The organism is Acidaminococcus sp. (genome assembly GCF_050873445.1).
Taxonomy (GTDB): domain Bacteria; phylum Bacillota; class Negativicutes; order Acidaminococcales; family Acidaminococcaceae; genus Acidaminococcus.
This window is the reverse complement of sequence record NZ_JBNMIU010000003.1, coordinates 1-57,088: the sequence shown is the minus strand read 5'-3', so window position 1 is coordinate 57,088 and position 57,088 is coordinate 1. Positions and strand designations below refer to the sequence as shown.

At 54.5% G+C, this 57,088-nt stretch carries 54 protein-coding genes, 2 tRNA genes, 1 pseudogene and 1 riboswitch (1 of these 58 cut by a window edge); of the genes and pseudogenes, 23 read left to right on the top strand and 34 right to left on the bottom strand.

What is annotated here, in order from left to right:
* The 3 genes in view from larC to larE are tightly spaced (at most 1 nt apart) and all read right to left on the bottom strand, a layout consistent with a single transcriptional unit that may run on beyond the window.
* On the bottom strand, positions 1-622 hold the 5' portion of the coding sequence (gene larC, locus ACR0QW_RS01160) for a nickel pincer cofactor biosynthesis protein LarC (RefSeq protein WP_432641891.1). It extends 680 nt beyond the left edge of the window; the window shows 622 of its 1,302 coding nt (coding positions 1-622); the start codon lies at positions 620-622; its stop codon lies off the left edge, out of view.
* Between the two features lies 1 nt (position 623).
* Positions 624-1,385 (bottom strand): nickel pincer cofactor biosynthesis protein LarB, encoded by a 762-nt coding sequence (larB, locus tag ACR0QW_RS01155; protein WP_432641890.1) that lies wholly within the window; start codon positions 1,383-1,385, stop codon positions 624-626.
* Positions 1,385-2,203, bottom strand: coding sequence for an ATP-dependent sacrificial sulfur transferase LarE (larE, locus tag ACR0QW_RS01150; RefSeq protein WP_432641889.1), 819 nt, complete (start codon positions 2,201-2,203; stop codon positions 1,385-1,387). The genes larB and larE overlap by 1 nt, the downstream gene beginning before the upstream one ends.
* Positions 2,204-2,519: 316 nt before the next feature.
* On the opposite strand from larE, the gene ACR0QW_RS01145 reads away from it, so the two are divergent.
* Positions 2,520-3,440, top strand: coding sequence for a LysR family transcriptional regulator (locus ACR0QW_RS01145; protein ID WP_432641888.1), 921 nt, complete (start codon positions 2,520-2,522; stop codon positions 3,438-3,440).
* A gap of 49 nt (positions 3,441-3,489) precedes the next feature.
* On the opposite strand, the gene ACR0QW_RS01140 is transcribed toward ACR0QW_RS01145, so the two are convergent.
* Complete coding sequence (locus tag ACR0QW_RS01140) at positions 3,490-4,410, bottom strand: LysR family transcriptional regulator (protein WP_432641887.1); 921 nt, start codon at positions 4,408-4,410, stop codon at positions 3,490-3,492.
* Between the two features lie 198 nt (positions 4,411-4,608).
* Between ACR0QW_RS01140 and ACR0QW_RS01135 the strand changes: the two genes are divergently transcribed.
* The 4 genes from ACR0QW_RS01135 to ACR0QW_RS01120 all read left to right on the top strand — a co-directional run bounded on the left by ACR0QW_RS01135 (position 4,609) and on the right by ACR0QW_RS01120 (position 9,948).
* Positions 4,609-5,955, top strand: a complete 1,347-nt coding sequence (locus ACR0QW_RS01135) for an enolase C-terminal domain-like protein (protein ID WP_205407918.1) — start codon at positions 4,609-4,611, stop codon at positions 5,953-5,955.
* 20 nt (positions 5,956-5,975) lie between these two features.
* Positions 5,976-7,283, top strand: coding sequence for an SLC13 family permease (locus tag ACR0QW_RS01130; RefSeq protein WP_432641886.1), 1,308 nt, complete (start codon positions 5,976-5,978; stop codon positions 7,281-7,283).
* Between the two features lie 276 nt (positions 7,284-7,559).
* On the top strand, positions 7,560-8,810 hold the full coding sequence (locus ACR0QW_RS01125) for an RNA-binding domain-containing protein (protein ID WP_432641885.1): 1,251 nt from the start codon (positions 7,560-7,562) through the stop codon (positions 8,808-8,810).
* A gap of 196 nt (positions 8,811-9,006) precedes the next feature.
* A complete protein-coding gene (locus ACR0QW_RS01120; protein ID WP_432641884.1) occupies positions 9,007-9,948 on the top strand; it encodes a threonine ammonia-lyase in 942 nt (313 codons plus the stop codon).
* A 127-nt stretch (positions 9,949-10,075) separates the two neighbouring features.
* Here ACR0QW_RS01120 and ACR0QW_RS01115 read toward each other — a convergent pair whose 3' ends face one another.
* Positions 10,076-11,416 (bottom strand): MATE family efflux transporter, encoded by a 1,341-nt coding sequence (locus ACR0QW_RS01115; RefSeq protein WP_432641883.1) that lies wholly within the window; start codon positions 11,414-11,416, stop codon positions 10,076-10,078.
* Between the two features lie 75 nt (positions 11,417-11,491).
* Positions 11,492-12,835, bottom strand: a complete 1,344-nt coding sequence (locus ACR0QW_RS01110) for an MATE family efflux transporter (RefSeq protein ID WP_432641882.1) — start codon at positions 12,833-12,835, stop codon at positions 11,492-11,494.
* A 173-nt stretch (positions 12,836-13,008) separates the two neighbouring features.
* Here ACR0QW_RS01110 and ACR0QW_RS01105 point away from each other — a divergent pair, with 173 nt between their 5' ends.
* On the top strand, positions 13,009-14,187 hold the full coding sequence (locus tag ACR0QW_RS01105) for a MalY/PatB family protein (RefSeq protein ID WP_432641881.1): 1,179 nt from the start codon (positions 13,009-13,011) through the stop codon (positions 14,185-14,187).
* Positions 14,188-14,267: 80 nt separating this feature from the next.
* Here ACR0QW_RS01105 and ACR0QW_RS01100 read toward each other — a convergent pair whose 3' ends face one another.
* From ACR0QW_RS01100 to ACR0QW_RS00990, 23 genes are all read right to left on the bottom strand, one after another.
* Positions 14,268-15,269 (bottom strand): gamma-glutamyl-gamma-aminobutyrate hydrolase family protein, encoded by a 1,002-nt coding sequence (locus tag ACR0QW_RS01100; RefSeq protein WP_432641880.1) that lies wholly within the window; start codon positions 15,267-15,269, stop codon positions 14,268-14,270.
* A 230-nt stretch (positions 15,270-15,499) separates the two neighbouring features.
* The gene (locus ACR0QW_RS01095; protein ID WP_432641879.1) at positions 15,500-15,661 is read right to left on the bottom strand and encodes a hypothetical protein; all 162 of its coding nucleotides are present in this window, start codon (positions 15,659-15,661) and stop codon (positions 15,500-15,502) included.
* Between the two features lie 49 nt (positions 15,662-15,710).
* Positions 15,711-15,863, bottom strand: coding sequence for a hypothetical protein (locus tag ACR0QW_RS01090; protein ID WP_432641878.1), 153 nt, complete (start codon positions 15,861-15,863; stop codon positions 15,711-15,713).
* 392 nt (positions 15,864-16,255) lie between these two features.
* Positions 16,256-17,593 (bottom strand): RNA polymerase factor sigma-54, encoded by a 1,338-nt coding sequence (gene rpoN, locus ACR0QW_RS01085; RefSeq protein ID WP_432641877.1) that lies wholly within the window; start codon positions 17,591-17,593, stop codon positions 16,256-16,258.
* A gap of 161 nt (positions 17,594-17,754) precedes the next feature.
* A complete protein-coding gene (locus ACR0QW_RS01080; protein WP_432641876.1) occupies positions 17,755-18,129 on the bottom strand; it encodes a RidA family protein in 375 nt (124 codons plus the stop codon).
* A gap of 251 nt (positions 18,130-18,380) precedes the next feature.
* Positions 18,381-18,457, bottom strand: a tRNA-Val gene (locus ACR0QW_RS01075).
* A gap of 44 nt (positions 18,458-18,501) precedes the next feature.
* Complete coding sequence (locus ACR0QW_RS01070; protein WP_432641875.1) at positions 18,502-19,206, bottom strand: DUF554 domain-containing protein; 705 nt, start codon at positions 19,204-19,206, stop codon at positions 18,502-18,504.
* A gap of 9 nt (positions 19,207-19,215) precedes the next feature.
* On the bottom strand, positions 19,216-20,211 hold the full coding sequence (locus ACR0QW_RS01065) for a ParB/RepB/Spo0J family partition protein (protein WP_432641874.1): 996 nt from the start codon (positions 20,209-20,211) through the stop codon (positions 19,216-19,218).
* Positions 20,201-20,965 carry a ParA family protein gene (locus ACR0QW_RS01060; RefSeq protein WP_432641873.1) on the bottom strand — a complete coding sequence of 255 codons (765 nt, stop codon included), beginning with the start codon at positions 20,963-20,965 and terminating at the stop codon, positions 20,201-20,203. The genes ACR0QW_RS01065 and ACR0QW_RS01060 overlap by 11 nt, the downstream gene beginning before the upstream one ends.
* A 99-nt stretch (positions 20,966-21,064) precedes the next feature.
* On the bottom strand, positions 21,065-21,496 hold the full coding sequence (locus ACR0QW_RS01055; RefSeq protein ID WP_432641872.1) for a hypothetical protein: 432 nt from the start codon (positions 21,494-21,496) through the stop codon (positions 21,065-21,067).
* A gap of 78 nt (positions 21,497-21,574) precedes the next feature.
* A complete protein-coding gene (rsmG, locus tag ACR0QW_RS01050) occupies positions 21,575-22,288 on the bottom strand; it encodes a 16S rRNA (guanine(527)-N(7))-methyltransferase RsmG (RefSeq protein ID WP_432641871.1) in 714 nt (237 codons plus the stop codon).
* The gene (gene mnmG, locus ACR0QW_RS01045; protein ID WP_432641870.1) at positions 22,285-24,165 is read right to left on the bottom strand and encodes a tRNA uridine-5-carboxymethylaminomethyl(34) synthesis enzyme MnmG; all 1,881 of its coding nucleotides are present in this window, start codon (positions 24,163-24,165) and stop codon (positions 22,285-22,287) included. The genes rsmG and mnmG overlap by 4 nt, the downstream gene beginning before the upstream one ends.
* Before the next feature lie 17 nt (positions 24,166-24,182).
* Positions 24,183-25,562: a tRNA uridine-5-carboxymethylaminomethyl(34) synthesis GTPase MnmE gene (mnmE, locus tag ACR0QW_RS01040; RefSeq protein ID WP_432641869.1), complete on the bottom strand. Its 1,380-nt coding sequence runs from the start codon at positions 25,560-25,562 to the stop codon at positions 24,183-24,185.
* A 58-nt stretch (positions 25,563-25,620) separates the two neighbouring features.
* Entirely contained in the window at positions 25,621-26,376 is a 756-nt protein-coding gene (gene jag / locus ACR0QW_RS01035; protein ID WP_432641867.1) for an RNA-binding cell elongation regulator Jag/EloR, read from the bottom strand.
* A gap of 35 nt (positions 26,377-26,411) precedes the next feature.
* Positions 26,412-27,047, bottom strand: coding sequence for a YidC/Oxa1 family membrane protein insertase (locus ACR0QW_RS01030; RefSeq protein WP_432641866.1), 636 nt, complete (start codon positions 27,045-27,047; stop codon positions 26,412-26,414).
* 26 nt (positions 27,048-27,073) lie between these two features.
* Complete coding sequence (gene yidD / locus ACR0QW_RS01025) at positions 27,074-27,283, bottom strand: membrane protein insertion efficiency factor YidD (protein ID WP_071141718.1); 210 nt, start codon at positions 27,281-27,283, stop codon at positions 27,074-27,076.
* 25 nt (positions 27,284-27,308) lie between these two features.
* A complete protein-coding gene (rnpA, locus tag ACR0QW_RS01020; protein WP_432641865.1) occupies positions 27,309-27,671 on the bottom strand; it encodes a ribonuclease P protein component in 363 nt (120 codons plus the stop codon).
* 56 nt (positions 27,672-27,727) lie between these two features.
* Positions 27,728-27,862 carry a 50S ribosomal protein L34 gene (gene rpmH / locus ACR0QW_RS01015; RefSeq protein WP_076978282.1) on the bottom strand — a complete coding sequence of 45 codons (135 nt, stop codon included), beginning with the start codon at positions 27,860-27,862 and terminating at the stop codon, positions 27,728-27,730.
* A gap of 133 nt (positions 27,863-27,995) precedes the next feature.
* Entirely contained in the window at positions 27,996-28,472 is a 477-nt protein-coding gene (locus ACR0QW_RS01010; RefSeq protein ID WP_432641864.1) for a pyridoxamine 5'-phosphate oxidase family protein, read from the bottom strand.
* A 145-nt stretch (positions 28,473-28,617) separates the two neighbouring features.
* A complete protein-coding gene (locus ACR0QW_RS01005) occupies positions 28,618-30,033 on the bottom strand; it encodes an amidohydrolase (protein WP_432641863.1) in 1,416 nt (471 codons plus the stop codon).
* Positions 30,034-30,403: 370 nt separating this feature from the next.
* Entirely contained in the window at positions 30,404-31,447 is a 1,044-nt protein-coding gene (locus ACR0QW_RS01000; protein WP_432641862.1) for a GTPase, read from the bottom strand.
* Complete coding sequence (locus ACR0QW_RS00995; protein WP_432641861.1) at positions 31,444-32,502, bottom strand: GTPase; 1,059 nt, start codon at positions 32,500-32,502, stop codon at positions 31,444-31,446. The genes ACR0QW_RS01000 and ACR0QW_RS00995 overlap by 4 nt, the downstream gene beginning before the upstream one ends.
* 16 nt (positions 32,503-32,518) lie before the next feature.
* The gene (locus tag ACR0QW_RS00990; protein WP_432641860.1) at positions 32,519-33,472 is read right to left on the bottom strand and encodes an asparaginase; all 954 of its coding nucleotides are present in this window, start codon (positions 33,470-33,472) and stop codon (positions 32,519-32,521) included.
* 283 nt (positions 33,473-33,755) lie between these two features.
* Positions 33,756-33,871, top strand: a riboswitch (TPP riboswitch).
* A 69-nt stretch (positions 33,872-33,940) separates the two neighbouring features.
* Here ACR0QW_RS00990 and thiS point away from each other — a divergent pair.
* The 4 genes from thiS to thiH are packed head-to-tail and all read left to right on the top strand — an operon-like array spanning position 33,941 to position 36,831.
* Positions 33,941-34,132 (top strand): sulfur carrier protein ThiS, encoded by a 192-nt coding sequence (gene thiS / locus ACR0QW_RS00985; protein WP_432641859.1) that lies wholly within the window; start codon positions 33,941-33,943, stop codon positions 34,130-34,132.
* Between the two features lies 1 nt (position 34,133).
* Positions 34,134-34,793 carry a sulfur carrier protein ThiS adenylyltransferase ThiF gene (gene thiF / locus ACR0QW_RS00980; protein WP_432641858.1) on the top strand — a complete coding sequence of 220 codons (660 nt, stop codon included), beginning with the start codon at positions 34,134-34,136 and terminating at the stop codon, positions 34,791-34,793.
* Positions 34,786-35,571 (top strand): thiazole synthase, encoded by a 786-nt coding sequence (locus ACR0QW_RS00975; RefSeq protein WP_432641857.1) that lies wholly within the window; start codon positions 34,786-34,788, stop codon positions 35,569-35,571. The genes thiF and ACR0QW_RS00975 overlap by 8 nt, the downstream gene beginning before the upstream one ends.
* A 3-nt stretch (positions 35,572-35,574) precedes the next feature.
* A complete protein-coding gene (gene thiH / locus ACR0QW_RS00970; protein WP_432641856.1) occupies positions 35,575-36,831 on the top strand; it encodes a 2-iminoacetate synthase ThiH in 1,257 nt (418 codons plus the stop codon).
* Between the two features lie 40 nt (positions 36,832-36,871).
* On the opposite strand, the gene ACR0QW_RS00965 is transcribed toward thiH, so the two are convergent.
* The 3 genes from ACR0QW_RS00965 to ACR0QW_RS00955 all read right to left on the bottom strand — a co-directional run bounded on the left by ACR0QW_RS00965 (position 36,872) and on the right by ACR0QW_RS00955 (position 38,999).
* Positions 36,872-38,209, bottom strand: a complete 1,338-nt coding sequence (locus ACR0QW_RS00965) for a uracil-xanthine permease family protein (protein ID WP_432641855.1) — start codon at positions 38,207-38,209, stop codon at positions 36,872-36,874.
* Between the two features lie 10 nt (positions 38,210-38,219).
* The gene (locus ACR0QW_RS00960) at positions 38,220-38,804 is read right to left on the bottom strand and encodes a xanthine phosphoribosyltransferase (protein WP_432641854.1); all 585 of its coding nucleotides are present in this window, start codon (positions 38,802-38,804) and stop codon (positions 38,220-38,222) included.
* Positions 38,805-38,925: 121 nt separating this feature from the next.
* Positions 38,926-38,999 (bottom strand) — tRNA-Gly (locus ACR0QW_RS00955).
* A 265-nt stretch (positions 39,000-39,264) separates the two neighbouring features.
* Between ACR0QW_RS00955 and ACR0QW_RS00950 the strand changes: the two genes are divergently transcribed.
* The gene (locus ACR0QW_RS00950; RefSeq protein ID WP_432641853.1) at positions 39,265-41,313 is read left to right on the top strand and encodes an EAL domain-containing protein; all 2,049 of its coding nucleotides are present in this window, start codon (positions 39,265-39,267) and stop codon (positions 41,311-41,313) included.
* A 117-nt stretch (positions 41,314-41,430) separates the two neighbouring features.
* Here the strand turns inward: ACR0QW_RS00950 and ACR0QW_RS00945 are convergent, their stop codons facing one another.
* The gene (locus ACR0QW_RS00945) at positions 41,431-42,171 is read right to left on the bottom strand and encodes a gamma-glutamyl-gamma-aminobutyrate hydrolase family protein (protein ID WP_432641852.1); all 741 of its coding nucleotides are present in this window, start codon (positions 42,169-42,171) and stop codon (positions 41,431-41,433) included.
* A gap of 307 nt (positions 42,172-42,478) precedes the next feature.
* On the opposite strand from ACR0QW_RS00945, the gene dnaA (ACR0QW_RS00940) reads away from it, so the two are divergent.
* From dnaA (ACR0QW_RS00940) to ACR0QW_RS00885, 12 genes are all read left to right on the top strand, one after another.
* Complete coding sequence (dnaA, locus tag ACR0QW_RS00940) at positions 42,479-43,639, top strand: chromosomal replication initiator protein DnaA (RefSeq protein ID WP_432641851.1); 1,161 nt, start codon at positions 42,479-42,481, stop codon at positions 43,637-43,639.
* A gap of 672 nt (positions 43,640-44,311) precedes the next feature.
* Positions 44,312-44,935, top strand: a complete 624-nt coding sequence (locus ACR0QW_RS00935) for a hypothetical protein (RefSeq protein ID WP_432641850.1) — start codon at positions 44,312-44,314, stop codon at positions 44,933-44,935.
* A 213-nt stretch (positions 44,936-45,148) separates the two neighbouring features.
* Positions 45,149-46,555: a chromosomal replication initiator protein DnaA gene (gene dnaA, locus ACR0QW_RS00930; RefSeq protein WP_432641849.1), complete on the top strand. Its 1,407-nt coding sequence runs from the start codon at positions 45,149-45,151 to the stop codon at positions 46,553-46,555.
* Between the two features lie 277 nt (positions 46,556-46,832).
* Complete coding sequence (gene dnaN / locus ACR0QW_RS00925; protein WP_432641848.1) at positions 46,833-47,960, top strand: DNA polymerase III subunit beta; 1,128 nt, start codon at positions 46,833-46,835, stop codon at positions 47,958-47,960.
* Complete coding sequence (gene recF, locus ACR0QW_RS00920; RefSeq protein WP_432641847.1) at positions 47,960-49,096, top strand: DNA replication/repair protein RecF; 1,137 nt, start codon at positions 47,960-47,962, stop codon at positions 49,094-49,096. The genes dnaN and recF overlap by 1 nt, the downstream gene beginning before the upstream one ends.
* Entirely contained in the window at positions 49,093-49,824 is a 732-nt protein-coding gene (locus ACR0QW_RS00915; protein WP_432641846.1) for a DUF721 domain-containing protein, read from the top strand. The genes recF and ACR0QW_RS00915 overlap by 4 nt, the downstream gene beginning before the upstream one ends.
* A complete protein-coding gene (gene remB / locus ACR0QW_RS00910; RefSeq protein ID WP_071141771.1) occupies positions 49,802-50,029 on the top strand; it encodes an extracellular matrix regulator RemB in 228 nt (75 codons plus the stop codon). The genes ACR0QW_RS00915 and remB overlap by 23 nt, the downstream gene beginning before the upstream one ends.
* A gap of 15 nt (positions 50,030-50,044) precedes the next feature.
* On the top strand, positions 50,045-51,985 hold the full coding sequence (gene gyrB / locus ACR0QW_RS00905) for a DNA topoisomerase (ATP-hydrolyzing) subunit B (protein WP_432641845.1): 1,941 nt from the start codon (positions 50,045-50,047) through the stop codon (positions 51,983-51,985).
* 11 nt (positions 51,986-51,996) lie between these two features.
* Positions 51,997-52,701, top strand: coding sequence for a thiamine diphosphokinase (locus tag ACR0QW_RS00900; RefSeq protein ID WP_432641844.1), 705 nt, complete (start codon positions 51,997-51,999; stop codon positions 52,699-52,701).
* Between the two features lie 4 nt (positions 52,702-52,705).
* Positions 52,706-53,470 carry a sulfite exporter TauE/SafE family protein gene (locus tag ACR0QW_RS00895; protein WP_432641843.1) on the top strand — a complete coding sequence of 255 codons (765 nt, stop codon included), beginning with the start codon at positions 52,706-52,708 and terminating at the stop codon, positions 53,468-53,470.
* Between the two features lie 35 nt (positions 53,471-53,505).
* Positions 53,506-56,001, top strand: coding sequence for a DNA gyrase subunit A (gyrA, locus tag ACR0QW_RS00890; protein ID WP_432641842.1), 2,496 nt, complete (start codon positions 53,506-53,508; stop codon positions 55,999-56,001).
* Between the two features lie 310 nt (positions 56,002-56,311).
* On the top strand, positions 56,312-56,752 hold the full coding sequence (locus ACR0QW_RS00885) for a hypothetical protein (RefSeq protein WP_432641841.1): 441 nt from the start codon (positions 56,312-56,314) through the stop codon (positions 56,750-56,752).
* Between the two features lie 144 nt (positions 56,753-56,896).
* On the opposite strand, the pseudogene ACR0QW_RS00880 reads toward ACR0QW_RS00885, so the two are convergent.
* Positions 56,897-57,088 (bottom strand): annotated as a pseudogene (locus ACR0QW_RS00880) (transposase); the annotation flags it as partial.

Genomic DNA, 57,088 nt, shown 5'->3' with positions numbered 1-57,088 from the left:
GGGTCGCCGCAATGTTGGCCACAGCCGGCACCGGGACAGACAGGATGCCGTGGGCGCAGCGGACACATCCTTTCCCTTCGTTCAATACCGGCAGGATGACTTCCCGGATGTCCAGATCATCCAGGCAGATGGCCGCCGCCGCAATGTCCACGATGGAATCCACAGCCCCCACCTCATGGAAATGGACTTCTTCCAGGGTGGTTCCATGGGCTTTGGCTTCCGCTTCTCCCAGGATGGTGAAGATCTTTTCCGCCAGCTGCAGGGCGCCCGGCGTCAAGCTGCCCTGATCCAGGATGTCCAGCACCTCATGGAGACCCCGGTGCTGGTGGTGATGGTGATGATGGTGTGCGGAATCAGCCTCCAATCCACCCTTTTTGAACCCGTACAGGTATTCCATGTCATGATCGTGGTTCTCATGTTCCGCATCCAGCTCCACCAGAAAATCGCAGGCGTCCAGTCCCGCTTTTTTTACCCGGGAAATCTGAAGGGTATACCCGCTGAGAGGCAGGGTAGCCAGGGTTTCCCGCAGTTTTTTCTCGTCGGCGCCCAGGTCTAGCAGGGCCCCCACCATCATATCGCCGCTGATGCCGCTGTTGCATTCCAGATAAAGTGTATGTGCCATATCATTTCTCCTTTGCAGGCTCCTGCAGGGCCAGCCGATTGATCTGGGTCGCCAGATATCCGGCCCCGTAGCCGTTGTCGATGTTTACCGTAGCGATGCCGTTGGCGCAGGAATTGAGCATGGTCAGAAGGGCCGCCAGTCCATGGAAGCTGGCTCCGTAGCCCACGGAAGTAGGGACTGCGATCACCGGGTTCCGGACCAGGCCTCCGATGACGCTGGCCAGGGCCCCTTCCATGCCGGCAATGGCAATGACACAATTGCCCTGCTGCAGCCGGTCCAGCCGGGCCAGCAAGCGGTGCAGCCCGCTGACACCCACATCGTAGATCCGGTCCACCCGGCTGCCGAAGAACTCCGCCGTCTGGGCCGCTTCTTCCGCTACCGGCAAATCCGCGGTCCCCGCTGTGCAGACCACGATATTCCCCACCCTGGGCTTCTCCTTCTTTTCGATTTTCAGCAGACGGGCCAGGGGATCATACACCACCTCCGGACAGACCTGCCGCACCAGTTCATACTGCTCCTGCGTAGCCCGGGTACCCAGCACTTCCTGCTGATCCTGCTGCAGCTTCCGGAAAATGGCCAGCAGATGTGCATCTGCCTTGCCGCTGCAGAATACCACCTCGCCGAACCCCTGCCGCTGCTGCCGCTGGGTGTCCAGTTTGGCATATCCCAGCTCCTCGAAAGGCTGCCGTTCAATCAGCCGTTGGGCTTTCTCCACCGAAAGGCGTCCATTCCGGACCTGTTCTAGAATTTCCCGGGCATCCATCAGGCCTGCCCCTTTCCCGGCAGCACTTCGTTCATACTGCCCGTCCGGTAGCCCTGCAGATCCAAGGTCACATAGGCAAAGCCGATTTCCTTCAACTTTTTGAAAATCTGTTCCCGGCTGTCCAGGGCCTTCTGCAGCTGGGAAGGATCCACTTCGATCCGGGCCAGGTTCCCGTCATGGATCCGCACCCGCAGCTGATGGAAGCCAAGATCCAGCAGGAACTGTTCCGCCCGGTCCACCATGCCCAGCCGCTCCGGCGTGATTTCTTCTCCGTAGACGAACCGGGAAGACAGGCAGGCAAAAGACTGCTTGTTCCAGGTGGGCAGACCCAGGTCCTTTGAATAGGCCCGGATTTCCGATTTATACAGGCCGGCCCGGCGCAGAGGGCTCTGGATGTGCAGTTCCGCAATGGCCTGGAGTCCGGGGCGGTAATCTCCCTCATCATCCAGGTTGGATCCTTCCACCACGTAGGCCAGCTGGTTTTCCCGGGCAATACCCAGGATTTTTTCAAACAGTTCGTGTTTGCACATATAGCACCGGTTCACCGGGTTATGGGAAAAGCCGGGGATGGAAAGTTCCTCTGAATCCACCACCACGTGCCGGATCCCTTCCTTCCGGCAGAACGCCCGGGCCTCTTCCAGTTCCCGCTTGGGGAACGAGCAGGAGCGGGCCGTGACGGCCACCACCCTGTCGCCCAGCACATCATGAGCCACCTTCAGCAGGAAGGTGGAATCCACCCCTCCGGAAAAAGCCACAGCCACACTGCCCAATTCCCGCAGAAAGTCCTGCAGCGCCTTCAATTTATCGTTCTGTTCCATCTGTTGTCCACCCTTCATTTCATAAGAATCTGCTTCCTATGCAGTATAGCATATTTCTTCGTCAAAACGTTGTCCTGAAGATAAAAGAAAACCCTGTGATTTTGAGCAGAGCTTTCTTGGTGCACTGCATATAGGTATGCTGTCATATTTTGCCATTTTTCTATCTAGTTGTTATTTTAAATACCTGATATTAAGTCATGTATTTGCTTGTTCCATTCATTATATTGTTCTATAATTTATATATACACTTAATAAATCACCATAGATTCCTTAATTATTTTTCTAAGTCAGTCGGAAGGAGGATGGTTTTCTTTTTATGGATACAAGATTGATTGAGCATATCCTGAAAATCGCGGAAGAAAAGAGTATCACCAAGGCTGCCGAGAAGCTGTATCTGACGCAGTCAGCCCTGAACCAGCAGCTGCTGCACCTGGAACATGAACTTGGTACAACGTTGTTCAACCGGAGCAAAACCAACTGGGGACCTACAAAAGCCGGAGAAATCTACCTGGAGGGAGCCCGGGAAATGCTGCGGGTGAAACAGCAGACCTACAGCCGGATCAGTGACCTGACCAACGGCTATAAAGGCACCATCCGGGTGGGAATGACACCTGTACGGGGGCCTGACATGTTCATCCATGTCTACCCGGCTTTCCATAAGGAATATCCCAACATAGAAGTGATTCCCTATGAGATGAATGTATTCCAGATGCAGAAGCTGGTGAGCATCGGAGATCTGGATCTGGGATTCATGACCCTGTTCGAAAGCCAGCGGGATGACAACGAATACCAGAATCTGTACAGAGAAGAAATCTTGATTGCCGCCCCGGAAAGCTGGGACTTCGGGGACCAGGTCATCCGGAAGGAAGGCTGCCGCCAGGCCCTTCCCCTTCAGGCCCTGAAGGACCGCCCCATGATTCTGCTGCGGAAGAAGACCACCATGCGCCCCATCCTGGATAAACTGTTCCGCACCCGGAAAGTGGTCCCCCAGATCCTGTTCGATACTGCGAACCCAGCCACCATCCTGGAAATGGTCCGGGCCGAAATCTGCTGTGGCATCATCGCAGAATCCACCGTCTGCGGCTTCGATCAGGGCATCCGTTATTATTCCCTGGATAAACCCCTGCACTGGAATGTGGCCGCCAGTTACGCCAAAGGATCATTTGTAAGCAGGGCCACCCAGTGCTTCATCGACTACGCCAAAAAATACTGGCTAGAAAAAACGAAAGAAAAATAGATAAAAAAGGGAGGGGGTGTGAAAAATGTTTTTCACACCCCCTCGTTTTTTATTTCATCAAAGCTTTGACACTTTTCCGTTTGAAGTAATTCCGGATTTCCTCGCACAACCGCTTTTCCGGGGTATGCATCACCCAATTCTTCCGGCGGATCAGGGCAAATTTCCGGGTCAACGGCGGATCCATCCGATAATAATGGATCTTGTTCTCATCCTGCTTGCAGGACTTGCCGATAAAGGTGATACCGATGCCCATGGCCACCATGGCCCGGGTGGTGATGATGCTGTTTGTCTCGCACATGGTACTGGGATCAAAGTGCAGCGCCGAGAATAGATGATCCGTCACTTCCCGCAGGGTAGACCCCTTTTTGCAAATCAGAAAATTATCCCCTTCCAATTCCTGTTGGATTTCCTTCCAAGCGACCACTTCGCCTGGATTTTTTTTGCAGTAAGGATGCGTTTTGGGTACTGCCAGCAGGATTTCTTCCGTCCCCAGGATATCCACCTGCTCTTTGGCGAAAGCGGAAGTATTATGGACGGCCATGACGGCACAGTCGAGGTTTTCCTCCAACAGCTGTCGGGTCAATGCATTCACATTGGCTTCTGTGATTTCCACCGTGGCCTCCGGAAATTCTTTCTTGAAGGCAGGGATCACCGCTGTCAGCATCCGCAGGCACAGCTGGGAAGTCAGCCCCAGGGTGATATGGCTGCGGTTGTTCAGGGAACGGATATCCGCATAGGTTTCTTTTTCAATGTCCAGAATTTTCCGGGCCGCCTCCACATACCGTTCCCCGGCCGGGGTCAGCAGCAGTTTGTTCTTCGTCCGCTCGAACAGCGGTACGCCCAGTTTTTTCTCCAGTTTGCCCAGGTACTGACTCAAAGAAGACTGGGAAACGTACAGTTCTTCCGCCGCCTTGGTCATATTCTGTCTCTGGGCAATGGTCACAATATACTGGAGATGACGGGTATCCATGGAAATTCCTCTCCCCTTAAAAAAATTAAGATATTCTCTAAATATTTCTTTTAGAATAATCAGATAATATTAGTAAAACTGATTGACGGAATCATTATTACATATTGGCCAAGGAAAATCAAATTCGATATAGTGTAAACAGAAAATTTCAATGATTCAAAAGCAAATGATAAGATTCTGCTGGTTCCAAGGAGGAAAATGACAATGGCAAGCACACCGATCGTAACCGATATGAAAGTCATCCCTGTAGCCGGGTATGACAGCATGGAAATGACTTTGAGCGGAGCCCACGCTCCCTTCTTTACCCGCAACCTGGTCATCCTGCACGATAACGCCGGCCATGAAGGCATCGGAGAAATCCACGGCGGGGAATACACGAAAGAATGTCTGGAAAGCTACATTCCTCTGGTGGTAGGCCAGGAAATCGGCAAGTACCGCAGCATCCTGGGCACCATCCACAGAGGAGGGAAAAAAGCTGCCGGCGATGACGGCGAAGGTATCCAGACCCTGGACATCTCCAAGCTGAAATTCGTGGTCAAGGCCGAATGGGCTCTGGAATGTGCCCTGCTGGACCTCCTGGGCAAATATCTGGGTGTTCCCATGTGCGAACTGCTGGCTGAAGGCAAGCAGCGGAACAAAGTGGAAATGCTGGGCTATCTGTTCTACGTATCCGACAAAAACAAGACGGACCTGCCCTACCTGGATGAATCCGACAGCCCGGATCCCTGGTTCCGGTATCGCCGGGGTGAAATCCTCACCCATGAACAGGTGGTGGAAGAAGCCCAGATCCTGCACGAAAAATACGGCTTCCGCAACTTCAAGCTGAAAGGCGGGGTCATGGAAGGCGAATATGAAATGGAAACCTGCCGGGCCTTGAAGAAAGCCTTCCCCAATGCCCGGATCAACATCGACCCCAACGGGGCCTGGAGCCTGGAAGAAGCCATCCGGCTGTGCAAGCCCATGGAAAACGTCCTGAGCTACATCGAAGACCCTACCGGTCCGGAAGCCGGTTTCTCCAGCCGGGAAGTGATGGCGGAATTCAAGAACGCCTGCTCCCTGCGGGTAGCCACCAATATGATTGCCACCAACTGGCGCCAGTTCTACCATGCAGCGGCTCTGAAGGCCGTGGATATCGTCCTGGCCGATCCCCACTTCTGGGGCATGGAAGGCAGCCTGCGCATGGCCGCTCTGCTGAAGGAATGGGGACTCACCTGGGGCAGCCACTCCAACAACCACTTCGACATCACCCTGGCCACTTTTGCCCAGGTAGGCGCTGCCGCACCTGGCAACCCGGCTCCGCTAGATACGCACTGGATCTGGCAGGATGGGCAGAACCTGCTGAAAGATACGCCGCAAATCAAAGACGGTTTCCTGGAAGTTTCCCAGAAACCGGGGCTGGGCGTAACCCTGGATATGGACAAAGTCATGGCAGCCAATGCGCTGTACAACAAGATGCCTTCCCACGACCGGGACGATGCCATGGCCATGCAGTACCTGATTCCAAACTGGAAATACGACTGCAAGAAACCGTGCCTGGTACGGTAAGGGAAAAGGAGGTCTGAATCATGAGTTTCGCAGCCCTTGTCGGCTTTGCGATGATGATCCTCATCACCACATTGCTGCTGAAAAAGAAAGTCAGTACATTATTCGCCTTCACCATCATCCCCATCATTGGTGCCTTTCTGCTGGGCGCCAGTGTCAAGGATGTGTGTGACTACGTCAAATTCGGCCTGGGCAAGACCAGGGACCTGATGTTCATCATTTTCTTCTCCCTGCCTTATTTCTCCCTGATGAACGAAGTGGGTCTGTTCGATACCATGGTGGAATTCCTGCTGAAGCGGACCAAGCTCAGCGTTACGGTCATCATGATCATCACCGTCCTGGTTTCCCTGATCACCGAAATCGACGGCAGCGTGACTTCCACCTATCTGGTAACGGTCCCCATGATGCTGCCGCTGTATAAAAAACTGAAAATCGATCCGAAATGTCTGCTGCTGCTGTGTTCGGCCACCATGTGTACCCTGTTCATCACTCCCTGGAACGGCCGTACCCTGCGGGCCGCTACCCTGCTGGACGGGATTCCGGCTCCCCAGAACTACATCTTCGTCCATATGCTTCCGCTGATGCTGCTCTACATCGCCATGTGCATCGGGCTGGCTGTGATCCTGGCCCGGCTGCAGATGAAGAAAGGCGCCGGCCAAGTAGATGACTCCGTCATCATGCAGGACATGGAAAAGAAAGACCAGTCCGAACTGCGCCGTCCCAAACTGTTCTGGTTCAACCTGTTGCTGACGGTCCTGCTGATCGTGGGGCTGAGCGTGATCCCGGCCCCTGGCTACGTCATCTTCGCTCTGGGTCTGATCATCGCCCTGACGGTGAACTACCCGGACCTGAACCTGCAGAACCAGCTGCTGAAAAAATATTCCAAAGAAATGTACTCCACCGCCTGTGCCGTGTTCCTGTCCGGTGTCGTGGTCGGCGTACTGTCCAAGAGCGGAATGATGGATGCCATGGTCAATTTCCTGGTAGGGATCATCCCCAGTGTGATGGGTCCCTGGGTCTACCTGATCATCGCCATCTTCAGTGCTCCTCTGATGCTGATCTTCACCAACGATATCTGGCAATACGCCCTGGTCCCCATTGTGGCCGGAGTCAGTGCCAACTATGGTGTACCGAAGGAAATCGTGGTCATGACCCTGCTGATGAACATGGGTGCCATGGTTTCGCCGGTAGCCCAGCCGCAGATTTACCTGGCCTGTGACCTGGCTGACCACACCGAACTCCAGGATTACGTGAAGTTCTCCTTTATCCCCCTGTGGGTAATGAACCTCATGTGGCTGGCAGCCGGGTATGTCCTGGGAATCTTCCGGTAGGAGGACTTCCCGTTGAAATGACCGACAATGTCATACAACCATACATTGTTCCTTGAAACCAACACGAAAAAAGAGGATGCCAGTCCAGCATCCTCTTTTTTCGTGGGTTCTTGTATATACACCATTCCCCGCCCTGCTTATTTTCAATCATAAATTTATTTTTCGTCCATATTTCAGCTGTAAATCAGCTGTATTTTTTTATGGTTGAAAATATGGCTGATTTCAGCTACAATAAAAGTGAAAATAACCCATTTCATTCTGCAGGAGGTGCTCAGCATGAAAGAAACCCATACCCTTGAATACAAGCAGGAAATTACCAATACATTTTTAAAGACTGTCAGCGCCTTTGCCAATTATGACGGTGGAACAGTTATTTTTGGAGTCCAGGATGATGGAAAAATCATCGGGATCCAGAATCCGGATGCGGCTTGCCTTGACATTGAAAATAAAATCAATGATGCCATTTCTCCCCAGCCTCATTATGAATTAGAAGTCCATAACCCAAATCACACGGTGGTCCTGACAGTCCATCCAGGGCTTGATAAACCCTATCTTTACAAAGGCAAAGCGTATAAAAGAAATGATACTGCCACCATTGCCGTTGATTCTCTGGAGCTTTCGAGATTAATCCTACAGGGCAGAAATATGGATTTTGAAGCACTGCCTGCCGCAAACCAGGATCTCTCTTTCCACTTTTTAGAGGAAAAAGCAAAAAAAGAAATCGGGATCCAGGCTTTGACACTGGACGTGCTCAGGTCACTCAATTTATATTCAAACCAGGATGGCTATAACCACGCCGCGGAATTATTGGCAGACCAGAATGATTTCCCGGGGATCGATATTGCCCGCTTTGGAGATTCCATCAACATCATCCAGAAGCGTGTCACTTTCTCTCATGAATCCGTACTCCATGAACTGGAAAAAGCACTGGAAGTATATAGAGATACCTATCAGTATGAAAAAATCGAAGGAATGGAGCGCGTGAAAGTCAGCCTAATCCCTGAAGAAGCGTTTCGTGAAGCATTGGCTAATGCGCTGATCCATCGGACCTGGGATGTCAAGGCACAAATCCGTGTGCTGCTTTTCCCTGATCGGGCAGAAATCTCTTCCCCGGGCGGGTTGGCCAGTGGAATCTCCAAAGAAGAATACCTGCAAGGCAACCTGTCCGTGCTCCGCAATCCCATTTTGGGCAATATCTTTTACCGTCTCCATATGGTTGAAATCCTGGGTACCGGGATCCTGCGGATCCGGGCTGCATATGAAAAGAGTTTGAAACAACCGGTATTTAAAGTCCAGGAAAATTCCATCACCGTAATCCTCCCGGTAGTAACCCTTTTTGATTTAACCGAAGACGAGCAAATCATTTATCAGGCGCTGAGCCGGAATATCCCCAAATCCATCAGTACGATTCTGCCATCCATCCCCTTCGGTCGTTCCAAGGCATCTGCGCTCCTGCAAGCACTGGCAAAGAAAAATTACATCATCATCCAGGGCCGTGGCAGAGGAACCAAATACAAAATCTTATAAAAAGGAACAGGCCGCTGCCCGACCTGGGAACGGACGCCCCTTATGGGACATCCCTACAAAGGGTACAGTAAATTTGTATATACAAAGGGGTTTGTACAACCGTTGCATATTGGTTGTATGACATCTTTCCCCCTTGCCCGGCCTGCTGCTTTCTCCTATAATGGAACCAAATCATCATTCCGAAGGAGGTCTTTTTATGCTGTCTCTTGAACAGATTTTCCAGGTCAGGAACCGGCTGGCACCCTATGTATACCATACGCCCCTGCTGCGGCTGAAGCCGCTGGATCCCGTGCTGGGCTGTCAGGTGTACGTAAAGGCAGAATGTATGCAGCTCACTCATTCCTTCAAAATCCGGGGTGCCCTGAACCGGATCCTGCAATTGACGCCGGAAGAACGGACCCGGGGCGTGGTAACCGCATCCAGCGGCAACCATGGCCGTGGTGTGGCCTATGCCGCCAAAATGCTGGGCATCAAGGCCACGGTAGTCATTCCCGACCATGCACCTGCCATCAAGATCCAGGCAGTTCGGGATCTGGGTGCGGAAGTCATCCTGTGCGACAAGCCCAAACGCTTTGCCATTGCTGAAAAGCTGCGGGATGAAAAGGGACTGTGGTATGTGCCTCCTTTCAATGATTATGACGTGATGGCTGGTCAGGGGACCATCGCACTGGAAGTCTTCGAAGATCTGCCGGATCCGGATGCCATCCTGATCCCCCTGGGCGGCGGCGGGCTCACTAGCGGCATTGCCACTGCCGTCAAAGGAATCCGTCCGGCAACAAAGGTGTATGCCTGCGAACCGGCCCTCATCCCCCGTTTCTCCGCCAGTCTCCAGACTGGCAGACCCACGGCTGTACCCCAGGTGGATACCATTGCCGATGGCGTGGCTACCCTGTGCCCGGGAGATCTTACGTTCCCTATTGTACGGGACAAAGTGGATCAGGTACTGGATGTTCCGGAAGAAGCTCTGCTGCCGGCCATGAAACTGCTGCTGACGGAGGGCAAGGTACTGGCAGAACCTTCTTCCACCATCGGCATGGCCGCCATCCAGAGCGGAAAGGTCCGGTTCAGACCGGATGAGAAAGTCGTATTCATATTGTCCGGCGGAAATGTGGATCTGTCACTGGTGCAAAGGTTATAAAGAACAGGCCGCTGCCCGACCTGGAAACGGACGCCCTTTATGGGGGCGTCCCTGTGAAAACAACGCATAGCAAAAGAGTCCGCACAACCATTGTTTCTTTGGTTGTACGGACTCTTTTTTCTTTTCTTTATCCCCTGTGTTTCCAGTGCAGATAGAAATACAGGAGTTCCAGCACACAGCAGCACATCCAGCCCACCGGGTACCCGAACCCTACGGTTAGCGGCGTATTGCTGCCGTAGCGGGTCACGAAGAACAGGTAGGTCTGACGAAACAGCACAAAAGAGCACAACATAATCACCATGGGACCGATGGAATCGCCCCGGCCCCGCAGAGCCCCGGCCAGTACCTGGTTGACGCAGTTGAACAGGGTGAAGAACAGGTTCACCCGGATAAAAGCGGCTCCCTGCTCCACCACAGCCTCGTCCCCGTTGAAGAGCCGCATGGACAGGGCCGCCGTGGCCACCAGGACCGCACACAGGGTCCCGTTGATCAAAAGAGTCAGCAGGATGGACTTCACCGTGCCGTCATCTGCCCGCTCATGATTGCCGGCACCCATATTCTGGGCCACAAAGGTAGTGGAAGCCATGGCCATGCTCTGCATGGGCAGCATGATGAACTGGTCAATCTTGTTGTAACAGCCCCAGCCAGCCATGACCGTAGCACCGAAGAAGTTGATGTAAGCCTGGACGAAAATGTTGGAAAAGGACGTGATCACGCTCTGGAGGGCAGTGGGCAACCCAATCCGGAAGATGTCGCTCAGGATGCCCTTATCCAGGCAGATATCTTTGAACGAAAACCAGTAGATATCGTCTGCACGCATGAGCACCACCATGGTAGCCGCCGCGGAAATGAACTGGGCCAGGATGGTAGCATAAGCCACACCGGCAATGCCCATATGGAACTGGATCACGAACAACAGATCCAGGAAAATGTTCAAAACACTGGTAAGGATCAGGAAATACAGGGGCCGTTTCGTATCCCCCACAGCCCGCAGGATACCGCTGCCCATATTGTACAACAACAGACCCGTGACACCGGCGAAATAGATGCGCAGATACTCGGCAGCCTGGCCGAAGACATCTGCCGGCGTCTTCATGAAGCGCAGCATGAAGTCCGTCCCCCCCAGGAAACCCAGGGTAAACAGCACACACAGGATAAAAGTGGCGGCCATGGTGGTTTCCACCGCCCGGTGGAGCATCTTATGGTCTTTGGCACCGAAGTATTTGCCGATGATCACCGTACCGCCAATGGAAAAACCGTTGAAGAAAAATACGCTCATGTTGGTGATCATGGTAGTGGAACTGACGGCAGCCAGAGCCTGGGTGCCCACAAAATTGCCCACCACAATGGAATCCACTGTGTTGTACAACATCTGGAATACGTTGCCGATCATAAGGGGCAGGGCGAATTCCAGCAGCAGCCGGGGGATACTGCCCCGGGTCATATCTTTTGTTTTGGTCTGTGCCATCGGATTCCCTGCCTTTCTGTAGATAGGATGCACATTGATGATTCCGTTATATGGACAATAAGAGAAAGATCTGGATCAGCGGGCTCTGTGTTTCCAGTGGATATGGAAATACAGGATTTCCAGGATGCAGCAGGTCGTCCAGCCCACCGGGTATCCGAAACCAACGGTCGGCGGTGTATTGCTGATGAAACGGGTCATGATGAAAAGATAGATTTGCCGGATCAGCACAAAGGAAAACAGCATGATCACCATAGGCCCCATGGAATCGCCCCGGCCCCGCAATGCCCCGGCCAGTACATGGTTCACACAGTTGCACATCAGGAAGATGGTATTCATATGGATGAAGGACGCACCGGACAGGATCACGGCTCTGTCACTGGTAAAAAGCTGGATGGCTTTTTCTGCTCCTATGAACAGGCTCAGGGCAATGGCCCCGGTAATCAGGACGGACAGCCCCACGGAAACAGCCGTACCTCGATCTGCCCGCTGCTCTTCCCGGGCGCCTATGTTCTGGGCCACAAAGGTAGTGGAAGCCATGGCCATGCTCTGCATGGGCAGCATGATGAACTGATCCAGCTTGTTGTAACAGCCCCATCCGGCCATGACCGTGGCGCCGAAAAAGTTGATGTAGGACTGGACAAAGATGTTGGAAAAAGAGGTAATCACACTCTGAAACGCCGTGGGCAGCCCAATCCGGAAGACTTCACGCAGGATGCCCCGGTCCAGGCACAGGTCTTTGAGGGAGAACCAGTAGATGTCATCCGTGCGCATGAGCACCGCCATGGTTGCCGCCGCGGAAATGAACTGGGCCAGGATGGTGGCATAGGCCACACCGGCGATGCCCATGTGGAACTGGAGCACAAACAGCAGATCCAGGAAAATGTTCAGGACGCTGGTAAGGATCAGGAAATACAGGGGCCGCTTCGTGTCCCCCACAGCCCGCAGGATGCCGCTGCCCATGTTGTACAACAACAGGCCCGTAACACCGGCAAAGTAAATGCGCAGGTATTCCGCAGCCTGGCCAAAGACATCTGCCGGCGTCTTCATGAAATTCAGCATGAAGTCCGTTCCCCCCAGGAAACCCAGAGTGAACAGCACGCACAGGATGAAAGTGGCGGCCATGATGGTTTCCACCGCCCGGTGGAGCATCTTATGGTCTTTGGCACCAAAGTATTTGCCGATCACCACCGTACCGCCGATGGAAAAGCCATTGAAAAAGAATACACTCATGTTGGTGATCATGGTGGTGGAACTGACAGCGGCCAGGGCCTGGGTGCCCACAAAGTTGCCTACCACAATGGAATCCACCGTGTTGTACAACATTTGGAACACGTTGCCGATCATAAGGGGCAGGGCGAATTCCAGCAGCAGCCGGGGGATACTGCCCCGTGTCATGTCTTTTGTTTTGGTCTGTGCCATTCAATTCCCTGCCTTTCTGCGCCATGTATAGTTATAATTTATTATATGGAGAGAAACGAAAAATGTAAAGAAGCAGGGGACCCGCTCCTGTTTTGACGTTTCTTTGAAAAACCGATACAATAAAACCATGTAATCCAGTAGGTTTTAAACCAAAAGAAGGAAGGTCTTATTTGATGGGAAAATATGATTTTGACAAAATCGTCGATCGGAAGAACACCAGCTGCCTGAAATACGATTTCGGCATGCAGCGCAAGGGACGCACCGACTTGCTGCCCATGTGGGTAGCTGATATGGACTTCGCCCTGCCGGAAGAAATCCTGGCCGACTTCCACAAGCGGATCGACCACGGCATCTTCGGCTACACCGATCCGGACGCCGAATATTATGCGGCTCTGAACCGCTGGACCACCGCCCATTACGGCTATTCCGTGGATCCTTCCTGGGTGACCTTGGGCTGCGGAGTAGTCTTCGGCCTGGCGACCGGCGTAAAAGCATTCTCTGAACCAGGAGATGCCATCCTAATCCAGCAGCCGGTATACTACCCGTTCCGGGAAGTGATCGAAGACAACGGACGGAAGTTCATTAACAACCAACTCCATTACGAAAATGGTAAATACACAATTGACTTCACTGATTTTGAGAAGAAAATCGTAGAAAACCATGTAAAGGTCTATATGCTGTGCAATCCCCACAATCCGGCGGGCCGGGTATGGACGAAGGAAGAACTGACGAGGCTGGGGGATATCTGCCTGAAGCACAACGTGATCATCATGGATGATGAAATCCACTGCGACTTCGTCTATGCCCCCCATACGTTCATCAGCTTCATGACCCTGGGCGAAAAATACCGGAAACTGCTGGTGCTGTACCATTCTCCCAGCAAGACCTTCAACGTGGCCGGCCTGCAGCCTGCCAACATCATCATCCCCGATAAAGAACTGCGGAAAAAATATCGCAGGGCCAACGCTGCTGCCGGCTACAGCCAGGGCAGCATCATGGGCCAGGCAGCCGTGAAGAGCTGCTACACCAAAGGGGACGAATGGGTAAAGGAACTGGTGGACTACATTGCCGGAAACATTGCCTATGTGCGGAATTTCGTGAAAAAGAACCTGCCCAGAGCCACCTTTGTGGAACCGGAAGGCACATACCTGGTATGGATCGATTTTTCCGGGTACGGATTCACGGATGATGAACTGGATCACCTGATCACCGATGAAGCCAAACTGTGGCTGGATTCCGGCAGGATTTTCGGCAAAGCCACATCCCAGTTCGAGCGGTTCAACATGGCCTGCCCCCGCAGCACTGTAGAAAAAGCCTTCAACCAGCTGAAAGAAGCCCTGGAAAAACACTGATCAGGGACAGCAAAAAGGGGTGTGAAAAAACACTTTTTTCACACCCCTTCACCAATTACCAGCTGATGGAAACCAGCTGATTATTTAGCCGCCGTGGCTTTTTCCGTGGCCGCTTTGACCAACGCCTTGAAGAAGGCCATAGACGTATCCACATCACAATAGTCCTTGGCATCCTTCTTGTTGACCAGGACCTGACTCAAGTCGTTTTCCGGATGGAACTGCAGGGCTACCGTGAACAGGTTCTTCGGATTTTCCACGCCTTCGATGATGGAAACACCATTATAGGTAGTTTCTGCAGTCTGCACCAAATCCGTGCCGGCAATGCTGCCGATGGCCTGATGGTGCCAGGAGGACACATTCTTCAGCTCATCTGCCCCCACAATGTCCCGCAGATGGGATTTTACCGGCAGAATGTGCACATCATGACGGGCATAATCCCTGTTGGGGGTACCCGGAGGCATCCGGTGGAAATCATCGTGATAGGTCTGCCCCTTATCTTTATAGTAATCGGTCAGATCCTGGATGATCTTTGCCCCGCTGACCACGCCCAGCATCTGTTCACTGCGGCATACATCCAGGGTAGGGATATTGTTGGCCAGGCAGTAGGCCTGCAGCGTATAGTCGGAAATATCCCGGGTGGCATTGATGCCTTCCCCGTGGTTCTTTTCCTTTTCTGCCTCTTTATACAGAGAGGGACTGATGTCTTCGCCGCCGGTACCGAACACCCCATCCACGCCCTGCATCACAGTGGCAATGTTGGTTTTGGAGAAGTCTTTGGCTTTGATCTTGGCAGCATATTTTTGCTTCAGCATACCGGATTTTTCCAGGGCACTTTTATCCACGGCCCCATCGGCATCGTATTTCACGTCGCTGCTTTTGATCTGGCCCAGTTCCACCGGGACGCCGCCAGCCAGTTCAATGATCTTCTTGAAGGCAGCATAATCCTGCTTGTTGCTCTTCCAGGAGATCCCGATGACGGGCTTGCCGCCCACCATGGCATGGACATCATAGGCCAGCCCCAGGGAAAGGCTCATGGACAGCGCCGTTACGGTCAATACTTTTTCCAGCTTTTTCAACATCATTTGCCTGCACTTCCTCTCTAGAATCGTTCTTGATTGAGAATGCTACATACAACCCAATTCTAAGTTGTGGTCCCGAAAAGGTCAATCAAAGATTTGAATTTCCTGAAAATAAGTTTTTTCTTGTACACAATGATACAATCGTTGTATCAGATACACAATGGTGGAGATACCGCAGGGAGCATGCGATATCTCCACCATTGTTTCCAGGTCGCCCAGCGGGCGTCCTTTTTTTATACCCGGAATTCCCGTTTCACCATACCGGAAATTTCCAGTTCATACCCAGTGGCCTTGGATCTTTTCCGGCTCTCGCCCATGACCCCTACAAACAAAAGATCCTTCAGGCTTTTCACTGTTTTCGTCATTTCATAACCACGCTTTGCCGTCATTCCCATGATTCATCCCTCCTGCTTCTTTACTTTCCTACCGAGATTCCGACTTCGCTCATTCGAAATCGAAATAACCCATGGGATCCCAGTCCTTCAGGCTGGGGACGTCGCTTCCGGACATTCTGGGAGCGAACAGTTCCATGATTCTTTCCTCTACTGCGGCGGCTTTTTTCCGCGCCTTCATTTTCACCTTACTATTCATTCCCATTACAGTCCCTCCTTTTTGTTCGGCTATTTCCGAACTGTCTTTATTATAACTTATCTATTGTTCGTGTATAGTGTTTCACAGTTAGTTCACAAATTGTTGTTACAAATAGCAGGAAATTGTAATTAATTTTACGGAATTTAAGATTATTTAGGGCAAAAAATCACCGGAGGCGATTGTTCGTCTCCGGCTCAATGGACTTCCCATTATCGCAGGGTCTGCAGTCAGGAAAGACCGTTCCCAGGTCAGCTGATGGCCCACAAAGACAGCTCATCTTTCCCTGTCCAATAAGGACTTCTGCCTGGAACTGCCCGAGCCTTATTTACAAAGGAGGGCGAAACGCAATCCAACCTGTAGGCAACCTTTGCCGGACAGAAAGTGGATGGGCTGCTTTTTTATTCCCACTGCTTCCGCCCGCTCTTGCCGGGTATGCCCAGCTTCACCCGGTACTTGTTCACCGTGCGCCGGGCTGTGTGGACCCCCTGCTGCTTCAGGGCTTCGCAGATGGCCTGGTCACTGAGAGGATGCTGCTTGTCCTCCCGGTCAATGACCTGGCGGATCAGCTGCTGCAGCCGTTCTTCCGTCACCGTACCAGCGGCCTGGGACGCCGCCTCCCCTACCAGTAGGCTGTCAGCTTTGAAACAGCCCCACCGGCACCCGATGGACTTGTGCTGCAGGGCCCGGCTCACTGTGGAGATGGCCAGTCCGGTTTCCTCCGCCAGGTCTGCCAACTTCAAGGGCTGTTTGTGCCCCGGCCCCAGCCGGAAAAAGGATTCCTGATGAGTCACCAGGGCCTGGAACACCAGCAGCAGCGTCTGCTGGCGTTCCTTCAAAAGCTGCTGCAAGTACCGGGCCTTACCCAGCTGTTCCTTCAGATACGCCTTCACCTGTGCATTAGCCTGCTTCTTTCCCCAATCCAGATATTCCTGGTTCAGCACGAACTTGCCGCCCCAGCTGTCATATACAGTAATGGTCAGACCTTTGGCGCCCACGTCCACCCGTACATCCTCTCGCTGGTAAGCCACCGGTCCGGTGCTGGCGTACCGGGCCCCGGGCCTGGGGTCCAGGCTGCAGATCATTTCCCGGGCAGCCAGCACTGCCTGTTTCGTGGCACGGAACTTTTCGGCCAGAGCCGGAATCTGATTCTGTCCCAACAGGTCCAGCCCCTCCCGGATGATCTTCCGCACCAATTCCGGAGCTTCCGGCGGAAGCTGCAGTTCCAGGCACTGAGCAAGACTTTGGGCCCCTACGCCCGCCGGTTCCAGCTGCTGTACCCGCTGGAGTGCTGCTTCCACAGACCGGGACTCCACGCCAAAGGCCTGAGCTGTGGCCTCCACGTCCTCCCGCCACCAGCCGTTGCCATCCAGGGTGCCGACAATGTACCGGGCCAGCTGCCGTTCTTCTCCGTTCAGCTCCTGGCAACCCAGCTGTTCCTGGAGCACCTGCTGCAGGGTCTCCTCCTGCCGGACCACATTGGCCAGAGGGTCCGGTGCCGGTTCGTCGTCCCGGGAACGGGCACCATGACTCCGGGAATACTCCCGGCCATCCGTTTCCTGCCAGTCATGATTTCCATTGCTCCAGGTGAATTCCAGCAGGGGATTGGCCTCCACCGCCTCCTGGACATACTGGTCCAGCTCCAAAGAATTCAGTTGCAGCAGCTTCATCTGCTGCACCAGATGGAGATTGAGCTGCTGCCGCTGCTGGGGTGCCAGGGTCAGTTTGGTAGTTGGCATGGAAAGGACCTCCTTTGGAAAGGGACGACGGGTATCGCCGATGACCCGCCGTACTGCTGTACCATAATTATACAGCACCACAAAAGAAAAAGAGCCGTGAAAACCTCCACGACTCTCTTGTCTTTTGCTGCTGATTAGTAATCAGTACCAATCTCTGTTTTTCACTTCTCCGCAATGGCTTCAATTTCACATTTCACGCCCAGGGGAAGGTCTTTCACTGCCACGCAGGAACGGGCCGGATTGCTGACGAAGTATTTTTTGTATACGGCGTTGAAAGCGGAAAAATCGCCCATATCCGCCAGGAAACAAGTGGTCTTCACCACTTTGTCGAAACCGCTGCCGGCAGCTTCCAGGATGGCTCCCACGTTCTTGCAGGCCTGTTCAGCCTGGCCTTCGATCGTATCAGCTTCCACCTTGCCCACAGCCGGATTGATCGGAGTCTGCCCGGAGACAAACACCATATTGCCGCATACCTTGCCCTGGGAATACGGGCCTACCGCGGCCGGAGCATTTTTCGTTGCAATCGTTTCTACCATACTGATAATCTCCCTTCAAAATCTTTTTGGATAAGCCCATGATAATATACGGGAACCGGTTCCGTCAAACCTTTTTGGAGCACTCCGGGCACCCGGGACAAAGTCTCTCCTTCCGGGCAGTCCCTGTGAAAAATGAAGTCAGGATTTTTATGTTTATGCAGTGGACATTGGCAAGATGACCATCTTGTATTTTTATGCAAAAGCACACAGCAAAAAGGCTGTCGCCCCAGCGACAGCCTTTGATTTTCAATTGGTGGGATTATGCGGATTCGAACCGTAGACCTCATCGATGTGAGCGATGCGCTCTAACCAACTGAGCTATAATCCCGATAAATTGTATTATACGCTTATGAGCCTAAAATTGCAAGCTTTTTATAAAAAAATCCGCGCCAGCACCCCGGCTACCACCAATCCGGGCAGCATATTCCCCACCCGAATCTTCAGCAGCTTCGTCATGTTGATGCCCACGCCCAGGATCATGAGCCCGCCGCTGGCAGAAATCTCCTGTACCACAGTCTGGCTCATATAGGGTCCCAAAAAGCCGGCCAGCGCTGTCAGGGTTCCCTGATAGATGCCTACGGATAATGCGCTGAACAGGACCCCCAGTCCCATGTTGGACGCATAGATGATGCCGCTGAGTCCGTCGATCATGGATTTGGCATAAAGGGTGGTAGCATCCCCGGTCAGCCCGTCCTGAATGGACCCCACAATGGCCATTGCTCCTACACAGTACAGCAGACTGGTAGAAAGGAAGCCCTCTACGAAGACGTCCGTACTGACATTGCCTTTTCCTCTGGTTTTCTGTACTTTTCCGGCCAGCCACAGGCCCACTTTTTCCAGTTTTTCCTCAATATCCAGGGCCTCGCCCACGATGGATCCGATCACAAGGCTGACGATGGTAATCAGGATATGGGTCCCCTGGAGGGCCATCTGCAGTCCCAGCAGAATCACGCACAGCGCCAGGCCATAGATTACCGTTTCCTGGTACTTTTCCTTGATGCCCCGGCCCACCAGAAGTCCCGCCAGGCTGCCGGCCGCAATGGCTGCCACGTTTACAACTGTCCCTGTTCCAACCATAGCGCCTCCTTACACTGTGAACCGGCCGGGAGTTTTCCGTCTGCTGACAGGTTCCGGTCCTTTCAGCAGCTCATAGAGCCGTTCCAGATCCTCATCCCCATAATACTCTATCAAGATCCGGCCACCCTTCTTCCCATCGGGCTGGATTTTTACCCGAGTGCCCAGGTACTGGATCAGCTGTTCCTGGAAGGCTTTCACATCCAGATCGTCTGCCGCGGCATCGGATTTGTTCTTCTTTCCTTTTCGAGAGTTTTTTTCCGGCTTGATCAGCGTCTTCTCCGTCTCCATATAGATATGGTAGGGCTTCCCTGTCTTCACCGCCTTCACCACTTCTTCCAGGATCCGGGCAGACCAGCCGCCTTCCACAGCCTGGGCAGCCACTTTTTCCATCTGTGCCGCCTGAGAAAGCCCCAGGAGCGGCCGTACCTGTCCGGCGGTCAGTTTGCCCGCAGTCACCAGTTCCTGCACCTTAGGCGGCAATTTCAGCAGCCGCAGGGCATTGGTCACAGCCGTCCGGCTCTTGCCCAGTTTTTTTGCTGTCTCCTCCTGGGTCAGTCCCAGAGCATCCATCATATTCTGGATGCCCTTTGCCTCTTCCAGCGGGTCCAGATCGCTGCGCTGCATGTTTTCCACCAGGGCCACTTCCATCATGGTGGCCTCATCGTAATCCCGGATGACCACCGGCACTTTGCTGAGCCCTGCTTCTTTCGCCGCCCGCCAGCGCCGTTCCCCTGCCACGATTTCATACTGCCGGCCCTTCTTCCGCACAATCAGAGGCTGGATGACCCCACTGTGCTTTACGCTTTCCACCAGTTCCTGAAGTTTATCCGGATCGAACACGGTCCGGGGCTGGTAGGGGTTGGGCCGCAGATTCTTCACGGCCACTTCGCCCACGTTCTCTTCTGCCTTCCGTGCCTCGATCACCGGAGCCGGAGCCTTTTTGCTCCGGGTGCCGAACATCTTATCCAGGCCCGTCAGACCCAGACCTCCTTTTTTACCGGCCATGCCGCTTCACCTCCTGTGCCAATGCCCGATATGCCTCCGCCGCCTTTCCGTGGGGATCGTATACCGTAATGGGCTGTCCGTAACTGGGTGCCTCCCCCAGTCGTACGGAACGGGGAATCACCGTCCTGTACAGCAGGTCGGGGAAATGGGTACGCACCTGCTCCACCACATCATTGGACAGATGGGTCCGGCTGTCCGCCATGGTCATGACGATGCCGTCAACGGTAAGATCCGGGTTGCTGGACTGACGGATCCGGTCCACCGTGTTCAGCAGCTGGGCCATCCCTTCCAGGGCATAGAACTCACACTGCAGAGGCACCAGCACCCCATCCGCTGCCGTCAGGGCATTGATGGTCAAAAAACTCAGGGAAGGCGGACAGTCAATCAGGATAAAGTCGTAGTTTTCCTTCACCTTACCCAGGTGTTTTTTCAGGGCATTGGCCGGATTTTTCTTCCCGATCAGATCGATCTCCGCCCCGGCCAGATCCATGGTGGCTGGCGCCACCCACAGGTTCTTCCAGGCCGTGGAGACGATTACATCTGTCAGATCCGCATTGTTGATCAGCACATCGTACATGCAGCGGGGCAGATCCGTTTTATCGATGCCCAGGCCGCTGGTAGCATTACCCTGGGCATCCAGATCCACCAGCAGGACTTTCTTCCGGTTTTCCGCCAGACAGGCTGCCAGATTGATGCTGGTAGTGGTTTTCCCCACGCCGCCTTTCTGGTTGGCGACAGCAAGGATTCGGGACATGGGCGTCACTCCTTTCTAACAAAAGATACTGTAGACTATTGTAACACAGAACAGGGGATGTTTCACGTGAAACATCCCCTGTTAAAAATGTTGCCAGCATCATATCTTGAAGTCTACAATGGCGCTGATCCCTACGCCTTCCACCCGGCTGATATTACTGATGCTTGTGGAATCAATGGGGATCATGGCCTTGACCCGGGCCACTTTCACGAGGCTGCCTTCCAGCTGGCCCACGGCCTTGACCTTGTCCACCTGTGCCTTGGGCCCCACTACCTGTACGGCACCGATGTAGCTGCCGCTGCCCAGGCTCAGGATGGGCACCACCTTGGTGGCATAATGGGTATCCAGACCCTTCTGCAGGGTCAGTTTGTTGATGAAGGTATTGATTTCGCCGCCGAACCGGCTGACCAGATAGCTGATGCCGCCCAGTTTAAGGACGGAGCCCAGATCAAAGGCCTGGGCGGGCAAAGCACGGGTGCCGGCTCCCAGCATATAGGCCGCAGCAACCGCGGCCACCAGTTTCTTGTTCATATCATGACCTCCTTGGAACGTTTATGAATGAGTTCCTGATTCATCGTTTTTCGCTATGTTCGCAGCTCCTGCTGTCTTTTACAGCGGTCTCTTGCTGGCTACGCCGGCTTTCCGGGGATACTGCCTGGGGGTGGGACGCACTTTTTCTATCGTGATGATGGCCCTGTGATCCGTCAGTCCGGGCAGCTGCACCGGCCGCACTTCTGTAATCTTTCCGCCCAGCACTTCCACAGCGTGATGGGCCGCATCCACTTCCTCCCGGTACCTGCTGCCCTTCATGGCATAGAACACACCGCCCACCCGCACCAGGGGCAGGCAGTATTCCGCCAGCACCGGCAGGGCCGCTACGGCACGGGCCACAGCTACATCGAACTTCTCCCGCAGAACCGGGTCCTTTCCCGCATCCTCTGCCCGGGCGTGGGTACACCGTACCTGCCCCAGCCCCAGGCTCTTCACCACCTGCTCCAGGAAGTGCAGCCGTTTCTGCAGGGAATCGATCAGGGTCACCCGCATGCCGGGATCGTAAATCTTGAGAGGCAGTCCGGGGAACCCGGCCCCGGTGCCCACATCCACGATGGTGTGGTTGTGGAACCGCTCCTTGTTATACACCAGCAGGGAATCCACCATATGTTTCACTGCCACTTCATCCGGGTCAGTGATGGCCGTCAGGTTCAGACTTTTATTGGTCTCCAGCAGCAGGTCCGCATAAGTGCCGAACTGGTCCAGCTGCTGTCCTGTCAGGGAATAGCCGGCCTGTTGTGCCGCCGTCTCCAACGTCTCACGAAAGCTCATGCCTGTTCCTCCTTCCGCCGCCGTGCTTCCAGATAGATCATCAGCACGCTGATATCCGCCGGAGATACCCCGGAAATCCGGCTGGCCTGGCCGATGGACACCGGCCGCTGTTTGCTCAGTTTTTCCATGGCTTCGGAAGACAGTTCGTGGAGCTGGGTATAATCCAGATCATCCGGCAGCAGTTTGTCCTCCAGTTTCAAAGCCCGTGCCACTTCCTGTTTCTGCTTTTCGATATAGCCCTGGTACTTCACCTGCACATCCACCTGCTCCGCCGCATCCACAGGCAGCTTCTCCAGGTCGAAGGCTTCCGCCAGCTTCTCATAAGTTACTTCCGGACGCCGCAGCAGTTCCAGCACATTGATGGAACTGCGCAGAGGTGTGGATCCCATGGCTACGATTTTCTGCTGGTTCTCCTCATTGGGCGCCAGATTCAATTTGGACAGATGGAACAGGGTCCGTTCGATGATATCCCGTTTCTTTGTAAAGGCTTCGTACCGGGCGTCGGTCACCAGGCCCACATCCCGGCCCTTCTGGGTCAGCCGGAGATCTGCGTTGTCCTGGCGCAGCAGCAGCCGGTATTCCGCCCGGCTGGTCATCATCCGGTAGGGTTCGCTGGTGCCTTTGGTCACCAGGTCGTCGATCAGGACGCCGATATAGGCATCGCTCCGCTTCAAGATCAGTGGCTTCTTCCCCTGGAGTTTCAGGGCCGCATTGATGCCGGCCATGAGTCCCTGGGCCGCCGCTTCTTCGTACCCGCTGGTGCCGTTGGCCTGGCCCGCACTGAACAGACCGCTGATCTGCTTGTGTTCCAGGTTGGCCTTCAGCTGCAGAGGGTCCAGACAGTCATATTCGATGGCATAGCCTGCCCGCATCATCTTGCAGTGTTCCAGGCCGGGAATGGTCTGCATGAACGCCACCTGGATCTCTGCCGGCAGGGAAGAGCTCATGCCCTGGACATACACTTCATTGGTGCGCAGCCCTTCCGGTTCCAAAAACAGCTGGTGCCGGTTCTTGTCGGCAAACCGGATGATCTTGGATTCGATGCTGGGGCAGTACCGGGGCCCCACCCCTTCGATGGTTCCGTTGAACATGCAGCTCCGGTCCAGATTGTCCCGGATGATCTTGTGGGTGCGGGGATTGGTGTAAGTCAGATAACAGGGCACCTGCAGCCGGGTAGTAATGTGACTCATGAAGGAGAAGTTCCGCACCCGTTCGTCCCCATACTGGGGTTCCATCTTGGTGTAATCCAAGGTCCGGGCGTCCACCCGGGCAGGGGTCCCGGTCTTGAACCGCATCAGCTGCAGACCGGCTTCCTGCAGGGACCCGGTGAGCTTCATGGCCGAACGCTGGCCGATGGGTCCCGACATATAAGCTACTTCCCCGTACAGGATCTTGCCCCGCAGGTAGGTACCCGTACACAGAATCACGCAGTCCGCCTCGAACACTTCACCGGTTTCCGCTTCCACGCCCTGGACGGCGCCGTTTTTGATCAGCAGCTTGTCGATCATCAGCTGCTTCACATCCAGGTTGTCCGTGTTCTCCACCACTTCTTTCATGATGGTATGATACAGGGGTTTGTCCGCCTGGGCCCGCAGGGCCTGCACCGCATAGCCCTTACCCGTATTCAGCATCCGCATCTGGATGCAGGCCTCATCAGCCGCGATCCCCATCTGCCCGCCCAGGGCATCGATTTCCCGTACCAGATGGCCCTTGGCCGGTCCGCCCACGGAGGGGTTACAGGGCATCAGGGCAATATTGTCCATGGACAGGGTGGCCAGAAGGGTCTTCTGCCCCAGCCGGGCAGCCGCCAGGGCTGCTTCACAGCCAGCATGGCCAGCCCCTACAACAACGACATCATAATGATCCACTACGATCATGGTATTTTCCTCCACACTTATTTGCCCACACAGAACTGGGCAAAGATTTCATCGATGATTTCATCCGGCACGTCTTCCCCGGTGATTTCCCCCAGGTCGTGGAGCGCTTCCGTCAGGTCGATGGTCAGGCAGTCGTATGGCAGGTGGGCCCGGGCCCCCTTCAGGGCATCCCCCACACTTTGGAGCGCCTTTTCCAGCAGCCGCTGCTGCCGGGCATTCTGGGTCATGCTGCCGCTTTCGCTGTCACTGCCTTCTCCGTACACGAATTCCTGCAGCCAGCGGGCCACCTGATCCATGCCCTCTCCAGTCTTCACAGAAAGGACGATCACATTTTTCTCTCCGTAAGCGTCCTCCAGAGCCTTTGTATCCAGGGCCACCCTCAGGTCCGCCTTATTGACCAGGATCAGTTTGGACCGATCCTTCAGGCTTTCCAGCAGTACCTTGTCCTCCTCACCCAAAGGCTGGGAACCATCCAGCACCACCAGGGCCAGCTGGGCATCCTCCAGGGCCTCTTTGGAACGTTCCACCCCGATTTTTTCCACATAATCTTCCGTATCCCGCAGGCCCGCCGTATCGGTGAGCACCAGCGGGATCCCGTTGATAGTCATCTGCTCCTCGATCACATCCCGGGTGGTGCCGGGGATGTTTGACACAATGGCCCTGTCTGCCTGGAGCAGGCTGTTCAGCAGGCTGGATTTGCCCACGTTGGGCCGCCCTACGATGGCTGTGCGCAGTCCTTCCCGCAGGATCCGGCCCGTGCTGCCCTGGCGCACCAGTTTTTCCACGGCGTCCCGGCCTTCCGTCAGCACTGCGATGGCCTTATCATAGGTCACATCCTCGATATCCTCCTCCGGATAGTCGATGACAGCTTCCAGCTGCACCACCAGGTCCCGCAGCTTTTTCCGCAGGTCCTTCACCCTGCGGGAAAGACCTCCCTGGTGCCCCCGGTTGGCAGCCACCAGTGCCCGCTTGCTCCGGGCGTTGATGATGTCCATGACACTTTCCGCTTCCGCCAGATCCAGCCGGCCATTCAAAAAGGCCCGCTTCGTAAATTCCCCAGGCTCTGCCGGACGGGCTCCCGCCTTGTAGGTCAGGGCCAGGATCTCCTGCAATGCCTGGCGGCCTCCGTGACACTGGATCTCGCACACATCCTCCCCGGTATAGGAATGGGGGCCGGGCATGTACACGGCCAATACTTCATCCACCACCTGGCCCCTGCCATCCAGGACATGGCCATAAAGGAGTTTTCGGGCATTATCCTTGCCGGGTTTCTCCCGCCCGGTGAACAGTCGGTCCGTAATGGCAAGGCTCTCCGGCCCGCTGAGCCGGATCACGCCGATGGAGCCCACTCCCAGGGCAGTGGCGATGGCACTGATGGTATCCTCAAGAAGTTCCATAATTCCCTCCAAAAAAAGAGCTCCGAACAAAGGTGTCCGGAGCTACGTTGGTACTATGTCATTTCAAATCGATGACCACTTTGCGGTAGGGTTCCTCCCCTTCGCTGTAGGTGGTGATCGCCGGATCGTTCTGCAGGCTCATGTGGACGATCTTCCGTTCGTAAGGATTCATCGGTTCCAGCATGGCTTTCTTATGCGTCCGTCTGACCCGGTCAGCCAGGTTCTTTGCCAGCCGTTCCAGCGTCTGGCGCCGGCGTTCCCGGTAATTTTCCGCATCCAGGATGACCCGGTTCCAAGTTTTGCGTCCCTTGTTCCCGGCCAGGCTGGTCAGGTACTGGAGCGCATCCAGAGTCTGGCCATGCTTGCCAATCAGCACGCCGATTCCTTCACCGTGGATCTTCAAGACCACTTCGTCTTCCTTCTGATTGACGAATTTCTCGATGATCAGGTCCATCCCCATGGCGCTGAAGATCTGTTCCAGGAATTCCTTGGCAGCAGCCGCTGTGGCTACCAGATCGGCTGCCCGGTCTTCTGCCGGTTTCTTTTCCGGAACCGCCGGTGCTTCCGGCGCTTCCTCAATTTCCTTTGCCGGTACTGCCACCGGTTCTTCTGCAGCCGCTTCCGGTTCCGGAGCCGGAGCTTCCTTTACGGTCACCCGCACCTTGGCGTCCCGTCCGCCGAACAGGCCCAGGATCGAGCTCTTGGAAGATTCCAGTACTTCCACCTCTACTTCGTCCCGGCTTACGCCCAACTCTGCAAGGGCGGCCTTGACTGCGTCCTCAACGGTTTTGCCCGTTTTTTCTACAACGTTCATCTTCCTGCCTCCTTCACCGGATGTGCCGGCGTAAATTACTGATTATCCTTGCTGTGCCGATCCATCAGGAACTGCTGACCAATCTGCATGATGTTCATAACTACCCAGTACAGTACCAGCCCAGCCGGGAATTTCAGGGAAATATACCCGATGAACAGCGGCATGAAGTACAGCATGATCTTCCCCTGGGGATTGTCAGAAGGAGGCATGGTCTGCTTGGACTGGATGAGTGTGGTCAGGGCCGACAGAACCGGCAGGATGTAATAGGGATCCGGATCTGCGATGCTCTGCATCCACAGGAAGGAGCTGGGTCCTTCATAGTTGAAATCCCGGATTCCGTAAAAGATACCGATCATGATGGGCATCTGGATCAGCAGCGGCAGACAGCCGGCCAGGGGATTGACCCCTTCCTGCTTGTACAGTTCGGACATTTTCTGGTTCAGGGTCACCTTGTCGTCCTTGTACCGGGCCTGCAGTTCTTTCATCTTGGGCTGGATCCGGCTCATGGCCTTGGTGGAAGCGACCTGCTTGGCCGTCAGCGGGGCAAGGATCAGTTTGATCAGAATGGTCATGATGATGATGGCCAGCCCGTAGCTGGGTTCCCCGACCAGCCGGGTCAGTTCATAGATATGGCCTACGACCTGTTGGACAAACGAGCTTAAAATTTCCAAAGTTCGACTCCTTTTCTTCCTGCTCCTTACGGCACAGGATCATACCCACCCTTGTGGAAGGGATGACATTTTAGTATTCTCTTCACGGCCAGATAGGATCCCTTGAGAAAACCGTATTTCTGGACTGCTTCCAGCGCATATTGGGAGCAGGTCGGATAGAACCTGCACCGGGGCGGAAAACAGGGAGAAATCCACACCTGATAGAAACGGATCAGGGCAATGGCAATCGTTTTCATAGGCCTCTCCGGTAAAACTTTCCTTTTACAGCAGCCCGGCCTTCTTTGCCAGCCGCTGGAACACTTCTTCATAGACTCCATAAGGAGCGCGGGCCAGGCGTTGGCGGGCAACCCACACGATGGATACCTTCCGGTTCAGACGGGTCTGTTCCCTGCGGAACACCTCCCGCATCCGGCGTTTCACCTGGTTGCGCAGCACAGCATGTCCCAGCCGTTTGCCCACGGCCGTACCCAACTGGTTCTGCCCGTTGTCCGAAGGAAGTACATAAAAGACTCCGTATTTATCCACGTAGGACCGGCCTTTTTCGTAGATCTTCTGGAACCGTTCATGGGCCTTCACCCGGTTGGCCTGGGTATACGTATATTTTCCGGGAACGTTCTGTTCCAAAGCTCTGCACCTGCCTTGTAGTAAAATAGGCCGCGAAGAGCGGCCTATCTTATTCTTTATGCAGACAATCTCTTTCTGCCTTTTGCACGTCTTCTCTTTAAGACTTGTTGTCCACCCAGAGTCTTCATTCTTTCTCTGAAGCCATGAGTCTTTTTTCTCCGATTGTTATTCGGTTGAAAAGTTCTCTTCATAATCCTTAACCCTCCCTTGCCTCCAAAGATACGTCAAGATCTATAAATAAGTAAATCGTTTGACAGCTCATATCATTATAAGAGCAAAACGGAAGCGTGTCAATAACTTTGCATAGAAAACCGGCGAAAAGCCTTATTTTTCGTGGACCCGTTTCCCGGTCATATGTTCCGGTACCAGTTCCAGCATGGTCACCCGGCTGGCAGAGCGGGCCATGACCTCATCCACCGATTCCACGGTGGGATAGTATTTCAATCCGATCTTCCGCAGCAGCTGCAGGGCTTTTTCCTTGTCTTCCAGGATGCGGAGCCGGCCGAAGATGGTCACGGAACGCACCGTATAGGCCCAGTCCCCGTCCAGCTTCACCCCGGTGTCATGGACATTGAAGCAGGCCTTTTCGCACCGCTTCAGGGCATCGATTTTGTGGCCCTCGCCGGCACCGTGGAAATAGAGATGGCCGGTTTCCGGATCGTAATAATAATTGAGGGGGACAGCATAAGGATAGCCATCATCCCCGGCAAGAGCCAGGGTGCCCCTTTTTTCCTCCTGCAGCACCTTTCGGCATTCTTCTTCCGAAAAGGCCTGTTTGAAACGTCGCATGGGACGGAACATTTTCATTCAACTCCTTATCATTCATAATTCGTCGTTCATCGTCGGCCCTCACGGGCGGCCAGGGACGGGCTTACCGGGCGACACGGCTGCGCCGATCTTAGTGAGTCCCTACGGAATTAAATCGTACATTCGCTGTGTATCCGGACTATTTATTATACCCCCTCGGCATCACATCCGGCGGGATCGGACATTCGTATTTCTTCCCGCCCAGCCGTTTTTCCAGCTCGGCCCGGGCGGCCTTCACCACTTCCGGCTGTTCAAAGAGGGTCTCTGCCCCCCTGGCCAGCACTTCCGCCGCAAAATAGCAGCCCTTCAGGGCCACACTTCCCTTATCCTGAGAGACCCACTGCCAGGAATGGGCCGATGTGCCGATGGCAAAACAGGCCCCAGCAAACTGGGCCAGAGGCGTCACATAGCTCACGTCCCCAGTGTCCGAGGACCCCATCATCGTGGCGCTGGTGGGCCGATAGGGCAAAATATATGCCCCGCTGGGATCTTTTTCGATCAGTTCCTCCCGCAGTTCCGGATCGGGGAAGGGAGCCATACCAGGATCCTTCCGCACCCGTTCCGGTCCCACCTGATCCTGGAACTTCTTCAGAAAGGCCTTTTCTTCATCCGTACGCTCGGGTGCCCCTACGGCCGTCATGGCATCATACAGCACCTGTCCCAATACCTTGTTGGGCACCAGGTTGGACACAGCCTTGTCGAAGCGGATGCTGAGCTCCGTTTCCGTCATAAGGGCGGCACCCCGGGCGATGTTCACTACCCGGTCATACAGCCGTTTCGTTTCCTCGTTGGTCTTGGAACGGACCAGATACAGCACTTCCGCATGAGGTTGTACAACGTTGGGTGAAACTCCGCCAGCATCCAGGACGGCATAGTGGACCCGTTCGTAGTCCGCCATATGTTCCCGCATGTAGTTCACTCCCACATCCATGAGTTCCACCGCGTCCAGAGCGCTGCGCCCGTTCTGGGGAGCCGCAGCCGCATGGGAGGCCCTTCCTTTGAAGCTGAAAGACGCCTGGATATTGGCCTGGTTGCTGCCCACCATCACTTCGTTCTGGGTACCCGGATGCCAGGTGAGGGCTGCATCCACGTCATCGAACAGCCCTTCCCGGGCCATGTAGGTCTTGCCGCTGCCCCCCTCTTCTGCCGGGCAGCCGTAAACCCTCACGGTTCCCTGACCCGGGTGGGCTTCCAGGTAATCTTTCAGCAGTAGACCTGCACCCACCGCCGCCGTACCCAGCAGGCAGTGGCCGCAGCCGTGGCCGTTGGGATTCCCTTCCCGGGGTTTTTCCTCTGTGATGCCGGACACCTGGCTGAGCCCGGACAGGGCATCATATTCTCCCAGGATAGCAATCACCGGTTTGCCGCTGCCATATTCCGCCATATAGGCGGTGGGCATATGGGCCACGCCTCTGTGTACCCTGAAGCCATGTGCTTCCAGCAGATCCGTCATAGCTTTCGCCGAGCGGACCTCATTGAATTTCAGTTCCGCATACTCCCAGATGCAGGCATTCAGCTGTTCCAGTTCTTTTTTGTAAGATTCCAGATGATCCATGCAAGTCCCCTCCTTGATCAGTAGGCGGGCGCACCGGGCGATATTTTGCCTTCGGCAAAAATCTTGGTGCGCCCCTACGGCATATTACATCGTACGTTCAAATGATCGGTATACATTTGAACCATTGGCATATGTCCAAATCATAGCAGCGTATATCCAAATCCATATCACCGCATGTTCAAACCATCAGCATATGTCCAAACCATACCGACGTACATTCAGATGATTGCCATGGCTCAAATTGTCATTCTCGATATGAATCCATATTGCCCCGTAGGGGCTTACCAAGGGTCCCGAAGGGATCCCGCCCGGTAAGCCCACTGCTATAAAGCAACTGTTGTACAACCTTTGCTGGACACAGGTTGTATGATTACTTCCGCTTGGCATCCAGCTCTTCCAGCAGCCGCTCCCGGGCCAGGTCATAGCAGGCATCGATGTACTGCAGTCCGGACTGACGTACCAGCTGATACCCCAGCAAGGCAGAAGCGGCCTGGCCCACCACCGGCACTGCCTTTAAAAAGCTTCTGGCAGCGAACCGCCGGCCCAGGGTCTTGATAATCACCTTGATTCCTTCTTTGCTCATCCCCCCCAGCACCAGAGCCTTATCCTTCAGGGACACCTTCCGGCTGCTGTGGATGACTTCCGGCGTAATGCCAAAAGACTCCCGGATACACCCGTACATCTGGTACAGGATCAGAAGGTCCACTGCCGCATCCACCCCGATAAGGGGATTCACCCCGTTGTAGGCTGCGTAAGTGCAGCTGCGGCGCACATAGCTCCGGGCCGCCTGCCGTTTGGCGTCCAGCTGCTCCTTTGTCCGTGCTTCTGCCGTCAGGATGTATTTTTCCCGGCGGGCTTCCGGCATCTTCCGAATAATGGCATCATTCAGGGCATCCAGCCCGGAGGGACAATCCTTCCGGGAACACACGAACACCAGCTCAAAATCCTCCCGGCCCAGCTGTTTCGCCACATCCTGCCGGATGGTGTCCTCGCTCTCCGCCAGGCTCCTGTCTTCTTCATAGATCAGATCCGTCTTGTTCCGGACGAAGATACAGGGTTTGCCTTTTGCCGTCAAAAGTTTAAACAGTTCTGTATCCCCTTCATGGAGCTTGTCAGAGAATACGCACAGGAACATGTCATATTGGAAAATATGGAATTTTTTTATAAACTCATTCCACGGAAAGGATTTTGTCCCATAACCCGGCAAATCTATAAAAGTAGCATCCCCATGCTCCACCAGGAGCGGTTCCCGGGTGGTATCCGTCTCCACCCCCACCGGTGCCGCATCCCGGCCGCAGATGGCATTGATCAGGCTGGATTTTCCGGATCCGGGCTGGCCGAACAGCACGATGGTCACGTTCTCCTCATCCAGTTTGTTCAATTGTTCTTGAATGGCTTTTCCGTCTCTGGTCATGCTTCCCCCATCTGGATCTCTGCCTGGAGCCGCTCCAGGGCATAATCATAACACTGGTCGATGTATTTCTCTCCCAAAAAGTACAGGCTGCCGGCGTTAAAGCCCATGACGACCGCACCGCCAACCACAGGGATCAGTCTGGCTGCCCTGCCGGTAGCCCGCTGTCTCAGCAGATAGGTCAGTCCCTTGGTCACCCGTTCTCCAGTGACTCCTTCCGCCAGTTTCTTCACCACCTGGGAAGCCGGCCCGGCAGGCAGCACTTCTTTTTCGCTGACACCAAAGGCTTCCCGGATCGCCCTGTACAGGCTTTTCAGGATCTGGTTGTCGATAGCCGCATCCATGCCAATCACCGGATTCAGCCCATTGGCCGCCGCCAGCACCAGGAACCGTTTCAGGGATTTTTCCGCCGCCTGCCGTTTCAGCTGCAAGGCCTCTTCCGTATAGGCCTTGGCGTGCCGGAAGAACCGACTGCGCTGGGCGTCCGGCAGCAGGACCCCCATGGCCTGTTCCAGTTCCGGGATACCCCGTTTCGTCGCCGGCTGATTCCGGCGGCAGCTGGTGAACACCACCTTTTCCCGGGGACCCACCAGGCTGTGGACATCGGCAACGATTTTCCGTTCCAGCTCCTCCCGGCTGCAGGAAGGATCGTACATCCCGTCAACCTTATTCCGTACAAACAGACATACCCGGCCGGTGCGGGCAATCTTCCCGAAGAAGTCCACATCCGCCTGATGCAGCTTACCGGCGAACACGCACAGGAACAGGTCATACTGCAGGGGATTGAAAGTGCTGAAAAAGGCATTTTCCGGAAACTGACTGGTATCATACCCGGGCAAATCCACATAGATCACATCCGGACATTCCACGATCTGGGCCTGCCGGGTGGTATCCGTGGCCTGGCTCACATGAGCCACCCGCTGCCCTGCCAGTTCGTTGATCAGAGAGCTTTTCCCCGCTCCCGGCTGGCCAAACAGGCAGATCTTGATCTTCTGGTTCTTTTCCCGCTGCCAGGCATTAAAAAACTGATTCACCAGTTGTTTATAGTCCGTGCCCATGGGGTCATTCACTCCTTTACTTGGACTCTTTCTCCGGCTGAGGCTCGTTGGCCAGGGTCCACATGAGTTTCGTCACAGCTGCCTCCAGGGTCATGGGGCCGCCGGATTCCACCCCAGCCTGGGCGGCCAGGATCCCCATGGGATACAGGGACAGATCCACTCCGTCAAACAGGCACTGGCTGACGCAGACCACCCGGACTCCCGCCTTGATGGCCCGCCGGATGGCCGGCAGGATGTTCAGCCGGTCCGTATTCACGCCGCCGGCACCGTAGCATTCCAGCACCAGGCCCTTATAACCGCGCTGGACAGCATAATCGATGATATCCGGCTTCAGCCCCGGAGTCATGGTGATGACCATGACCATGGGTTCCAGCTTCTCTTCCACCCGGAAGCCGCCCACATTTTCCCGGCTGGGCAGATTCTTCTTTACGCCGCCCTTGCCGAAATACAGCACCGGCGATTCGTTGACGCTTTCAAAAGCATTGGGGTTGCGGGTAAAGATTTTCCTGGCACAGTCCCCCTTGATCACTTTATTGCCGAAAGCCACGAACACGCCGGGCAGACCGCTGGCTGCTACGGAAAAAGCCAGTTCCAGGTTGCTCCGGGCATCGCTGTTGGTCATGCTGAGAGGCACCTGCGCCCCGGTAAGTACCACCGGTTTCCCCAGATTGATCAGCATATAGCTCAGCGCACTGGAGGTATAGGCCATGGTATCCGTCCCATGGGTCAGGACAAAGGCATCATAGTCGCTGTAATTATCCCCGATCAAACGGGCCCAGGCGCTCCAGTTGGCCGGTTCCAGGTTGCTGCTGTCCAGAAGGGCCAGGTCCTTGACGGTAATGTCCCCCAGGGTATGGAGCTCCGGTACGGCCTTCAGGATATCGGCCCCCTTCAGAGTGGGTTCCAGTCCGTCATCGCTCACCGTGCAGGCAATGGTCCCGCCCGTGGTCAGAAAAAGTATTTTTTTCATGGATCTTTGCGTCTCCTTGTCTTAAGAGTTCTATAGAAAATATTATATCATATGAAGGACCCAGTTCCAGAAAAACCCTTGCCTTTTCCGGTGATTTTCCTGGTTGTATACGGTTGTTTTAGAATAAAACGATGGTTGCATTATGGTTGTTTTATTGTTTTTTGTAAAATTTTCACTCTCTCGTGGAGAAATCAGCCAGCCAAAAATCCCTGTTGCAAAAACAAAAGGACATGCCTATAATGGAAAACGAACAGAATAGAGAAGCCCGCAGTTGATCATTCGGCTGCACGGCAGGGGAGCTTGCAGGCAGTTGCCGCACAGGCTGAGAGGAAGGTAGGCCCTTCGACCCGTAAACCTGATTTGGATAATGCCAACGTAGGGATGCAGGCACATTTGGAAACTCGAGAGAAGTTACCCGTTTCAGGTGGCTTCTCTTTTTTGTATCCCAAAACCGAAAGAGGTGCCGCTATGATCGTCAATGGAAAAGAAGAACCGGCAGCCGGCCGCACCGTAGCCCAGCTGCTCCGGGAACGCGAAGTACCCCTGGGCAATGTAGCCGTGGAACGGAACGAAGCCATCCTGCCCAGGAGCCAGTATGAGACCACCGTGCTCACGGATGCGGACCGGCTGGAAATCGTCTCCTTCGTGGGAGGTGGCTGACATGCTCTCCCAGAAAGAATGGAACGAAGCCCTGGTGAGCCGCCACGGCAGGACCCGTCAGCAGCAGTTCGCCCGGGGCCGGGTGGTCATCTGCGGACTGGGCGGCCTGGGCAGCCGGGTGGCCGAACTGCTGACCCGGGCCGGCGTAGGGTATCTGCGGCTGGTGGATTTCGACAAACTGGAGCCCACCAACCTGAATCGACAGTTCTACTTCCAGGACCAGCTGGGAAAGTACAAGGCAGATGCTCTGGCTCAGAACCTCCGGCAGATCTCCCCCTACACGGAGCTGGAGCTCCATAAGGAAAAAGTAACGGAAAACAATCTGCCCACCCTGCTGAAAGGGGTGGATGTCATCGTGGAAGCTTTTGATGCACCGGCGGCCAAGGCCCTGCTGGTAAACGGTGCCAGGGAAACCAGCCCCTCAGTTCCCCTGGTAGCTGCTTCCGGTATGGCCGGACTTGCTTCCGGCAATTCAATGGAGATACGTTCTATTTCGTCTTTTTTCTATCTCTGTGGGGATGGAAAGACGGGTATCGAAGCCGGGGACGGGTTGTATGGGGCACGGGTAGGCATCTGCGCCGCCCAGGAAGCCCTGGTCGTCCTGCAGCTTTTGGCAGGAAAAAACAAACAGGAAATCACAGGAGAAGAACATCATGACTGATAAAAATGAAGATCCATTGGTACTGGGTGGAAAGGCCTTCCACTCCCGGTTCATCCTGGGCTCCGGGAAATACTCCCTGCCCCTGATCAAAGCCGCCGTAGAAGAAGCCGGGGCTGAACTGATTACGGTAGCCGTCCGGCGGACCAACACGGAAAAACAGGACAACATCCTGAATTATATCCCCAAAAACGTGACCCTGGTGCCCAACACCTCCGGAGCCCGTACTGCCGACGAGGCCGTCCGTATCGCCCATCTGGCCCGAGAACTGGGCTGTGGAGATTTCGTGAAGATCGAAATCATGAAGGACAGCCGATATCTGTTCCCTGACAACCAGGAAACCATCAAGGCCACGGAAATCCTGGCCAAAGAAGGGTTCACCGTGCTGCCCTATATGTTCCCGGACCTGACCGCCGCCCGCCAGCTGGCAGACGCCGGTGCCGCCGCCGTCATGCCCCTGGCCGCCCCCATCGGATCCAACAAGGGTCTGGTGGCCGGTGAATTCATCCAGATCCTGATCCGGGAACTGGACGTACCGGTCATCGTAGATGCCGGCATCGGCAAACCCTCCCAGGCCTGTGCGGCCATGGAGATGGGGGCGGCGGCCATCATGGCCAACACTGCCCTGGCCACGGCCGGAAATCTGCCCCTTATGGCCCGGGCCTTCCGGGAAGCCATCGAAGCCGGCCGGCTGGCCTGCCGTTCCGGTCTGGGACGGGTACTGAACAGGGGCGGTTCCGCTTCCGATCCTCTTACCGGATTCCTGCGGAAGGAGGGCTGAACCATGGAAGAAGAAAACCATTTCCTGGTGGACGGTTCCCAGCTCACTCCAGAAGCCCTGAAACGGAAACACCAGTTGGAACAGGATCCCTCCTGCCGGAAGGATCCCATGGAATATATGCCCGGTATGGAAGTACTCCATTCTGACGTGCGGGAAAAAGTCATCTCCCAGATGAAAGCCTATGACCCCGGTGCCTACACGGCCCTGGATGTACAGCGGGCCCTGGAGCACGACCAGGCGGATATCGAGGACCTGAAGGCCCTGCTGTCCCCGGCTGCAGCCCCCTTCCTGGAACGGATGGCAGAAAAGGCCCACAACATCACCAGCCGTCATTTCGGCAACACGGTGTATCTGTTCACCCCGCTCTATTTGGCCAACTACTGCGAAAACTACTGTATCTACTGCGGCTTCAACTGCTACAACAACATCCATCGGCTGCAGCTCACCGGCAGACAGATGGAGCACGAAATGAAGGTCATCGCCGACAGCGGTATGGAAGAGATCCTGCTGCTGACCGGCGAAAGCAAGGCCAAAAGCAGCGTGGAGTACATCGGGCAGGCCTGTAAACTGGCCAGCAAATACTTCCGGAACGTGGGACTGGAAGTATATCCCATGAACACCGATGAATACAGGTACTGTCACGAATGCGGCGCAGACTACGTGACCGTATTCCAGGAGACCTACGACCTGAAGAAGTACGAGACGCTTCACCTTCTGGGCCACAAACGGGTATGGCCCTACCGGTTCGACAGCCAGGAACGGGCTCTGCGGGGCGGCATGCGTGGCGTGGGATTCTCGGCGCTCCTGGGACTGTCCGACTTCCGGAAGGATGCCCTGGCCACAGCCCTCCACGTATACTACCTGCAGCGGAAGTACCCCTGGGCGGAAATGAGCCTGTCCTGCCCGCGGCTACGTCCCATCATCAACAATGAATCCATCAATCCCCAGGACGTGGGTGAACGGCAGCTGTGCCAGATTCTGTGTGCCTACCGGCTGTTCCTGCCCTATGCGGGGATCACCGTATCCAGCCGGGAAAGTGCCGCCTTCCGCAACGGCATCGTGAAAATCTGTGCCACCAAGATCTCCGCCGGGGTATCCACTGGTATCGGGGATCACGAAAGCAAGTACACCGGCAAGACGGAAGAAGGCGCAGGCGATGAACAGTTCGAGATCCAGGACAGCCGCAGCCTGAAAAAAATGACCGGCGACATGGCCAGTGAAGGCCTGCAGCCGGTGCTGAATGATTATTTGTATGTATGAAAAAGCCAGGTGTGAAAATGTATTTTTTCACACCCGGTTTTTATTTCATCTCTAAATGATCAGGAAGAATGAAGTTCAGCAGCACAGCCACCACGAATACCACAGCTACACAGTTCTCGGCGAACACGCTCTTCATTAGATCCGGGAAGATCTTGAAAATGGCCGGATTCTGGGTAAACCCGATGCCGATGGACAGGCTCAGAGCCGCAATGGTCATATTCCGCTGGCTGTAGCCGCAATTGCCCAGCATGCGCACGCCGCTGACCACGATGGACCCGAACATCATCAGGGTACAGCCCCCCAGCACGGCATCCGGCAGGGACGCCAGGATCACCCCCAGCACTGGGAACAGGCCGGCAAGGATCATGATTGCCGCCCCGCTGGCTACAGCCTTCCGGTTCACCACATGGGTCATGGCGATCAGCCCCACATTCTGGCTGAAGGAGGTAATGGGCAGACACCCAAACAGGGAAGACAGGGCACTGATGAACCCGTCCACGCAGATGGACCCTTCGATTTCCTTATCGGTAGCATTCCGGCCAAAGCCCATTACCGTCAGGGCCGACGTATCCCCCAGGGTTTCGGTAGCGGACACCAGGAAGATCAGGAACACGGAAAAAATGGCATCCGGATGGAATTCCAGGGTGTAGGGCATGGGCATGGGCAAAGAAAACAGCCCGGCAGAACCCAGTTTGCTCAGGTCCACCATACCGAAGAAGAAAGCAGTGATGTACCCTACAACCAGCCCGAACAGTACGGACAGCTGTTTGTAAAAGCCTTTGGCCTTGATATTGAAAATCAGGCAGGACAGCAGAGTCACGGTACCCACGATCATGAAGGGAGCCTCTCCGAAATGGGGATTGCCGACCCCGCCCCCGAAGGAATTGGCCCCGATGCCCAGCAGGGAGAACCCGATGGAAGTCACCACGCTGGCAGAAACGATGGGCGGGATGAACCGGCGCCACCAGCGGGCAACAAGCCCCAGGCATCCTTCCAGGCAGCCGCCCACCAGGGCAGCCCCCAGAATGGCACTGTAGCCATATTTGGCCCCGATGACGCAGAACGTAGAAACGAAAGTGAAGCTGATGCCCATAATGATGGGCAGCCGGCTGCCCAGATGCCCCACCGGGAACATCTGGAACAAGGACCCTATCCCGGCCATGATCATGGCCGCCTGGATCAGGGCGGCAGCCTGTTCGGTAGGCATCTTCACTGCCCCGGTGACGATCAGGATGGGAGCGATGTTGGCCACAAACATGGCCAGTACATGCTGCAGGCCGAAGGGAACGGCTTTCTTCAGGCTGATCTGTCCGTCGAACTGGTAGATGGAATCCGTAAGGGTCGCCTGCTGCGGCTCCTGTTTGGCTTGTTCTTCCATGATACCTCCCTTAGCGGAATACGATGGTGCCGGTGGCAGCATCCATCTTTTCGATAATGGCCAGGCTCTTTACGTCATAGCCTTTTTTCCGCAGGGCATCTCCGCCGCCCTGGAAACCTTTTTCAATGGCGATCCCCACGCCTTCTACTTCGGCGCCGGCCTGGTGCACCAGGTCAGTCAGGCCTTCTACGGCGCAGCCGTTGGCCAGGAAGTCATCGATGATCAGCACGTGGTCGCCGGCATTCAGGTACTTCTTGGAAACGATGACATGGTTCACCTTGTTATGGGTGAAGGATTTAATCTCGGTGCTGTACACTTCTTTGTCCATGTTGCTGCCGGCGCTCTTCTTGGCAAACAGCACAGGAACCCGGAAATGAACGGCTGTCAGGCAGGCGATGCCGATTCCGGATGCCTCGATGGTCAGGATCTTGTTGATGGGCCGATCCTTGAACAGTTCATAGAATTCCTTACCCAGCTTGCTGATGAAAGGCACATCAATCTGGTGGTTCAAAAAGCTGTCCACCTTCAGCACATCGCCGCTTTTGATGGTGCCGTCAGCCAGGATTTTTTTCTGCAGTAAGTTGTATTCCGCCATGTTTTCCTCCCAATTCAAACCAGAATAAACAATATTATTTTTATAAAGAATAATTATACCATAAAAAGGGACAAAATAGGCAACAAAAAAGGACTGCCTTCGCAGTCCTGCTCTTCTTATGTGGAGCGGGCAATGGGAATCGAACCCACCTCTAAAGCTTGGGAAGCTTTCATTCTACCAATGAACTATGCCCGCATCAGATAAAGTGTATTATACCAGATTTTCTTTTCTCTGTAAAGTTCTTCTTCCCAAACAACTTTAAAACAACCCTTGTATAGTCCCTGTTGTTTTTGTTTTTGTTTTTGTTTTTGTTTTTGTTTTTGTTTTTGTTTTTGTTTTTGTTTTTGTTTTTGTTTTAATCTGATATAATAAGAATATATTTATTCTGCTGTTTCATATATTTGTATATTTTTTGTATATTTGGAGAGATTTGGGAACTTGACGGAAGAAGGGGGCCACCTTGAAGCAAAAAGAGATTCTGCAGCAATTCCATACGTTTTACGATGCTCTTCCGGAAGGTATCTGCCTCATCCGGGACGATAAAGAGGAAACCCTCCTGTTCGCCAACCGGACCCTGCTGGAAATCTTCCAGTGCGCCCATATGGAAGATCTCCAGAAACTGGCCAACGGCCGGTTCCAGCCCCTGGTGGACCCAGTGGATTACAAACCCCTGACCTGGCTGGCCCGCCCCCACGGCTCTCAGTACATCTCGTTCCGTATCCGCACAGCAAAAAACCTTTCCCGCCGTCTGGAAGGTTCCCTGCGGAAAATTGCCTTTCCGCAGGTAGGGATGATATGGGTCCTCTCCCTGACCAGCAGCCTGCAGGATCACTCTGCCATGAAGCAGAATCCTGTCACCGGCCTGATGGGGCTCCATGCCTTCTACCAGGAGGCCAGGAACAAAGCCGTCCTGCGCTGTGCCGGCAGTTCCCAGTCCGACTTTACTCCCGTCTATCTGAACATCACCAATTTCAATATCTATAACGTAACCCACGGCATTCCTGCCGGAGACCGGCTGCTGCGTTTCGTAGCCCGCACCCTGCAGGCTTTCTACCCCAATCAGCTCATGGCGCAAATCAGCGGGGACAGTTTTGCCCTGCTGGCCCCTTCCGGCAATCTGCTTTCCACCCTGACCCAGGTCATCCAGACTGTGGACCGGGCCATCGACAACCCCAACATCACCCTGAAGGCCGGTATCTACCATCCCCGGAAAGGCCAAGCCATCCAGGATATATTCCATGCCTTCGACATGGCCCAGATGGCCTGCAATTCCGTCAAAAAAGATGCCAGCAGTTCCTATGCCTTTTATTCCACCGAGCTGGCAAAAAAACAGCAGCTCCGCTCCTTTGTGCTGGAAAACTTCCAAAAAGCCCTGGATGGAGGCCAGATCCAGGCATACTTCCAGCCCGTAGTCCGCACCCTCTCCGGCAGGCTCTGCGGCCTGGAGGCCCTGGCCCGATGGATCGATCCGGAAAAGGGGATGATTCCCCCTGACAGTTTCATCCCCATCCTGGAGGAGAGCCGGCTCATCCATAAACTGGATGCTTATGTCCTGGATCAGGCCGGCCGCCGCCTTCAGGAACGGCAACTGAAACACCAGCCCCTGATTCCCATTTCCTGCAATTTTTCCCGGCTGGATTTCATCCTGTCCGATCCCTATCAACTGGTGGAGGAAACCATCCGGAAATACCAGCTCCAGCGGAAGTCTCTCTGCATCGAGATCACCGAAAGCGCCCTGATCCACGACTCCTATGCGTTCCGGAAAATCCTGGAAAAATTCCATCAGGTCAATTACCAGCTGTGGCTGGACGATTTCGGCAGTGCCTACTCCTCTTTGAACATCCTCCACAGTTACCATTTCGATGAACTGAAGATCGACAGGGGATTCTGGCAGGACCTGAATGAAAAAGGCAAGAAGATCATCACCTCCATCGTGCTCATGGCCAAGACACTGGGCATCCACACCCTGGCCGAAGGAGTAGAGACTGAAGAACAGGTGGCCTTTCTGAAGAAAATCAACTGTGAAAAGATCCAGGGCTATTACTACAGCAAGCCCCTGCCCTATGAAGCCCTGCTCTGCCATCTGCAAAGCAGGGGAATCCTGACGGAAAACCCTCTGGAAACTCCTCTGTTCGATAAGGCCGGACTGGTCAATGTGCTGACGGATATCCCCATTTCCCTATTCACGTACAACGGTGAATCCATAACCCTGCTGTATGTCAATGAGGCCCACGAAAAATCCCTCCAGTCCATGGGAATCTGGAAGTCGATGACCGAAACCCGGCAGCTCCACGCGGCCAATTTCCCCCAATGGGACAAAGTCCGTGCATTCCTGGACCAGTCCACGGCCTCGTCCAGGAAAAGTTCCATGATCTATGGATACGGAAGCCAGTATTTCCGGCTGTGTATCAGAAAGCTTGCCGAAGCCAATGGCCAGTACCTGTGCCAGGGCGAACTCTACAACGTCACCGTCGACCAGGAAAAACAGGAAACAAGCCGTAAACTGTAAGCCTTCAATATACTGAAAAGGGAGCTGTGAATCCATCCTTCACAGCTCCCTATATTTTTACCGACATCAGCCAGTCACCAGTGACGGGGTGTGAAAAAACATTTTCACACCCCTTTTTTATTTATTTTTGCGGAATTTCTGTACCCGTTTCAAAAAGTCGGCGAACAGTTTTTCCATTTCCGGATGTTCCTGCCACATATTTTCCGGATGCCACTGGACGGCCACCACCTGCTCATGATCATGGCTCTCCACGCTTTCCTGCACCCCGTCCGGCGCTACGGCCGTCACTTCCAGTGCCTCGGCGATTCTGCGGATGGCCTGGTGGTGCCGGGAATTCACATAAGCTGACGCACCCAGGGTACCATACAGACTGCTGCCCGGGGTCAGGGTCACATGATGGGTGGGATACCGGCCGTCCGCTCCCTGAGAATGGCGGATGGTGCACTGGGGATTTTCGCTCTGAAGGTCCTGGTACACATTGCCGCCCAGGGCGATGTTAATCAGCTGGCAGCCCCGGCAAATGCCAAAAATGGGTTTGCCTGCCTCATAAAAGGCCTTGAACAGTTCCAGTTCGAACACATCCCGCTTGTAGTTGGCGCCCCCCACCTTCCACCGGGGTTCCTCCCCAAACAGAGTAGGGTCCACATCCGGGCCGCCGGGGATGATCAGTCCATCAAACAGATCCACATAATCCTCCCCTTTTACGCCCTGCACATCGGGCAGGATCACCGGGATGGCTCCCAGTTTGGCAATGACCTCCACCAACCCCCGGGGAGCAAAGGGAGCCTTCACATGGTTGGTCACATCGGAGGCATGGGAATAAGTATCAGCCGTAATGGCAATGCGCAATTTGGACATGGATGTCCCTCCTTTGATTTTTCGTGCTGCAAGTGGTTCCATTATAAGAAATTCTTCCCCTCCTCGCAACCACAGGGTTTTCCACAGAACGCACGTTCGAGAAAATCCCGCCAGCCCTGTATCCACGGACTTTTCCCCAGAGTTATCCACACCTGTGGATAACTTTCTGTGGAAAACTGCCTTCCCTGTGGAAAACCCCTGTTTTCCCGCCGGAAGCCTGTTTGAAGCTTCCAGCAACGGAAGTTATCCACACTTTCATCCTGTATGATATAATGGAACCATTATGAAAGGGAAAGGAGGCCCTGCCATGGCCCGCAAGAAACTGGTGGAAATGGACCTGTTCGCCGATTCCGGAGCCGCTGTCGGCGCAGAGGATACCCATCCTGCAAAAGCTCAGGAAACGGCCCTGAAACAGCCTGAAAAGCCCCAGCCGCCCCATCCTTTCCGTACCAATCTGTCTCCTCATTATACGTTCGACAATTTCGTGGTGGGCAACTCCAACCGGTTTGCCAAAGCGGCAGCCATGGCTGTAGCCAACAACCCGGCCAATGCCTACAACCCGTTCTTCCTGTTCAGCAATTCCGGCCTGGGCAAGACCCATCTGATGAACGCCATCGGGAACCAGATCCTGGCTGCCCACCCAGCTATGAAGATCCTTTACATTTCCAGTGAGACCTTCACCAACGAGCTGATTGAAAGTGTGGAACACAACCGGCTGGAAGCCTTCCGGGAAAAATACCGCAATATCGACGTGCTGCTCATCGATGACATCCAATTCCTGCGAAACAAGGAATCCACCCAGGAGGAATTCTTCCATACCTTCAACACCCTGGAAAAGGCCAACAAGCAGATCATCATCTCCAGCGACCGGCCCCCGGCAGAGCTGGATACCTTGGAGGAACGGATGATCAGCCGGTTCAATTCCGGCCTGACGGCTGATATCCAGCATCCGGATCTGGAGACCCGGATGGCCATTCTTCAGAACAAGGCTCATACAGACAAAGTACCATTTCCCCGGGACGTCATCCTACTCATTGCCAGCAGCGTTACCAGCAATATCCGTGAATTGGAAGGAGCCTATAACAGAGTCTGCGCTTATGCAAGTCTGACCCGGAAACCCATCACCCTGGAACTGTGCCGCAGCACCCTGAAGGAACTGAACCTGATGGAAACACCCCGCTTCATCACCGTGGAAACCATCCAGCAGGTAGTAGCGGACCACTTCCGGCTGCACCTGTCGGAACTCAGCGAAAAGAAACGGACCAAACGGGTGGCTGTGCCCAGGCAGATTGCCATCTACCTGACCAAGGAAATGGCAGGGCTCTCCCTGAAGAAAATCGGGGAATGTTTCGGTGGCCGGGACCACAGTACTGTGATCCACGCCTGTGAAAAAATCCAGCGGGAACGGGAAAAGGACCCGGAACTGAACAAAGAAATCGAAGCTTTGATTCTGGAATTGCGCAAATGACCGTGGATGTTGCAAATCGCGACATTCACGGTTATTTTTTACACGTATTTTTTATTCTCCTGTAATGGATGTCCCTGTTCTCGAAACAGTTTTGATTTTCACAGCAAAAAACGGGAAATCGTTTTCCACAGGGTCCCGACGATTTCTACTCCCCGAAAAGCCCCATGGAATGGGATTATCCACATCGTTATCCACACCTGTGGATAACTTCCGGTGGAAAACCCTGAAAGCTGTGGAAAACCCTAAAAAGGCTTCTAGAGCCATGTTCCGGCCATTTATCCCCAAGGTTATCCACATGTCCACATGAGAAGGCTTCCAGCAGCAGCTGATTTTCTTCAATTCCGAGTTCATGGCCCTTGTTCTCACACAACCCAACTTATCCACATGCTCCCAAACATCCAAACCCTGTCTCCATGCCCTTATCCCCAACCTTATCCACAGTTGTGGATAACTTTTGGTGGATAACCGCACTGCCTGTGGAAAACCGCTGCATTGGCTTTCCTGCTTGCTTCATCCCCTCTGTGCATAAAACTTATGCACAGGACAGCCGGATGTGGTATACTACTGTCATACAACCGTTGAAGCAGAGCCGGAGCAACCTTGTCCAACCATTGCCGGACGCCAGTTGGATAATCTGTTTCAAATAATTTTTCTAATCGAGGGGTATGACACATGATCACCATCAAAGACTATGCAAAACAAAAAGGAGTTTCCTACGAAGCCATCCGGAAACAGATCAAACGGTATGAGGATGAACTGGAAGGCCATCTGGTCAAACAGAACCGGTTCCTGATGCTGGATGATGAAGCCGTCCGCTTCCTGGACGGCAAACGGTCGGAAAATCCGGTCATCGTCTATGAGCAGAATAAGGATGAGGAACTGGAACAACTGCGCCACGAAAACAAGATGCTGCTGATCCAGATGAACACGGTCCAGGATCAGCTGGGTAAAGTGCAGCAAAAGCTCATCACCGAAATGAACACCACGAAACTGCTGACCAACGAAAAAGTCCAGTACCTGGAATACAAAGCCCAGGCTGAACAGAAGGAACTCCAGCTCCAGGATCTGGCCAAAGCCCGAGATGCCGCCCAGGAAAAATCCAATCAGCAGGAAGCCCTGCTGCGGCTGAAAGAACAACAGATCGGCGCCCTCACTGCTGCCAAAGAAAGCGCTGCCGAAAATCTGCAGGCGGCCCAGACCAGAGTAGAAGAACTGGAAAAGAGGGCCAAAACCGCAGAAGAAGAGACCCGGCGCCTGAAAAACCGGAGCTTCTGGGATCGGCTGTTCAACCGGTGATACTCTCCTTCTCCACCTCACTTATCCACACCTGTGGATAAGTATCTGTGTATAACCTGTGAATTGTGGATAACCGGTAAGCTGGGAAAACATCAGCTTCTGACGCCTTCCTTCTATATAAGTTATCCACACTGTCCACAGGTTTTTCCACAGGCAGCCCCTTTTTCGTGATATAATTGTACGTAATTTAAGGATAAAGGATGGATTGGAAACATGACAACGAAATCGCTCGCCCAAATCTGGGCAGATGTCCGGGCGGCCGTGGCTGCCAGCAGTGAAGGCGGCAGCTGGAAAATCTGGCTGAACCCCACCCGCCCCCGCAGCCTGTCGAACAATACCCTGATACTGGACGTACCCAATGAATTCACCAAGGAAAAAATCCAGGAAAGTTTTCTGCAGATCATGGAGGAAAGCTTGTCCCAAATCTGCGGCGGACCGATGAGGATCGAACTGGATGTGGTCAGACAGCCGAATGAGGAACAGAACCTGTTTTCGGAACAACCCCCTGTCCCGGCTCAGCCGGAAACAGCCACGGCTGCAGCAGCGCCCGTGATGCCCACCCCATCTTCTGCCGCCAAACCGGTCCAGGAATTCGACTCCCATCTGTCTCCCAAATATACCTTTGACAACTTCATCCGGGGCAAATCCAACGAGGAAGCCTATAATTTCTCCATGGGCGTGGCCAACGCACCGGCCAAAAGCTACAATCCCCTGTTCCTGTACAGCGATCCGGGCCTGGGCAAGACCCACCTGATGAATGCCATCGGCAACTACATCCATGACCATCATCCGGAAATGAAGATCCTGTACATCTCCAGCGAAACCTTCACCAATGAACTGATTGGCGCCATCCAGCACAACACCAACGAAGCCTTCCGGAACAAATACCGGAACATCGATGTACTTCTCATCGATGATATCCAGTTTCTGCGGAAAAAGGAATCCACCCAGGAAGAATTCTTCCATACCTTCGAAGCCTTGAAACAGGCGGACAAGCAGATCATCATCTCCAGCGACCGGCCGCCCAAGGAACTGGACACCCTGGAAGAACGGCTGACCAGCCGTTTCATGCAGGGACTGATCATCGAAATCAACCATCCGGATTTTGAAACCCGCAGCGCCATTTTGCGTAGCATGGCAGAAAAGGATCATATCGATTTCCCCCTGGAAGTCATCCAGCTCATCGCCACCAACGTAAAAACGAACATCCGTGAACTGGAAGGCGCCTATACGAAAGTCAGTGCCTATGCCAGCCTGGCCAAGCAGCCGGTGACCATGGAACTGGCCCGGAAAGCCCTGAAAGATCTGGATCTGGGCAGCTCCGTGGACAAGGTGATTACGGTAGATGCCATCATGGAACTGGTAGCCGCCCGTTACAAGATCCGGGTAGATGACCTGAAAGCCAAAAAACGCACCCGCTCCATTGCCTATCCCCGGCAGATTGCCATGTATCTGACCCGGGAACTGACGGATCTGTCCCTGCCCCGGATCGGAGAATGTTTCGGCGGCCGGGATCACACCACAGTCCTCCATGCCTGTGATAAGATTGCCGATGATAAGAAAAACGATGCCAATCTGGAACGGCAGCTGGCAAAACTTACGGATGAACTGAAGAAATAGTTCATTCTGGTCCTGACTTCCACAGATATCTGATAAGTTATCCACAAGTTGTGGATAATCTTGTGAATAACTTGTTGGTAATTTTGTGGATAACCGAAAAAGTCCCTGAAAAAGTGGATATGTGGATAACCAAAAGGAACTTATCCTCAAGGTTATCCACTCCCGTCAAAGGGCATCCTTCAAGGATCCCGGTACTTTTCCACATACCCACAGGGCCTACTACGAAGACTACGGATTTTAATAAATTTATCGATTTAGAAAATAAGGAGGTACTCCCATGCAGTTTTCTTGTGAAAGCAAAATGTTGGCCCAAAGCGTCAATATCGTAAAAAGAGCCATTTCAGCAAGCAACAATGCGCCAATCTTTTCAGGGATCCATACCACGCTGAAGGGCAATGAGCTCCATTTGATTGCCATGGATAATACCTACAGCATGAACATGAAACTGGAAGTCAATGGCATGGAAAATGGAGACATCCTGATTCCTGCCAAAGCCATCGGAGATCTTCTGGCCAAATTTGATGCAGATGAAGTGCTGACCATCCAGCAGCTGGATGGCGAAAAAGAAATGACTTTGACGGCCGCCAAGGCCAGAGGCCAGTATCACATCCCTTTGATGAATCCGGAAGAATATCCGGCCATTCCGGCTTTTGCCAGTGAACGGGTCCTGGAACTGCCGGAGGATGTAATCGGCAATTTGATCGACACCACGGTGTATGCCTGTGCGACAGATATGAGCCGGCCCTTGTATACCGGGGTTTACATGGAAAAAAGGGGAAAATGCCTGACTGCCGTAGGTACCAATACCCATCGTCTGGCCATCAAGGAAGCGGAACTGGAAAATGGAGACGACAGCGAATTTTCCATGCTGATCCCGGCCCGTCTGCTGAAGGAAATCGGCAGCAACCTGAACGGAGAACTGCCGGAACCTGTGACCCTGGCCCTGCAGGGGAGACAAATCATGGCCAAAGTAGGGGATTTAACCATTATTTCCAGCTTGATTGAAGGAAAATTCCCTGATTACAAGAGACCCATTCCGCCATCTTTCAGCAACCGGACTGTATTCAACCGGAAGGATATGGAAAAGGCCATCCAGCGGGTGGCCCTGTTCTCTCAGTCCGATTACAACATCGTGCGGCTGGCCATCGATGCCGATGGCATTACCCTGAGTTCTGCCGTCAGCGATATGGGACAGGGCAAGGAAATCATTGCCTGCCAGACAGTGGGCGACAAACTGCCTCTGAATATCGCCTTCAATTCCCGCTATATGATGGACTTTTTCAAGAACTGCGGCAGTGACACGGTGAGCATGGAAACGAACCAGTCTCTGGCTCCGGCCCGGCTCCTTCCGGAAGGGGATACCAGCTATACCTATATCCTGACGCCGGTGCGGGTCATCTTCTAATGCGCCTGGAAAAACTCCGGCTGCTGCATTTCCGGAATTATGAGCAGCTGGAAGTACCACTCCAGCACAATATAACCATTTTTTATGGGGACAATGCCCAGGGGAAGACCAATCTCCTGGAGGGAATCTATGTGGCTGCCCGGGGCTTTTCTTTCCGCACCCGCCACGAGGATGAGCTTCCCCAGTTTGGAGCAGAATCCTGGGCGGCCCAGCTGGATTACCGGGACCGGTACGGTGAGAACCGGCTCCTGGTGAAACGGCACCGGGAGCGGGGCCGGCTGAAGAAAGAGAACCTGCTGAACGGGACGGCGGTGAGCCCCAGGGAGCAGTACGGGCTGGTGAACCTGGTACTTTTCACTCCGGATGATCTGCAGCTGGTAAAGGGGGATCCGGCTCTGCGCAGGAAGTTCCTGAATATGGAAATCGCCCAGACCAGCCCCCTGTATTATGACCTGCTGGCCAAATACAACCGGGTACTGCAGCAGCGGAACAAGTTTTTGAAACAGTGCCGGGATCGCGAACAGCTGGAAGAGGCCCAGCTTTCTGTGTGGGATGTGGCTCTTTCCCAGCTGGCCGCGGGCATTGTGGATTCCCGGCTCCAGGCCCTTTCCGGCATTCGGGAGGCAGCCCGGAAGGTCTATGACGGAATCACCGGGACCCATGGAGCTCTGCAGCTGTCCTATGTACAGAAACAAAACGGGGGTGAGACACCCCTGGAAAATAACCCTGGCAGGGAGGCATGGATGTCCTTCTACCAGGAACAACTGAAAGCACGGCACCGGTTGGACTACCTGCGAGGATATACCAGCATCGGACCTCATCGGGATGATCTGGAAATCGTCCACGAAGGACGTTCTCTGAAGGCATACGGATCCCAGGGGCAGCAGCGGACGGCGGCTTTGGCCCTGAAACTGTCCGAACTGGAGTTCATCCGTTCTGTGCGGGAAGAATATCCGGTACTGCTGCTGGACGATGTGCTCAGTGAACTGGATGCGCACCGGCGGGAAAAACTGCTGGGCTTCATCAACGGTACGGTCCAGACTTTTTTGACAGTGAACGACCGGCAGCTGGCGACGGTCAGCGGTGATGTGGCCGCCTGGCAGGTACGGGAAGGCCAACTGGAGGCGAAAGTATGAAAGACGCGGAACTGCTGGTGCTGCAGGTGCTGAAGACACCTCGGGCCCGGAGGGAATTCCTGCTCCATGTGCTGAGGGTGCACTGGGCCGACTATCTCGGCCATACGGCGGCCAGCCATTCCCAGCCCTACCGGCTGGAGGAAGGGGTGCTGTATGTGCATACGGACAATCCCATGTGGTCCAGCCAGCTCCATATGCTCCAGGGGAAGCTGCTGGGTACCCTCAACCGGGAACTTGCACCGGAACTGAAGGGCCACAGACGGATCGTGAAACAGATCAAGTTCTATCATGGCATCATCGAAGATCTGCCCCGTCCCGATTTGGAGCAGAAGCCCTTCATGCCCCGGCGGGACAGTGAGCGGCGGTGCCCCTGCTGCGGCGTACCCCTGATCGGGGACGAGAAAATCTGCTTCACCTGCCGGAAGAAACAGGTGGAAGAAACCCGCCGGTCCATCCGGAGAGAACTGGACCAGCGGCCCTGGCTTTCCTACGAAGATTGCCGGAAACTGGTGGATTGTGATAAAATAACTTTTACTGACGTGAAGGCCAGACTGGAAGAATGGGCTCTGGATCGGGCCCTGGATCCACAGGCAACGGATCAGGAAATCGCCTTTGCGGTGATGGTGAATACCGGTATGCCGCCGGAAAAACTGACGGCGGAGCTGGTGGAACGCACCCTGGAAAGGGCCGGGAGGAGCCGTTATTATGTACCTGCACGTAGGAAATAATTATGTGGTCCGCTGTGACGAGATCATCGGGATCTTCGATATCCGGAACAAGCGGACGAATATCTACCGTTTTTTCCTGAGACCCAAACTGGAACAGGGGAATGTGGTCGACCTGACCGAGAATTTTCCGCCTTCCAGCTGTGTGGTGACCCGGGATAAGATCATTCTGTCAGGGATCTCCAGCAAGACCCTGCAAAGACGATAGCTTCGGGAGGTTTGTATGGCAAAGAAGAAACAGACAATTGAAGAGGAGATTGCCGTCCACGGGGAGTACGGGGCGGATCAGATCCAGGTCCTGGAAGGCCTGGAAGCCGTGCGGAAACGTCCCAGTATGTATATCGGCAGCATCAGCGCCCGGGGTCTGCACCATCTGGTGTATGAAGTCATCGATAACAGTATTGATGAAGCCCTGGCCGGCTACTGCGACCATATCCATGTAACCATTCATGAGGACAACAGCATCACCGTTACCGATAACGGCCGCGGTATCCCTGTGGAAATGCACAAGACAGGGAAACCGGCCATTGAAGTAGTTATGACCGTTCTTCATGCCGGCGGCAAATTCGGCGACGGGGGCTACAAGGTTTCCGGCGGTCTGCACGGCGTGGGCGTTTCCTGCGTGAACGCCCTGAGCAAGAAAATGGTGGTGGAAGTCAGGAAGAACGGGAAGGTCTATGGCATTGAATTCGCCAAAGGGAAGACCACCCGTCCTTTGTACGTGAAGGGGAAATGTCCGGAAAATGAGACCGGCACCAGCGTCACTTTCTGGCCGGACGATACTATTTTCACAGAAACTGTGTACAGCTATGACACGCTGAAGCACCGGATCCGGGAACTGGCTTTCCTGAACAAGGGTGTAAAAATCCAGCTCACCGATGAACGGAGCAGCCAGGATGAGACTTTCCATTACGAAGGAGGCATCATTTCCTTCGTGGAATTCGTGAACCAGGGCAAGGAACCCCTCCATGAGAAACCCATCTACGTGGAAGGGGAACGGCAGGACACCATTGTGGAAGTGGCCATGCAGTACACGGACGCCTACACGGAAAACATCTATACCTTCGTGAACAACATCAATACGGAAGAAGGGGGCACCCATCTGGCCGGCCTGAAACAGGCCCTGACCCGGTGCATCAATGACTACGCCCGGAAGAGCGGCATGCTGAAAGACAACGAGGCCAATCTGTCCGGGGACGATGTGCGGGAAGGCCTGACCTGCGTCATGAGCCTGAAGGTACGGGAACCCCAGTTCGAGGGCCAGACCAAGACGAAACTGGGCAACAGCGAAGTCCGGGGTATCGTGGACAACATGGTCACCGGCGCTCTCACCGAATACTTCGAGGAAAATGCGCCCGTAGCCAAGAAAATCGTGGAAAAGGCCATCATGGCCAGCCGGGCTCGGTCTGCTGCCAGAAAAGCAAGGGACCTGACTCGCCGGAAATCTGCTTTGGAAGTGAGCAGCCTGCCCGGCAAGCTGGCTGACTGCTCCAGCAAAAACGCCTCCGAAACAGAAATCTACCTGGTGGAAGGGGATTCCGCAGGGGGCAGTGCCAAGCAGGGACGTGACCGGAATTTCCAGGCCATCCTGCCGTTGCGGGGCAAGATCCTGAACGTGGAAAAGGCCCGTCTGGACAAGATGCTGAACAGCCAGGAAATCCGGGCCATGATTACGGCTTTCGGCTGCGGTATCGGCGATGAATTCGATATTGCCAAGGCACGCTATGACAAGATCATCATCATGACCGATGCCGATGTGGACGGTGCCCACATCCGGACCCTGCTGCTGACTTTCTTCTACCGGTACATGAGACCTCTGATCCAGCACGGCAACGTATTCATCGCCCAGCCGCCCCTGTATCTGATCCGGACCGGCAAGAAGCATACCTATGCCTACAGTGACGAGGAACTCCAGCGGAAGCTGGACGAAGTGGGGCGCCAGAACAATCCCTATGTACAGCGGTACAAAGGGCTGGGCGAAATGAACCCGGAACAGCTGTGGGAAACGACCATGGATCCGGCCAAGCGTACCGTGCTCCAGGTCCAGCTGGAGGATGCGGCCAATGCGGACCAGGTATTCTCCGTGCTCATGGGGGATAAAGTGGAACCCCGGCGGAAGTTCATCGAAGAAAATGCCGGCAAAGTGACCAACCTGGACTTTTAAGGAGCGCTGTGATGGGAAAAGTGGAATTCCAGCTTCCTCAGGGAACGCTGCAGCTGCAGCAGGAACAGCCGTCGGACGGTTCTTCGCTCATCGTGGTAGCCGGCGGCCGGCGGCCCGATCCTCAGTGGCTCCATACGGTGGGGCAGCTGGGTACAGTGATCGCCGCCGACCGGGGCGCGGATCATTGCAGGAAGGCGGAGGTGCTGCCCCGGTTCCTGTACGGGGACCGGGACAGTGCGGCTCCGGGTTCCTGGGAGGAATTCCTGCGCAAGGGAGTCAGAGCCAAGACCTACCCGGTAAACAAGGATGACACGGATCTGTCCCTGGTATTCCAGGATCTGGAGCCTGGGCAGAAAGTGATAGCTACGGGTATCTGGGGCGGCCGGGCGGACCATCTGTTCGGCAACCTGTATACTCTGCTGGCCTATGCCCAAAGGGGCGGTACGGTGATCATGGCTGACGAGCAGGAACTGCTGTGCTACCTGCTGCCGGGCACCCGGGCCACATTCACATCCGCCAGACGGCCACGGGCAGTGAGTCTGCTTCCCCTGACGCCGGAATGTACCGTGAGCATCCACGGGGTGCGCTGGCCATTGGAAAAGGCACCTCTCACCCAGGCCAATCCCTATGCGGTGAGCAATAAACAGACGGAACCGTCTGTAGAAGCGGAAGGTTACGCCGGCATTGCCGGACTGTATTTTACCTGGAAGGAGTAATGCCATGCTGGAATTTCATTTGCAGGACCTGATTTTTCTACTGGTGGCCGGTTTCATCGGCGCCTTCATCGATGCTGCCGTGGGAGGCGGGGGCCTGATTACCCTGCCGGCCTTCATGGCTATGGGCATCCCCACGCCCTTTGCCCTGGGCTCCAACAAGCTGGCTTCTTCCATTGGGGCGGTGTCCAGCTTCTTCACCTTTGCCCGGGAAGGGAAGGTGGACCGGAAAATCCTGAAGATGATGCCTCTCTCCTTTTTCGGCAGTGCGGCCGGGGCCTGCATTGCATCCCTGATGCCGGAACAGCTGCTGCGGTACATCGTGGTCATCGCCCTGGTATGCGTGGCCCTGTATACCTATCACAAAAAGGACTGGGGCGGGGTGAACACCATGGAGACCATGACCCGTTCCATGGCTGTGGGCATCGCCGTCATGGCCTGGTGCCTGGGCATGTACGACGGGTTCTTCGGACCAGGGACAGGTTCGTTCCTGATTTTCGGCTTTTTGTATTTTGGTTATAACTTCGTGACGGCAGCCGGCAACACCAAGGCTCTGAACCTGGCCAGCAACCTGGGCGGCCTGGTGGCATTCCTGCTGCTGGGGCGGGTCTATCTGGCCTATGCCCTGCCCATGGGACTGGTGGAAATCGCCGGGGCCCATCTGGGCGCGAAGATTGCCATAAAAAAAGGGGTGGGGTACATCCGCACCTTGTACCTGATCGTGACTGTGGTCCTGATCGGCAAACAGGTCTACGATCTTTTCTTGAAATAACCGCGCCGTGAGGCGCAGGAAGGAAGCGTGAGAACGTGGATGATCAGCAAAACGACAAGCAGACCATCACCGCGGGCAAAGTCATTCCCGTCTATGTAGAAGACGAGATGCAGAAATGCTACATCGACTATGCCATGAGCGTCATTGTCCAGCGGGCTCTGCCGGATGTGCGGGACGGTCTGAAACCGGTCCATCGGCGTATCCTCTATGCCATGAATGAAGCAGGGATGCTGCCCAACAAGGCCTATAAAAAATCCGCCCGTATCGTCGGCGATGTATTGGGTAAATACCATCCCCATGGGGATTATTCTGTGTATGATGCCATCGTGCGTCTGGCACAGGATTTTTCCACCCGGTATCTGATGGTGGACGGCCACGGGAACTTCGGTTCCGTGGACGGGGATCCTCCGGCTGCCATGCGGTATACGGAAGTGCGGATGGGCAAGATCGCTGTGGAAATGCTGCGGGATATCGAAAAGGATACGGTGGATTTCATCCCCAACTACGATGAATCCCTGAAAGAACCTACGGTGCTGCCGGCCAAGGTACCGGCGCTCCTGATCAACGGGTCTGCCGGGATCGCCGTGGGCATGGCCACCAACATCCCGCCCCATAATCTGGGCGAGGTGGTGGATGCCTGTGTCATGCTCATCGACCATCCGGATGCCACCATCGATCAGCTGATGACGGCCATCAAGGGACCGGACTTCCCTACGGGAGCCAAGATCCTGGGGCTGTCCGGCATCCGCCAGGCCTATACTACCGGCCGGGGTGTGGTGAAGGTGCGGGCCAAGACCCACGTGGAACCCATGCCCAAGAACAAGAACCGGATCGTGGTCACAGAAATTCCCTACCAGGTGAACAAGGCGAAACTCATTGAGAGCATCGCCCACCTGGTGCAGGACAAGACCCTGGAAGGAATCACCGATCTGCGGGATGAATCTGACCGGAAGGGCATGCGCATCGTCATCGAGCTGCGCAGCGATGTGGTCCCTGAAATCATGCTGAACAAGCTGTACAAGCACACCCAGCTGCAGGATTCTTTCGGCATCATCATGCTGGCCCTGGTGAACAACCATCCCCGGGTGCTGAACCTGAAGCAGATCCTGGAATACTATCTGGAACACCAGAAAGATGTGGTTACCCGGAAATGCCAGTATGAACTGAAGAAAGCCAGGGAACGGGCCCACATCTTGGAGGGCTTGAAGATTGCCCTGGATCATCTGGATGAAGTCATCGCCACCATCCGGGCCAGCGCCAACGGCGAAGTGGCCAAGAAGGCGTTGATGGACAAATTCGGCCTCAGCGACCGCCAGGCCCAGGCCATTCTGGATATGCGCCTGCAGCGCCTGACAGGTCTGGAACGGCAGAAAATCGAGGACGAATACAAAGAAGTCATGGCTACCATTGCCTACCTGGAAGATGTACTCAGCGATGAACACAAAATCATGGGCATTGTGCGGGATGACCTGCTGGACGAGAAAAAACGGTTCGGGGATGCCCGCCGTACTTCCATCGTACCGGATACGGGCGACCTGGAAACGGAAGACCTGATTGCCGAGGAAGATGTGGTGATCACCATCAGCCACCAGAGCTACATCAAGCGCCAGGCTCTCACCAACTTCCGGAACCAGAACCGGGGCGGCCGGGGCATCAAAGCCGGCAGCGGCAAGATCGTGAAGGAAGACAACAAGGTGAAGGGGGACTTCTCCGAGCACCTGCTCATGGCCAGCACCCATGACAACATCCTGTTCTTCACCAACCGGGGCCGGGTGTACCGGCAAAAAGGGTATGAAATCCCTGAAGCCAGCCGTACCGCCAAGGGCACGTTCATCCGCAACCTGCTGCCTCTGGAGGAGAACGAAAAGGTCAACGCCGTGATTGCCGTGAAGAGCGGCATCAGCGAAGACGAGAAGAAGTTCCTGTTCATGGCCACCAATATGGGGGTCGTGAAACGGACCAGTGTGAGCGAATTCAAGAGCGCCCGGAAGGGCGGCCTGATTGCCATCAACCTGGACGACGGGGAAGAACTGATCGACGTGAAACTGACCAGCGGCCATAACGATATCCTGCTGGCTACCAGGGACGGCTATGCCATCCACTTCATGGAAGACGATGTACGGCCTATGGGCCGTACCAGCCACGGGGTACGGGGCATCAGCCTGCGGCCTCATGACAGCGTGGTTTCCATGGACAGCTGCGTGGATGATACGGGTGAAGTGCTGACTGTTACCGACAAAGGTCAGGGCAAGCGGACCGATATTTCCGAATACCGGGTGCAGACCCGGGGCGGCAAGGGCATCATCAACCTGAAGGTGACCAGCAGGACCGGCCTGATTGTGGGCTCCAAATTCATCAACGAGACCCAGGACATCATGCTGATCTCCGCTGCAGGGATCATCATCCGGATGAACGCTTCCGATATTTCCACTTACGGGCGCAATGCACAGGGCGTGAAACTCATGGATCTGGAACCGGGTGACCAGGTGGCAGCTGTGGCCATCGTGAATACGGTAGGCGACGAAGAATGATATGACCGGAGCTGTGAAATCCTTTTTTACAGCTAACAAGGGACGGGGATGTGAAAAATATTTTTTCACATCCCCGTTTTCTGTGGATATCCTGTGCACAAGTGGATAACTTATTCTGGATATTGTGGAGTGAACAGGCTTTTACACAATATATGGGAGTTACCCACAGAGTTATCCACAGGAATTGTGGATAACAACCTTATTTTTGTGGATAAGCATGTGGATAAGTGGAAAACTTGACGGAAAAACCGGGATGCCGTATCCTGTTAACAGATGCAGCGGCGAACATTCCGTTGAAGGAGGAAAGCAAATGGCAGTTTTGAATGCGAAAGCAGAAAGCTTCAAGAAATTCGTAGAAAAGAAAGACCCCAAAGCATTTGTGGTGGATCCCATCGAAAAAGATCCGCTCCATACGGTGGTGTTCCGGTCCCATCTGACAGTGGACGGTACGCCTCTGCAGCTGATCGTGGTGCTGGACGACAGTGCCTTTGGCACCATCCGGGTGCTGCTGGCTCCCAAAGCCATGAAGGAAACCAATCAGGCAGCGCTCCTGAAGCTGCTGAATACCCTGAACAGCACTTATAAATCCTTCAAGTTCTACCTGGATAAGGAAGAATCCCTGATGATGGATACCTGCGTGATCTTCCACGACGAGCATGTGGATGGCAATATGATGTATGCCCTGTTCCAGATGATCAGCAAGGAACTGGATGCCCGTTACAAGGACATCATGAAGACGATTTGGGAATGAATCAGGCGAAGAAAAAGGGGGTGTGAAGAAATGAGAAATCATTCCTTCACACCCCCTATGTTTTTTATCTCTATGGCTCCCTCAACAAAATTTGAGGAGAAAAGAGCATATTTCCCCCTTTCCCCCAAAAATCAGCTTTTTTAATTAAGCTGCCATATCCATATGTGCTTGCTGTTTCTTATGGTATTTGTATAAGTTAAAGCCAATAGAAACCAGGAAAACTTCCATTTTCACTGAATCCAGACCTCATCGGACAATCCGGTCGTACTCCCGGTCATTTTTCATGACCCCGAAAGTACCTTCTGCCTGTATCGCACGAGTCCGTCTCAGCAGGAA

What these genes read in the sequence shown, in the direction of transcription:
- thiS (WP_432641859.1), top strand. Translation starts at nt 33,941, where the DNA reads ATGATCGTCAATGGAAAAGAAGAACCGGCAGCCGGCCGCACCGTAGCC.
- ACR0QW_RS01110 (WP_432641882.1), bottom strand. Translation starts at nt 12,835, where the DNA reads ATGGCACAGACCAAAACAAAAGACATGACACGGGGCAGTATCCCCCGG.
- ACR0QW_RS01090 (WP_432641878.1), bottom strand. Translation starts at nt 15,863, where the DNA reads ATGGGAATGAATAGTAAGGTGAAAATGAAGGCGCGGAAAAAAGCCGCC.
- ACR0QW_RS00965 (WP_432641855.1), bottom strand. Translation starts at nt 38,209, where the DNA reads ATGGAAGAACAAGCCAAACAGGAGCCGCAGCAGGCGACCCTTACGGAT.
- ACR0QW_RS01100 (WP_432641880.1), bottom strand. Translation starts at nt 15,269, where the DNA reads ATGATGTTGAAAAAGCTGGAAAAAGTATTGACCGTAACGGCGCTGTCC.
- ACR0QW_RS01065 (WP_432641874.1), bottom strand. Translation starts at nt 20,211, where the DNA reads ATGGCCGGTAAAAAAGGAGGTCTGGGTCTGACGGGCCTGGATAAGATG.
- ACR0QW_RS01115 (WP_432641883.1), bottom strand. Translation starts at nt 11,416, where the DNA reads ATGGCACAGACCAAAACAAAAGATATGACCCGGGGCAGTATCCCCCGG.
- rsmG (WP_432641871.1), bottom strand. Translation starts at nt 22,288, where the DNA reads ATGAGCTTTCGTGAGACGTTGGAGACGGCGGCACAACAGGCCGGCTAT.
- recF (WP_432641847.1), top strand. Translation starts at nt 47,960, where the DNA reads ATGCGCCTGGAAAAACTCCGGCTGCTGCATTTCCGGAATTATGAGCAG.
- ACR0QW_RS01120 (WP_432641884.1), top strand. Translation starts at nt 9,007, where the DNA reads ATGCTGTCTCTTGAACAGATTTTCCAGGTCAGGAACCGGCTGGCACCC.
- thiF (WP_432641858.1), top strand. Translation starts at nt 34,134, where the DNA reads ATGCTCTCCCAGAAAGAATGGAACGAAGCCCTGGTGAGCCGCCACGGC.
- ACR0QW_RS00885 (WP_432641841.1), top strand. Translation starts at nt 56,312, where the DNA reads ATGGCAGTTTTGAATGCGAAAGCAGAAAGCTTCAAGAAATTCGTAGAA.
- dnaN (WP_432641848.1), top strand. Translation starts at nt 46,833, where the DNA reads ATGCAGTTTTCTTGTGAAAGCAAAATGTTGGCCCAAAGCGTCAATATC.
- ACR0QW_RS00900 (WP_432641844.1), top strand. Translation starts at nt 51,997, where the DNA reads ATGGGAAAAGTGGAATTCCAGCTTCCTCAGGGAACGCTGCAGCTGCAG.
- ACR0QW_RS01070 (WP_432641875.1), bottom strand. Translation starts at nt 19,206, where the DNA reads ATGGTTGGAACAGGGACAGTTGTAAACGTGGCAGCCATTGCGGCCGGC.
- mnmE (WP_432641869.1), bottom strand. Translation starts at nt 25,562, where the DNA reads ATGGAACTTCTTGAGGATACCATCAGTGCCATCGCCACTGCCCTGGGA.
- mnmG (WP_432641870.1), bottom strand. Translation starts at nt 24,165, where the DNA reads ATGATCGTAGTGGATCATTATGATGTCGTTGTTGTAGGGGCTGGCCAT.
- ACR0QW_RS01010 (WP_432641864.1), bottom strand. Translation starts at nt 28,472, where the DNA reads ATGTTCCGTCCCATGCGACGTTTCAAACAGGCCTTTTCGGAAGAAGAA.
- ACR0QW_RS01080 (WP_432641876.1), bottom strand. Translation starts at nt 18,129, where the DNA reads ATGGTAGAAACGATTGCAACGAAAAATGCTCCGGCCGCGGTAGGCCCG.
- thiH (WP_432641856.1), top strand. Translation starts at nt 35,575, where the DNA reads ATGGAAGAAGAAAACCATTTCCTGGTGGACGGTTCCCAGCTCACTCCA.
- ACR0QW_RS01005 (WP_432641863.1), bottom strand. Translation starts at nt 30,033, where the DNA reads ATGGATCATCTGGAATCTTACAAAAAAGAACTGGAACAGCTGAATGCC.
- rpoN (WP_432641877.1), bottom strand. Translation starts at nt 17,593, where the DNA reads ATGCCAACTACCAAACTGACCCTGGCACCCCAGCAGCGGCAGCAGCTC.
- ACR0QW_RS01125 (WP_432641885.1), top strand. Translation starts at nt 7,560, where the DNA reads ATGAAAGAAACCCATACCCTTGAATACAAGCAGGAAATTACCAATACA.
- ACR0QW_RS01145 (WP_432641888.1), top strand. Translation starts at nt 2,520, where the DNA reads ATGGATACAAGATTGATTGAGCATATCCTGAAAATCGCGGAAGAAAAG.
- ACR0QW_RS00995 (WP_432641861.1), bottom strand. Translation starts at nt 32,502, where the DNA reads ATGGGCACGGACTATAAACAACTGGTGAATCAGTTTTTTAATGCCTGG.
- ACR0QW_RS00945 (WP_432641852.1), bottom strand. Translation starts at nt 42,171, where the DNA reads ATGTCCAAATTGCGCATTGCCATTACGGCTGATACTTATTCCCATGCC.
- ACR0QW_RS00960 (WP_432641854.1), bottom strand. Translation starts at nt 38,804, where the DNA reads ATGGCGGAATACAACTTACTGCAGAAAAAAATCCTGGCTGACGGCACC.
- jag (WP_432641867.1), bottom strand. Translation starts at nt 26,376, where the DNA reads ATGAACGTTGTAGAAAAAACGGGCAAAACCGTTGAGGACGCAGTCAAG.
- dnaA (WP_432641849.1), top strand. Translation starts at nt 45,149, where the DNA reads ATGACAACGAAATCGCTCGCCCAAATCTGGGCAGATGTCCGGGCGGCC.
- ACR0QW_RS01060 (WP_432641873.1), bottom strand. Translation starts at nt 20,965, where the DNA reads ATGTCCCGAATCCTTGCTGTCGCCAACCAGAAAGGCGGCGTGGGGAAA.
- ACR0QW_RS01140 (WP_432641887.1), bottom strand. Translation starts at nt 4,410, where the DNA reads ATGGATACCCGTCATCTCCAGTATATTGTGACCATTGCCCAGAGACAG.
- ACR0QW_RS01130 (WP_432641886.1), top strand. Translation starts at nt 5,976, where the DNA reads ATGAGTTTCGCAGCCCTTGTCGGCTTTGCGATGATGATCCTCATCACC.
- larB (WP_432641890.1), bottom strand. Translation starts at nt 1,385, where the DNA reads ATGGATGCCCGGGAAATTCTAGAACAGGTCCGGAATGGACGCCTTTCG.
- ACR0QW_RS00935 (WP_432641850.1), top strand. Translation starts at nt 44,312, where the DNA reads ATGATCACCATCAAAGACTATGCAAAACAAAAAGGAGTTTCCTACGAA.
- ACR0QW_RS00990 (WP_432641860.1), bottom strand. Translation starts at nt 33,472, where the DNA reads ATGAAAAAAATACTTTTTCTGACCACGGGCGGGACCATTGCCTGCACG.
- ACR0QW_RS01095 (WP_432641879.1), bottom strand. Translation starts at nt 15,661, where the DNA reads ATGGGAATGACGGCAAAGCGTGGTTATGAAATGACGAAAACAGTGAAA.
- ACR0QW_RS01055 (WP_432641872.1), bottom strand. Translation starts at nt 21,496, where the DNA reads ATGAACAAGAAACTGGTGGCCGCGGTTGCTGCGGCCTATATGCTGGGA.
- ACR0QW_RS00915 (WP_432641846.1), top strand. Translation starts at nt 49,093, where the DNA reads ATGAAAGACGCGGAACTGCTGGTGCTGCAGGTGCTGAAGACACCTCGG.
- ACR0QW_RS01135 (WP_205407918.1), top strand. Translation starts at nt 4,609, where the DNA reads ATGACAATGGCAAGCACACCGATCGTAACCGATATGAAAGTCATCCCT.
- larE (WP_432641889.1), bottom strand. Translation starts at nt 2,203, where the DNA reads ATGGAACAGAACGATAAATTGAAGGCGCTGCAGGACTTTCTGCGGGAA.
- yidD (WP_071141718.1), bottom strand. Translation starts at nt 27,283, where the DNA reads ATGAAAACGATTGCCATTGCCCTGATCCGTTTCTATCAGGTGTGGATT.
- rpmH (WP_076978282.1), bottom strand. Translation starts at nt 27,862, where the DNA reads ATGAAGAGAACTTTTCAACCGAATAACAATCGGAGAAAAAAGACTCAT.
- ACR0QW_RS01000 (WP_432641862.1), bottom strand. Translation starts at nt 31,447, where the DNA reads ATGACCAGAGACGGAAAAGCCATTCAAGAACAATTGAACAAACTGGAT.
- gyrB (WP_432641845.1), top strand. Translation starts at nt 50,045, where the DNA reads ATGGCAAAGAAGAAACAGACAATTGAAGAGGAGATTGCCGTCCACGGG.
- ACR0QW_RS00895 (WP_432641843.1), top strand. Translation starts at nt 52,706, where the DNA reads ATGCTGGAATTTCATTTGCAGGACCTGATTTTTCTACTGGTGGCCGGT.
- dnaA (WP_432641851.1), top strand. Translation starts at nt 42,479, where the DNA reads ATGGCCCGCAAGAAACTGGTGGAAATGGACCTGTTCGCCGATTCCGGA.
- ACR0QW_RS00975 (WP_432641857.1), top strand. Translation starts at nt 34,786, where the DNA reads ATGACTGATAAAAATGAAGATCCATTGGTACTGGGTGGAAAGGCCTTC.
- ACR0QW_RS01105 (WP_432641881.1), top strand. Translation starts at nt 13,009, where the DNA reads ATGGGAAAATATGATTTTGACAAAATCGTCGATCGGAAGAACACCAGC.
- remB (WP_071141771.1), top strand. Translation starts at nt 49,802, where the DNA reads ATGTACCTGCACGTAGGAAATAATTATGTGGTCCGCTGTGACGAGATC.